Source organism: Nocardia sp. NBC_01503 (assembly GCF_036327755.1).
Classification (GTDB): Bacteria; Actinomycetota; Actinomycetes; order Mycobacteriales; family Mycobacteriaceae; genus Nocardia.
Genome location: NZ_CP109596.1, coordinates 4,176,477 through 4,232,533, shown reverse-complemented (window position 1 = coordinate 4,232,533; position 56,057 = coordinate 4,176,477). Strand labels below are relative to the sequence as shown.

At 66.5% G+C, this 56,057-nt stretch carries 55 protein-coding genes, 2 tRNA genes and 1 pseudogene (2 of these 58 cut by a window edge); 16 read left to right on the top strand and 42 right to left on the bottom strand.

The window, feature by feature from the left end; translation table 11 throughout:
• Window positions 1-193: the 5' portion of an AfsR/SARP family transcriptional regulator gene (locus OHB26_RS19030; protein WP_330178622.1), read on the bottom strand. It extends 1,631 nt beyond the left edge of the window; only the first 193 of its 1,824 coding nucleotides appear in the window; it begins with the start codon at window positions 191-193; its stop codon lies off the left edge, out of view.
• A 97-nt stretch (window positions 194-290) separates the two neighbouring features.
• Window positions 291-1,073, bottom strand: a complete 783-nt coding sequence (locus OHB26_RS19025; RefSeq protein ID WP_330178621.1) for an SDR family NAD(P)-dependent oxidoreductase — start codon at window positions 1,071-1,073, stop codon at window positions 291-293.
• 96 nt (window positions 1,074-1,169) lie between these two features.
• Here OHB26_RS19025 and OHB26_RS19020 point away from each other — a divergent pair, with 96 nt between their 5' ends.
• Window positions 1,170-1,805, top strand: a complete 636-nt coding sequence (locus tag OHB26_RS19020; protein WP_330178620.1) for a TetR family transcriptional regulator — start codon at window positions 1,170-1,172, stop codon at window positions 1,803-1,805.
• A gap of 38 nt (window positions 1,806-1,843) precedes the next feature.
• On the opposite strand, the gene ligA is transcribed toward OHB26_RS19020, so the two are convergent.
• From ligA to OHB26_RS18990, 6 genes are all read right to left on the bottom strand, one after another.
• A complete protein-coding gene (gene ligA / locus OHB26_RS19015; protein WP_330178619.1) occupies window positions 1,844-3,835 on the bottom strand; it encodes an NAD-dependent DNA ligase LigA in 1,992 nt (663 codons plus the stop codon).
• Window positions 3,836-3,914: 79 nt separating this feature from the next.
• Window positions 3,915-4,112 carry a hypothetical protein gene (locus OHB26_RS19010; RefSeq protein ID WP_330178618.1) on the bottom strand — a complete coding sequence of 66 codons (198 nt, stop codon included), beginning with the start codon at window positions 4,110-4,112 and terminating at the stop codon, window positions 3,915-3,917.
• Window positions 4,113-4,365: 253 nt separating this feature from the next.
• Window positions 4,366-4,569 (bottom strand): YgaP family membrane protein, encoded by a 204-nt coding sequence (locus OHB26_RS19005; RefSeq protein ID WP_330178617.1) that lies wholly within the window; start codon window positions 4,567-4,569, stop codon window positions 4,366-4,368.
• Window positions 4,570-4,585: 16 nt separating this feature from the next.
• On the bottom strand, window positions 4,586-4,747 hold the full coding sequence (locus tag OHB26_RS19000) for a hypothetical protein (protein ID WP_330178616.1): 162 nt from the start codon (window positions 4,745-4,747) through the stop codon (window positions 4,586-4,588).
• 24 nt (window positions 4,748-4,771) lie between these two features.
• A complete protein-coding gene (locus tag OHB26_RS18995) occupies window positions 4,772-5,167 on the bottom strand; it encodes a carboxymuconolactone decarboxylase family protein (protein WP_330178615.1) in 396 nt (131 codons plus the stop codon).
• A 17-nt stretch (window positions 5,168-5,184) separates the two neighbouring features.
• Window positions 5,185-7,368 (bottom strand): MMPL family transporter, encoded by a 2,184-nt coding sequence (locus OHB26_RS18990; RefSeq protein ID WP_330178614.1) that lies wholly within the window; start codon window positions 7,366-7,368, stop codon window positions 5,185-5,187.
• A gap of 140 nt (window positions 7,369-7,508) precedes the next feature.
• Here OHB26_RS18990 and OHB26_RS18985 point away from each other — a divergent pair, with 140 nt between their 5' ends.
• On the top strand, window positions 7,509-7,769 hold the full coding sequence (locus tag OHB26_RS18985; RefSeq protein WP_330178613.1) for a metal-sensitive transcriptional regulator: 261 nt from the start codon (window positions 7,509-7,511) through the stop codon (window positions 7,767-7,769).
• Window positions 7,770-8,118: 349 nt separating this feature from the next.
• On the opposite strand, the gene OHB26_RS18980 is transcribed toward OHB26_RS18985, so the two are convergent.
• Together OHB26_RS18980 and OHB26_RS18975 are read right to left on the bottom strand one after the other, a co-directional pair.
• A complete protein-coding gene (locus OHB26_RS18980) occupies window positions 8,119-9,672 on the bottom strand; it encodes a serine hydrolase domain-containing protein (RefSeq protein WP_330178612.1) in 1,554 nt (517 codons plus the stop codon).
• Between the two features lie 487 nt (window positions 9,673-10,159).
• A tRNA-Met gene (locus OHB26_RS18975) sits at window positions 10,160-10,233 on the bottom strand.
• 115 nt (window positions 10,234-10,348) lie between these two features.
• Here OHB26_RS18975 and OHB26_RS18970 point away from each other — a divergent pair.
• Both OHB26_RS18970 and OHB26_RS18965 read left to right on the top strand, forming a co-directional pair.
• Window positions 10,349-11,350, top strand: coding sequence for an AraC family transcriptional regulator (locus tag OHB26_RS18970; RefSeq protein ID WP_330178611.1), 1,002 nt, complete (start codon window positions 10,349-10,351; stop codon window positions 11,348-11,350).
• A gap of 134 nt (window positions 11,351-11,484) precedes the next feature.
• Complete coding sequence (locus OHB26_RS18965) at window positions 11,485-12,606, top strand: acyl-CoA dehydrogenase family protein (protein WP_330185707.1); 1,122 nt, start codon at window positions 11,485-11,487, stop codon at window positions 12,604-12,606.
• 65 nt (window positions 12,607-12,671) lie between these two features.
• Here OHB26_RS18965 and OHB26_RS18960 read toward each other — a convergent pair whose 3' ends face one another.
• Window positions 12,672-13,136 (bottom strand): potassium channel family protein, encoded by a 465-nt coding sequence (locus OHB26_RS18960; protein ID WP_330178610.1) that lies wholly within the window; start codon window positions 13,134-13,136, stop codon window positions 12,672-12,674.
• Between the two features lie 171 nt (window positions 13,137-13,307).
• Between OHB26_RS18960 and OHB26_RS18955 the strand changes: the two genes are divergently transcribed.
• Window positions 13,308-13,961, top strand: coding sequence for an SDR family oxidoreductase (locus tag OHB26_RS18955; protein ID WP_330178609.1), 654 nt, complete (start codon window positions 13,308-13,310; stop codon window positions 13,959-13,961).
• A 47-nt stretch (window positions 13,962-14,008) separates the two neighbouring features.
• On the opposite strand, the gene OHB26_RS18950 is transcribed toward OHB26_RS18955, so the two are convergent.
• Genes OHB26_RS18950 through OHB26_RS18920 form a run of 7 tightly spaced genes read right to left on the bottom strand, consistent with a single transcriptional unit; the run spans window position 14,009 to window position 22,416 of the window.
• Entirely contained in the window at window positions 14,009-15,643 is a 1,635-nt protein-coding gene (locus OHB26_RS18950; protein ID WP_330178608.1) for an amidohydrolase, read from the bottom strand.
• Between the two features lie 8 nt (window positions 15,644-15,651).
• The gene (locus OHB26_RS18945; RefSeq protein WP_330178607.1) at window positions 15,652-17,064 is read right to left on the bottom strand and encodes an amidase; all 1,413 of its coding nucleotides are present in this window, start codon (window positions 17,062-17,064) and stop codon (window positions 15,652-15,654) included.
• Window positions 17,061-17,870 (bottom strand): ABC transporter ATP-binding protein, encoded by an 810-nt coding sequence (locus OHB26_RS18940; protein WP_330178606.1) that lies wholly within the window; start codon window positions 17,868-17,870, stop codon window positions 17,061-17,063. Before OHB26_RS18940 ends, OHB26_RS18945 begins: the two co-directional genes overlap by 4 nt.
• Window positions 17,863-18,834 carry an ABC transporter ATP-binding protein gene (locus OHB26_RS18935; RefSeq protein ID WP_330178605.1) on the bottom strand — a complete coding sequence of 324 codons (972 nt, stop codon included), beginning with the start codon at window positions 18,832-18,834 and terminating at the stop codon, window positions 17,863-17,865. Before OHB26_RS18935 ends, OHB26_RS18940 begins: the two co-directional genes overlap by 8 nt.
• Window positions 18,834-19,706, bottom strand: a complete 873-nt coding sequence (locus OHB26_RS18930) for an ABC transporter permease (protein ID WP_330178604.1) — start codon at window positions 19,704-19,706, stop codon at window positions 18,834-18,836. The genes OHB26_RS18935 and OHB26_RS18930 overlap by 1 nt, the downstream gene beginning before the upstream one ends.
• Entirely contained in the window at window positions 19,703-20,782 is a 1,080-nt protein-coding gene (locus OHB26_RS18925; RefSeq protein WP_330178603.1) for an ABC transporter permease, read from the bottom strand. Before OHB26_RS18925 ends, OHB26_RS18930 begins: the two co-directional genes overlap by 4 nt.
• Window positions 20,779-22,416, bottom strand: a complete 1,638-nt coding sequence (locus OHB26_RS18920; RefSeq protein WP_330178602.1) for an ABC transporter substrate-binding protein — start codon at window positions 22,414-22,416, stop codon at window positions 20,779-20,781. Before OHB26_RS18920 ends, OHB26_RS18925 begins: the two co-directional genes overlap by 4 nt.
• 164 nt (window positions 22,417-22,580) lie before the next feature.
• On the opposite strand from OHB26_RS18920, the gene OHB26_RS18915 reads away from it, so the two are divergent.
• Window positions 22,581-23,618, top strand: coding sequence for a LacI family DNA-binding transcriptional regulator (locus OHB26_RS18915; RefSeq protein ID WP_330178601.1), 1,038 nt, complete (start codon window positions 22,581-22,583; stop codon window positions 23,616-23,618).
• On the opposite strand, the gene OHB26_RS18910 is transcribed toward OHB26_RS18915, so the two are convergent.
• From OHB26_RS18910 to OHB26_RS18890, 5 genes are all read right to left on the bottom strand, one after another.
• Window positions 23,547-24,635, bottom strand: coding sequence for an AI-2E family transporter (locus tag OHB26_RS18910; RefSeq protein WP_330185706.1), 1,089 nt, complete (start codon window positions 24,633-24,635; stop codon window positions 23,547-23,549). The two genes, OHB26_RS18915 and OHB26_RS18910, sit on opposite strands and share 72 nt — an antisense overlap.
• A gap of 383 nt (window positions 24,636-25,018) precedes the next feature.
• Window positions 25,019-25,546: a DUF779 domain-containing protein gene (locus OHB26_RS18905; RefSeq protein WP_330178600.1), complete on the bottom strand. Its 528-nt coding sequence runs from the start codon at window positions 25,544-25,546 to the stop codon at window positions 25,019-25,021.
• Window positions 25,546-27,069 (bottom strand): aldehyde dehydrogenase, encoded by a 1,524-nt coding sequence (gene adh / locus OHB26_RS18900; RefSeq protein ID WP_330178599.1) that lies wholly within the window; start codon window positions 27,067-27,069, stop codon window positions 25,546-25,548. Before adh ends, OHB26_RS18905 begins: the two co-directional genes overlap by 1 nt.
• Window positions 27,070-27,160: 91 nt before the next feature.
• Complete coding sequence (locus tag OHB26_RS18895) at window positions 27,161-28,468, bottom strand: transcriptional regulator (protein ID WP_330178598.1); 1,308 nt, start codon at window positions 28,466-28,468, stop codon at window positions 27,161-27,163.
• Window positions 28,469-28,524: 56 nt separating this feature from the next.
• Window positions 28,525-28,716, bottom strand: coding sequence for a hypothetical protein (locus OHB26_RS18890; RefSeq protein WP_330185916.1), 192 nt, complete (start codon window positions 28,714-28,716; stop codon window positions 28,525-28,527).
• Here OHB26_RS18890 and OHB26_RS18885 point away from each other — a divergent pair.
• The 3 genes from OHB26_RS18885 (at window position 28,631) to OHB26_RS18875 (ending at window position 31,497) form a co-directional block, all read left to right on the top strand.
• The gene (locus OHB26_RS18885; RefSeq protein WP_330178597.1) at window positions 28,631-30,640 is read left to right on the top strand and encodes a bifunctional serine/threonine-protein kinase/ABC transporter substrate-binding protein; all 2,010 of its coding nucleotides are present in this window, start codon (window positions 28,631-28,633) and stop codon (window positions 30,638-30,640) included. The two genes, OHB26_RS18890 and OHB26_RS18885, sit on opposite strands and share 86 nt — an antisense overlap.
• Window positions 30,641-30,781: 141 nt before the next feature.
• Window positions 30,782-31,012, top strand: a complete 231-nt coding sequence (locus tag OHB26_RS18880) for a hypothetical protein (protein ID WP_330178596.1) — start codon at window positions 30,782-30,784, stop codon at window positions 31,010-31,012.
• A 53-nt stretch (window positions 31,013-31,065) separates the two neighbouring features.
• On the top strand, window positions 31,066-31,497 hold the full coding sequence (locus OHB26_RS18875; RefSeq protein ID WP_330178595.1) for a type II toxin-antitoxin system Rv0910 family toxin: 432 nt from the start codon (window positions 31,066-31,068) through the stop codon (window positions 31,495-31,497).
• A gap of 129 nt (window positions 31,498-31,626) precedes the next feature.
• On the opposite strand, the gene OHB26_RS18870 is transcribed toward OHB26_RS18875, so the two are convergent.
• From OHB26_RS18870 to OHB26_RS18850, 5 genes are all read right to left on the bottom strand, one after another.
• On the bottom strand, window positions 31,627-31,944 hold the full coding sequence (locus tag OHB26_RS18870; protein ID WP_330178594.1) for a hypothetical protein: 318 nt from the start codon (window positions 31,942-31,944) through the stop codon (window positions 31,627-31,629).
• Window positions 31,945-32,011: 67 nt separating this feature from the next.
• Window positions 32,012-33,433 (bottom strand): wax ester/triacylglycerol synthase family O-acyltransferase, encoded by a 1,422-nt coding sequence (locus tag OHB26_RS18865; RefSeq protein ID WP_330178593.1) that lies wholly within the window; start codon window positions 33,431-33,433, stop codon window positions 32,012-32,014.
• 141 nt (window positions 33,434-33,574) lie between these two features.
• A complete protein-coding gene (locus tag OHB26_RS18860) occupies window positions 33,575-33,964 on the bottom strand; it encodes an acyl carrier protein (protein WP_330178592.1) in 390 nt (129 codons plus the stop codon).
• Between the two features lie 66 nt (window positions 33,965-34,030).
• A complete protein-coding gene (locus tag OHB26_RS18855) occupies window positions 34,031-34,684 on the bottom strand; it encodes a universal stress protein (RefSeq protein WP_330178591.1) in 654 nt (217 codons plus the stop codon).
• Entirely contained in the window at window positions 34,681-36,867 is a 2,187-nt protein-coding gene (locus OHB26_RS18850) for a glycosyl hydrolase family 65 protein (protein ID WP_330178590.1), read from the bottom strand. Before OHB26_RS18850 ends, OHB26_RS18855 begins: the two co-directional genes overlap by 4 nt.
• A gap of 486 nt (window positions 36,868-37,353) precedes the next feature.
• On the opposite strand from OHB26_RS18850, the gene OHB26_RS18845 reads away from it, so the two are divergent.
• Window positions 37,354-38,001 (top strand): DUF2267 domain-containing protein, encoded by a 648-nt coding sequence (locus OHB26_RS18845; RefSeq protein ID WP_330178589.1) that lies wholly within the window; start codon window positions 37,354-37,356, stop codon window positions 37,999-38,001.
• 44 nt (window positions 38,002-38,045) lie between these two features.
• Here the strand turns inward: OHB26_RS18845 and OHB26_RS18840 are convergent, their stop codons facing one another.
• Window positions 38,046-39,386: a phosphoribosyltransferase family protein gene (locus OHB26_RS18840; RefSeq protein ID WP_330185705.1), complete on the bottom strand. Its 1,341-nt coding sequence runs from the start codon at window positions 39,384-39,386 to the stop codon at window positions 38,046-38,048.
• A gap of 321 nt (window positions 39,387-39,707) precedes the next feature.
• Here OHB26_RS18840 and OHB26_RS18835 point away from each other — a divergent pair, with 321 nt between their 5' ends.
• Window positions 39,708-40,505, top strand: coding sequence for a sigma 54 modulation/S30EA ribosomal C-terminal domain-containing protein (locus OHB26_RS18835; RefSeq protein WP_330178588.1), 798 nt, complete (start codon window positions 39,708-39,710; stop codon window positions 40,503-40,505).
• A 22-nt stretch (window positions 40,506-40,527) separates the two neighbouring features.
• Here the strand turns inward: OHB26_RS18835 and OHB26_RS18830 are convergent, their stop codons facing one another.
• The 8 genes from OHB26_RS18830 to OHB26_RS18795 all read right to left on the bottom strand — a co-directional run bounded on the left by OHB26_RS18830 (window position 40,528) and on the right by OHB26_RS18795 (window position 48,280).
• Entirely contained in the window at window positions 40,528-41,034 is a 507-nt protein-coding gene (locus OHB26_RS18830) for a flavodoxin domain-containing protein (protein ID WP_330178587.1), read from the bottom strand.
• Between the two features lie 482 nt (window positions 41,035-41,516).
• Window positions 41,517-42,557, bottom strand: coding sequence for an aminotransferase class I/II-fold pyridoxal phosphate-dependent enzyme (locus tag OHB26_RS18825; protein ID WP_442942677.1), 1,041 nt, complete (start codon window positions 42,555-42,557; stop codon window positions 41,517-41,519).
• Window positions 42,554-43,600, bottom strand: coding sequence for a 3-oxoacyl-ACP synthase III family protein (locus tag OHB26_RS18820; RefSeq protein WP_330178585.1), 1,047 nt, complete (start codon window positions 43,598-43,600; stop codon window positions 42,554-42,556). The genes OHB26_RS18825 and OHB26_RS18820 overlap by 4 nt, the downstream gene beginning before the upstream one ends.
• On the bottom strand, window positions 43,597-44,220 hold the full coding sequence (locus OHB26_RS18815; RefSeq protein ID WP_330178584.1) for a GTP-binding protein: 624 nt from the start codon (window positions 44,218-44,220) through the stop codon (window positions 43,597-43,599). Before OHB26_RS18815 ends, OHB26_RS18820 begins: the two co-directional genes overlap by 4 nt.
• Window positions 44,201-44,590, bottom strand: coding sequence for a DUF742 domain-containing protein (locus OHB26_RS18810; protein WP_330178583.1), 390 nt, complete (start codon window positions 44,588-44,590; stop codon window positions 44,201-44,203). Before OHB26_RS18810 ends, OHB26_RS18815 begins: the two co-directional genes overlap by 20 nt.
• Before the next feature lie 12 nt (window positions 44,591-44,602).
• Window positions 44,603-45,007: a roadblock/LC7 domain-containing protein gene (locus OHB26_RS18805; RefSeq protein ID WP_330178582.1), complete on the bottom strand. Its 405-nt coding sequence runs from the start codon at window positions 45,005-45,007 to the stop codon at window positions 44,603-44,605.
• Window positions 45,000-47,309, bottom strand: coding sequence for a sensor histidine kinase (locus OHB26_RS18800; RefSeq protein WP_330178581.1), 2,310 nt, complete (start codon window positions 47,307-47,309; stop codon window positions 45,000-45,002). Before OHB26_RS18800 ends, OHB26_RS18805 begins: the two co-directional genes overlap by 8 nt.
• Window positions 47,310-47,512: 203 nt before the next feature.
• Window positions 47,513-48,280: a hemerythrin domain-containing protein gene (locus OHB26_RS18795; RefSeq protein ID WP_330178580.1), complete on the bottom strand. Its 768-nt coding sequence runs from the start codon at window positions 48,278-48,280 to the stop codon at window positions 47,513-47,515.
• 107 nt (window positions 48,281-48,387) lie between these two features.
• Here OHB26_RS18795 and OHB26_RS18790 point away from each other — a divergent pair, with 107 nt between their 5' ends.
• The 3 genes and pseudogenes from OHB26_RS18790 to OHB26_RS18780 form a co-directional block, all read left to right on the top strand.
• The gene (locus OHB26_RS18790; protein ID WP_330178579.1) at window positions 48,388-49,029 is read left to right on the top strand and encodes an SRPBCC family protein; all 642 of its coding nucleotides are present in this window, start codon (window positions 48,388-48,390) and stop codon (window positions 49,027-49,029) included.
• Window positions 49,030-49,034: 5 nt separating this feature from the next.
• Window positions 49,035-50,693: a thiamine pyrophosphate-binding protein gene (locus tag OHB26_RS18785; RefSeq protein ID WP_330178578.1), complete on the top strand. Its 1,659-nt coding sequence runs from the start codon at window positions 49,035-49,037 to the stop codon at window positions 50,691-50,693.
• 53 nt (window positions 50,694-50,746) lie between these two features.
• Window positions 50,747-51,115: pseudogene (locus tag OHB26_RS18780) on the top strand (transposase); the annotation flags it as partial.
• Here the strand turns inward: OHB26_RS18780 and OHB26_RS18775 are convergent.
• Window positions 51,063-51,758 carry an IS630 family transposase gene (locus OHB26_RS18775; RefSeq protein ID WP_330178577.1) on the bottom strand — a complete coding sequence of 232 codons (696 nt, stop codon included), beginning with the start codon at window positions 51,756-51,758 and terminating at the stop codon, window positions 51,063-51,065. The pseudogene OHB26_RS18780 and the gene OHB26_RS18775 overlap by 53 nt on opposite strands.
• On the opposite strand from OHB26_RS18775, the gene OHB26_RS18770 reads away from it, so the two are divergent.
• On the top strand, window positions 51,757-51,930 hold the full coding sequence (locus OHB26_RS18770; protein ID WP_330178576.1) for a hypothetical protein: 174 nt from the start codon (window positions 51,757-51,759) through the stop codon (window positions 51,928-51,930). The two genes, OHB26_RS18775 and OHB26_RS18770, sit on opposite strands and share 2 nt — an antisense overlap.
• Window positions 51,930-52,271, top strand: a complete 342-nt coding sequence (locus OHB26_RS18765; RefSeq protein ID WP_330178575.1) for an Arm DNA-binding domain-containing protein — start codon at window positions 51,930-51,932, stop codon at window positions 52,269-52,271. Before OHB26_RS18770 ends, OHB26_RS18765 begins: the two co-directional genes overlap by 1 nt.
• An 84-nt stretch (window positions 52,272-52,355) precedes the next feature.
• On the opposite strand, the gene OHB26_RS18760 is transcribed toward OHB26_RS18765, so the two are convergent.
• The 4 genes from OHB26_RS18760 to OHB26_RS18745 all read right to left on the bottom strand — a co-directional run.
• Window positions 52,356-52,429, bottom strand: a tRNA-Met gene (locus OHB26_RS18760).
• Window positions 52,430-52,603: 174 nt separating this feature from the next.
• Complete coding sequence (locus OHB26_RS18755) at window positions 52,604-53,383, bottom strand: PP2C family protein-serine/threonine phosphatase (protein ID WP_330178574.1); 780 nt, start codon at window positions 53,381-53,383, stop codon at window positions 52,604-52,606.
• A gap of 143 nt (window positions 53,384-53,526) precedes the next feature.
• Window positions 53,527-54,294 carry a trans-aconitate 2-methyltransferase gene (locus OHB26_RS18750; protein ID WP_330178573.1) on the bottom strand — a complete coding sequence of 256 codons (768 nt, stop codon included), beginning with the start codon at window positions 54,292-54,294 and terminating at the stop codon, window positions 53,527-53,529.
• A 157-nt stretch (window positions 54,295-54,451) separates the two neighbouring features.
• Window positions 54,452-56,057: the end of a BTAD domain-containing putative transcriptional regulator gene (locus OHB26_RS18745; RefSeq protein WP_330185430.1), read on the bottom strand. 1,778 nt of this gene lie beyond the right edge of the window; only the last 1,606 of its 3,384 coding nucleotides appear in the window; its start codon lies beyond the right edge, outside the window; its stop codon occupies window positions 54,452-54,454.

The window sequence follows — 56,057 nt, the reverse complement described above, 5'->3', positions numbered from 1 at the left end:
ACGTGTAGACCGAATTCCGGATGGTCTCCGGCGGCGCGTCCCACACCCGCGCCACCAGCGTATCTGTCGAGATGGACTGTTCCGGCTCGGCGAGCAGCGCGGCAACTATCCCGCGCTGTTTCGACGGTCCCAAATCCACCGTCTGCCCGTCCACCACCAACTCGACGGAGCCCAGCAACCTGAATTCGATCATATCCTCCGCCGTGACCCCGCAAACCCTTGGTGACCTGCAAAAACTAACAGCCCCAATAGTATTGGGCGACGCGGAACGGTCAAGCGTTCAGCTGCGATCAGGTGTGGGCGGCGCCGTCGATGCGGATTTCGGTACCGCTGATGAAGCGGCCGTCATCGGAGATGAGCATGGCGATCACGCCCGCGACATTCTCCGGACCTGCCAACTCCGCCGGATTGTCCTGCGGCACAATGGCGATCAGGCGGCCGAGGAACGACCAGTCGGAGTCCTGCGGAAGGTAGCCGGGGGTGGCATCGGTGATACCGGACTTGATACCGCCGGGCGCGACGCTGACCGCGCGCAGGCCCTGCTTGCCGTATTCGAGGGCCAGGGTATGGGTGAGGGATTGGATGCCGCCCTTGCTCGCGGAGTAGGCCGCCATATAAGGGTGCGCGAAGTTCGCGGAGGTGGAGCTGAAGTTCACGATATTGCTGCTGGGGTTCGCCAACAGCGCGGGCAGTGCCTCACGAACCACCAGGAAGGTGCCGGTGAGGTTGATATTGATGATCTGATTCCACAGATCCAGGGAGGTTTCGTGGGTGTGCGCCGCGCGCAGGATGCCCGCCGCATTGACCAGCGCGTCCAGTCCGCCGAGCGTTTCGACGGCGCTCTTGACGCCCGCGATGACCTCCGCCTCCTGGCCGATATTCATCTGCAGGGTGGTCAGCCGGGTTTCGGCGCCCGCCTCGGCGGCCTGCTTGCGGGTGAGCTCGAGTCCTTCGGCGTTCACATCCGCGCCGACGACGACCGCGCCCTCGGACAACAGGCGCAGGACGGTGGCCTGGCCGATGCCCGAGCCCGCGCCGGTCACCAGAATGCGGCGCTGTTCGAGACGGTTCATGGAATCTCTCCTGATCAATGGAATCGTTTCTGACACGATATGCCATAAATGGCACAGTGCGCCATTAAATGTTTCCCGAGTGGGTAGAGTGCGGCTGTGACCAGTGAGCGAATCCGCACCACCCCCACCCCGGGCCGTCCGGCGCTCAGCGAGACCCGGCGCGCGGCCACCCGGCGCGAGGTGGCCATGGTCGCGGCCCATCTCTTCGCCGAAAATGGTTACACCGCAACAACAGTCGATGACATCGCGGCTGCGGCGGGCATGGGTCTGCGCACCTTCTACCGATACTTTCCAGGTAAGGAGGATGTGGTCGCGCCGCTGCTTTCGATCGGCGCCCGGGCCTGGGCCGATGAACTCGCCGCGTGCCCGCCCGAATTACCGCTGCGCGAGGCCATCGGCCGCTCCTATCGCACCGCCACGGCCGCGGCCCTGGCGGAGGAGGGCATCGCCGAAACGCTGCTGCGGCCGCTACTGCACGCCGCCACCGAACTCCCCGCCCTGCGCGCGACCTGGCTGCGCGTTCAGCAGGACTGCGAAATCCAACTCATCCCCATCATCGCCGCCCGCACCGGCCGCTCCCCCGATGATCTGGATGTGGCGATCGTGGCCGCCATGGCGAATACCGCCGTGCGCCTTGCCATCGAACGTTGGGCCGCGGGTGATCTGCCCGGCTCCGCCGCCGATGCGGTGGATGCCTGCCTGACACATCTTGCCGGGCAGAACCTGTTGTAGCCCAGGGATTTCCGCCCCTGGGCCGTTTCCGCGTGCGACTAGACGACCTTGGCCTCGATCAGCAGGTTCCAGATCTCGCCCTGGTCGACGACCTCGACGCCGAGTTTCTCGGCCTTGGTCAGTTTGCTGTCGCCGACGCCCGCGCCGGTGATGAGCATGTCGGTATTGGCCGAGACCGAGGAGGCCGCCGTCGCGCCCGCCTGTTCGCAGAGGCGCTGAAACGTTGGGCGAGCGACCTTTTCGCCGGAGCGCGGATCACTGATCGCCCCGGTGATGACCACCGTCTTACCCGCCAGCGGCGCACCGGCGGCGATGACGGGGGGTAGATCCTCCTCGCGTACATCGAGGGAGACGCCCGCCGCGCGCAACTTCTCGAGCTCCGGGCGCAGGCGGGTCAGGTGTGCGACCAGGGAGGCGGCCACCTTCGGGCCGATATCCTCCACCGCCACCAGGCGTTCCTCGCCCGCGTCGGCGACCTCCTCCAGGGATCCGAATCCGGCTCGGGCCAGGCGGGCGGCGGTGCCGTCGGAAGCCATCGGAATGGCCAGGCCGATCAGGGCGCGACGCAGGCCGACCTGACGGCTGGCATCGATCGAATCGATCATGCGCCCGGCCGAGACCTCGCCGACGCGATCGAACTCGAGCAACTGCTCCTTGGTCAGGGCGTAGAAGTCCGACGGATTCTCCAGCATGCCCGCCTCGGCCAGGCGCTCGATCCACACCCCGCCGATGGCATCGATATCCGCGGCCGCCCGCGAGGCCCAGTGGATGAGCCTGCGCACCGTCTGCGCGGGGCAGGAAACGTTGGTGCAGAACAGCTCTCGACTATTGCCCTGTTCGGTGACCGGTTGCTCGCAGGACGGGCAGACCGTCGGCGAAAGGATCTCGATCTCCTGGCCCGTGCGCTTGGAGGCGTCGAGAACGCCCGCGACGAACGGGATGACATCGCCCGCGCGGCGCACCAGCACGGTGTCACCGACCTTGATATCGCGGGCCCGGATCACCTCCTGATTGGCCAGTGTGGCCTTGGTGACCGTGGTGCCGCCCACGAACACCGGCTCCAGCCAGGCGACCGGGACGATCTTGCCGGTCTTGCCCACATCCCAGATCACCTCGCGCAGCAGCGTGGTCTTCTCCTCGGCGGCGAACTTGAATGCCAGCGCACCGCGCGGAGAGTTCGACCGCGTCCCGGCCGCGGCGTACGCCTCGCGATCGGCCAGCCGCAGTACGGCCCCGTCGAGGTCGTAGTCGAGATCGTTGCGCCCCTGTTCGACCGCCGAGATCGCCACCTGCGCCTGCTCCGCATCGGCACAGTGCCGCATCTGCGCACCCGCGATCCCGAGCGCCAGCAGCCCCTCCTCCAGATCGACCGCGGCCTCGCCGTCGGCGATATCCAGATCGAACCCGAAGAACCGCAACCGTCTTTCGGCCACCGTGGCCGGATCCTTCGCCCGCAGCGTGCCCGCCGCCGCATTGCGCGGATTGATCAGCGGCTTGTCCGGATGCGCGGTGTTGTAGGCGACGAAAGTGGAGCGAAGCATCACCGCCTCACCGCGCACCTCCACTCGCCCGGGCACGTCGATCCGCTCGGGAATGCCATCGACCAGGGCACGCACCAGCATGGTCACGTCATCACCGGTGCTGCCGTCACCCCGGGTGATCGCGCGCGCGAGCCGGCCGTCCTCGAACACCAGCGCCAGCGACAACCCGTCCAGCTTGGGCATCACCACCACCGACTGCCCAGGGAACCGGCCGAAGAACGCCTCGACCTGCTCGGGCTTGGTCGCCTTCTCCAGCGAAAGCATCGGCCGCGAATGCCTGATCGGCGCATGCAGAACCGCGGGCGCCCCCACCTGATCCAGCGGATTGGTCTCCGGCGTCAACTCCGGATTGGCCTCGATCAGCCCCCGCAGCTCATCCTCGACCGCGTCATACTCCGCGTCCGCGACCAGCGGCGACCCCTGATAGTAGGCATCGCGCAACGCCACGATCCGACCCGCGAGCTCCTGAATACGTTCCCCAATTTCCACAACCCGGGACGCTACCCAACCACACCGACACCCGCGTGCGACAGCACCGCATCCCCGGCGCCGAGTCGCCCGATGGACCTCAGCCCCGCCCCGACAGCTCGTCGTGCAGAAGAGGAATCAACACGACATTGGGAATGAGCCATTCCATCGTCATCCACTTACGCTTCGGCTGACCATCCGGTTTCAACCAGATCCGGCCACCGTCCTTCAGAATCTCGATATCGGACCAGCGGTAGACCCGCTTCTGATTCAGATGCCGCAGCTCCTGCGCGTCCACAATGTATTCATTGGCGATGTGGCGACCAACACGAAAAGGCCCGGAACCCAATTGGTTCCGGGCTTTTCGTTAGTAGCGGGACAGCATTGAACCTGCGACCAAGCGCGCATGACACGTTATCCGCCAGGAGGTTCGAACGATGGCGCTCACCGCACGATCAGCCTCCGAGGGAGTACACCTACTCACTTTGAACCGAAGATCCTCGCCGTGAACACCCCCTGCCAGTACGGGCAGGGGGTGTTCACGGTGGCAGCTACTCGAACGCGCATCCTCGTGGAACGCCAAGTCTGCGTAGGAGAATCGCGGCCGGGCAGAAGCCGGTGACGCTGGCCTGGAGTTGATTGACTCCCGCGAACGCTGCGAGCAGCACGAACCAGGGCGACACCGCGAACGCCAGCACGATGCCGAGCAGGGTGACAGTTCCCGCCACGGCGAGCACAGCTCGATCGATGTTCACACGCGACATCGGACTTCTACCTTCCGAGAATGCGGCGCAGCCAGCCGCCGCGCTCGGCGTCGGGATGGCCGCTGCACCACTGGTCGGCCGGGACCGTGGCCCTGACCTGAGCGATGTGCTGGCCACAGCCGGACCAGGTGGTCAGGCCGCAGGTTCGGCAGCGGGAGGCTCGGCACATGAGTGGCTCCTTTGCGGTTGGTGATCAGGACTTGGTGTCGCCCGCGTCGACGGCATCGGCGAATTCGCAGAACGCCTCGTAGGCACGGGCGCCGTGGATGGTGGCGGGTCCGCCGTGCATGAGGAAGGTGACGCCGATGGCCTCGGCGGCTTCCTGGCGGGTGGCGCCGGCGCGGGCGGCGGCCTGCCCGTGCGAGGCGATGCAACCGTCGCAGCCTTCGACCACACCGATCGCGAAGGCGATCAGCTCCTTGGTCTTGCGGTCGAGGGAGCCCGGCTCGAAGGCCGCCTTGCTGAGGTCACCGAACCCCTTGTAGACCTCGGGAATCGCGTGACGCAGCTCGCGATGCTGGGGAGACAGTTCGCGCAGCACCTCCTTGCCGTGGCGGGAGGAGGACGTGGTCTCGTCGGTCGATGTCATCGGTTTACCCTTTCGGTTCAGCCGTGGGAGAAGGTGATCTTCGGCAGGATTCGGCGCAGCCAGGCGGGCGTGGCCCAGGCGGCGCGGCCCGCCAGGCGCAGCATGACCGGCAGCAGGACCAGCCGGACCAGGAAGGCGTCGAGCAGGACGGCAACGCCGAGGATGACGCCCATTTCCTTGGGCGGCAACGGTCCCGACAACGCGAAGGTGAAGAACACCGCCACCATAACCCCGCCGGCGGCGAAGATGACCCGCCCCGAATGAGCGACGGCGCCGATCATGGCTTCGCGCGGGTCGCCGGACTTCTCCCAGTGTTCCTTGGCCGAAGCCAGCAGGAAGACGGTGTAGTCCATGGCGATAGCGAAGATCATGGCGAAGAAGAACACCGGCGCCCACGCGTCGAGGAAGCCTTGATGTTCGAAGCCCAACAAGCCTGAGCCGACACCGTTCTGGAACACCAGCCGCGCCACACCGAACGCCGCGGCCGTCGACAACAGACTGACCAGGGTGCCCAGCAGCGAGATCAGCGGCGCCTGCAACGCGACCAGCAGCAACACGAAGCCGAGCACCATGACCACGCCGATGACCAGCGGGGTGGAGCGGTGCAGCTGGTCGGCCAGATCGATGTTCTCCACCGCCGCACCACCGACCTGCGCCGATGACGGTAGCTCGGCGCGGAGCCGGTCCACCGTGTCGGCGAGCGCCGGATCGGAGGGATCGACCTTCGGGACGGCCTGAATGAGCCGATAGTCGCTGCCGTCCGCGGGCGGCGCGGGCGGCAATGCGGCGGCGATACCCGGATCGGCGGCCAGAACTCGGCCGGCGGCCTCGGCATCGCCGGAGCGAGTGACGATTTGGAGCATGCCGGGTGCACCGTCGCCGAAGGCGGCCTGCACCTGGTTGTAGCCGATGCGAGCACTCGCGTCCTCGGGCAGCACCTTGATCGAGGGCATCGCCGTCTTCAAACCGATGATCGGTATGGCCAGGGCGATCAGTACGACCAGTGAGCCCAGACCCCACACCAGCGGGCGACGCCACAGTCGCTCTCCCCATTTCACGAACGCGGGCGAGCGGTGTTCGCCGACGTGAACCCAGGGCAGGGACAGCCGGTTGATCCTGTCATCGAGTTTGAACAGCACCACCGGCAGCAGGGTCAGCGTGGCGGCCAGGACGAACAGGACCGAGAGCATGATGCCGCCGGCCATCGACCGGAACGCCGGCGAGGGCACCAGCATCACCGCCGACAGTGACACCAGCACGGTCGCACCCGAGAGCAGCACCGCTTTGCCCGCGGTATCCATGGTCTCGGCGACCGCTTCGCGGCCGGATTCGTGCTGCCCCATCCGCGCGGCACGGTAGCGGGCCACCAGGAACAGCGCGTAGTCGATGCCCAGTGCGAGGGAGAACATCATCGCGAAGTTCATAGCCCAGATCGACACCGGCACGAAGTGATTGATCAGCACCAGCGATCCCGCCGACGCCACCAGCCCGGCCAGCGTCAGCAGCAGCGGCAGACCGGCGGCGACCAGCGCGCCGAAGGCGAGCACCAGAATCGCCATGGTCACCGGCCAGGAGACCATCTCCGACTTCATCATCGCCTTCAGGTTGGCGTCGTTGAAGTCCGACCACAGCAGTGACGATCCGGTGGGGTTCACCTGCACCGCCGGGGTCGACAACGCCTGCAGCTCGTCCTTGAGATCGGTTGCCACGCGCACCATTTCGTTGGTGTCAACCCCGGCGCCCGCGAGTACGACCGCGGTCTTGTGATCCTGCGACAGGCTCACCCCGGGCATCGGGGGAATCACCTCCGCCAGCCGCGGTTCGCCCCGCAGCAGGGTGGTCACCGCATTGAGGACCGCGGGGCCGTCACCACTGTCCAGGTCACCGTCGGTGCTGTGCACGACGACCTGGATGGCGTGGCTGGCGTTGCCGCCGAAGTGTTCCTGCGCCAGATCGCGCACCGCCACCGATTGCGACCCGTCGGCCTGCCAGCCCGCGCCGGACAGGTTCTTCTCCACGGATGGCGCGAAGGCCCCCAGGGCCACGACCACCAGTACCCACACCACGGCGACCAGCCGACGGTGCTCGATCACCCAGATGCCCAGCCGCCCTAGGGGTCCGGGCCGAAATGCTGATGCAAGCGTTGATGCTTCGGTCCCTCCGACTCGCTGCGCCACGCGGTTCCTCCTCTCGATTTGCATCCCCCCGGGGGGATGAGATCACGACGATAACATCCCCCCGGGGGGATATACACTCGATGGTGACGCAGACCGCGCGAGGTGAGCGATCGGTAAGGTGCCGGCAGTACCGGCCCGGCGTGGTCCAGTGAAGGAGAAGTGCGATGCAACTCGAGCACGACGAAATGAAGGCCGTGATAACCCGGATGAAGCGAGCACACGGGCATCTCGCCTCGGTCATCCGAATGATGGAGGACGGCGCCGATTGCGAGGACATCCTCACCCAGCTCGCCGCGGTCAACAAGGCGCTCAGCCGTAGCGGCTACGCACTCGTGGCCACCGGGCTGCAGCACTGCCTGGTGAAAGACGGCCCGGACAGCGTCGACACGAAGAAGCTCGAGAAACTCTTCCTAGCTCTGGCCTGACCGAGAGCGCCCCTGCGGATCTCCGCACAATCCTCCACGTCCCGCACCTTGTGATTCACCGGCCTCGGGGACGGAGTATCCGGCCGGGGCACTGCCGACGCGATCTATTTCCGCCCGTTGACGTCCGGCTGGGTTTCGGACACAGCTCGCCAGCCGGTGCCGGCGATGGTGGAATTCAGCCAGAACACGTTCGCGAACTGATCGGTTACGACTGTGGAGCCGTGATCTCACATGCCCTGTCACCATCGCAATAATTGGCTGCCCAGGCGCTGCCGGGGTGATGTGCGCTCACCCCGGCGACCACCGAACCGAACCCGATCGCCCCGCCTACCGCAACGGTTGCTACCGCTCACGGCTGGCCGGTGGATGCTCGACTGTGGCCGGGATCGTCACCGGGTGCCATCGGTGAACTCGGCCCGGTGGCCGACGAACCACGTTGGCGCACCCACAGTGTCGTTCGGACAATAATCAAGCCGATCCCGAGCAGCGCCGCGACGCCCAGCCAAATCATGAGCGCCGGCATGACATAGCACATGATTTCGAAGGTGCTGGCACGGCCGCGAACAGCCATTGTCAGATTGTTGGGCGCCAGCGCGAGCGCCAGCACCGGCAGCAGGTACGGCACCTGGCGCAGCACGACCGCCCATACGGGCCGTCCCGATTGCTTTGCGGCCCACCGACGAGCGCGGACGAAGCCGAGGACCCCCAGGACGATTGTCAGCACCGTCAGGGCCGCGAGCACCCAGTCGGCGCGGAAGCCGGCGGGATTCCTCACTTCGGGCTCGGCGCCGGAGACCAGCGCGATGAGGCCGTTAGTGATGATCGCGGGCTCGTCCTGCAACTGGGTGCCCGCCGGAACCATGACGACTATGCCGTAGTCGGATTCGGGCAGCAGAACCTGCTCCGCGGTATAGGTGAACCACTCACCGGTATGGACGAGTTCGGCGGCTCCGCTGTCGGTCTTCCTGCTGAACCAGCCCATGGCGTAGTCGCTGATTTTCGACGGGGTATGCATGGCATCGATCGAGGCCGGGGACAACAACTGGCCGCCTCCGGGAATGCGGCCCTGATCGTTCTGAGCCATCAACCAGCGGGTCATATCCTCGGCGGTGGTGAGAACACCGTGGCTGCCGCCCACGAATACCTCGGGTTCCCCGGCGGCGAACGGCAGCCCGTACGCCCGAATGTATCCATGCGTGAGATCACTCGCCGCCGTGGTGTCGTTCACAGTCGAGGTGGAATTCATTCCGAGCGGCTTGAAAACCCGCTCGGTCATGTAGTTGGCGAACGGTATTCCGCTGACCACCTCGACCACTCGCGCCGCGACTTGGAAATTGGGATTGTGGTAATGAAACGCGGTGCCGGGATCGGTCGCCAACTCGGCGGAATGCAGTCGATCGACCGCCGCCGCCAGCGAATTCGGCACCGGCATCCGGATGTCCGGGAACGTACGGTCCGACATGCCCGAGGTCTGGTTCAACAACTGGCGCACGGTGATTCGATCCGCGCGCGAATCCCTCATCCAGAATTCCGGAACATAGTGCCGCACCGGCGTATCGAGATCCACCTTCCCGGCATCGACCAACTGCAGGACCGCCGCAGAGGTGAACGACTTGCTCAGCGAGGCGATCGGCATCTTGGTGGCACCGGTCAGATTCGTGCCCGAGGAGTCGTGGCCGTATCCGGTCGCGCGCACGATCTGATCACCGTGCGTCACCGCGATCGCCACACCCGGCAGCCGGGTGTGCGCCAGATAGTCGGCGATGAATTCATCGATCGCGACGGGGTCGACGGCGGCCGGTTCGGCAGCGGCGATACCCACTCCAGGCCCCAGGGCCACCAACATCGCGGCGGCCACGATCCCCATTGCCGCTCGAAAGCTTTCGCCCGGAATAGATTTCATCGGATATCGAATCCTTTTCGAGGCTCGTCGATTTCACCGGAATCGGAAGGCCATCGCGCCAACCCACCGACCTTCACATGATCTCTATCGGCCGGAATTTTACGACGCCTGATCGGACACGACCGTGCGCAACGCTGCGCAGAACCGGCGAAGCGACTCCCGGAACCCTCAGTTCCTCATGCCACCTCACTTGGCGATGAGTTCCCGTCCGAACAAGGAATCTCACCGAGGACGAGAAGAGTGTCTGCACGTATCGGATCGATCGACGGCTCCCCCACCGAGAATGCTCGCAACAATCGTCAACTTGCGCGGCCAGGACGAAGGCGCCGCCAATCGCGCCCCCTTGTCGGGCGGACACCGCGAACAGCGTGGGAAGCCACCCACGAATAACGCTTGGTTCGACCAACGTTGCCAAATCCGTTGCCATTCCAACGAAAACGGCCCCGGAACCAATGGTTCCGGAGCCGTTTTCCCTGATCACATGTAGTAGCGGGGACAGGATTTGAACCTGCGACCTCTGGGTTATGAGCCCAGCGAGCTACCGAGCTGCTCCACCCCGCGTCGGTGTGAACAGAACAGTACACGGGTGGGGCGGATACACCAAAACGGGCTCGGACCTCGCGAGTTGGTGAGGCGGGCGGTGGGCGGTGGGGGTCGGATTGATACGGTCGGGCGGATGTCTGCCGAGGCCGGAAGCACCCTGCCGATCCAGCGAGTTCGGGCCATTGTCGAACTCGCCGGACAGCGTGGGTGGGATATCACCGGGCTGCTGGCGGAGGCGGGGATTTCGCCGGATCTGTTGGCGGAGGGGCGTTCCCGGGTCACCATCGATCAGGCCGTGCGGATGGTGCAGGGGTTGTGGCGGGCCACCGATGACGAATTGCTCGGGCTCGGATTGCGGCCGATGCCGCGCGGGACGCTGCGGCTGGTGTGTTTCGGATTGATGGGTGCGCCCACACTCGGGGCGGCCATTCGCCGGTTCGAGAGTTTTCGGCGGTCGCTGCCGGGGCTGCCGCGGCTCCGGCTCACCGAAGATGACGGTGAGGCGCGGGTCAGCTTCGATATGAGCGAGGCGGGTCGACCGCCTGGCATCGTCATCGACACCATGCTGACGATTACGCACCGGTTCATGGCCTGGACGATCGGCGGGCGACTGCGGTTGCGGCGGGTGGAGGTGCCGTATCCGCGTGATCCCGAGGTCGACGACTACGACGTGGTTTTCGGTGCGCCCGTTGTCTTCTCGGCCACGGATCCGACGCTGGTATTCGATGCCGCCCTGCTGGAGCAGCCGATCAATCGCGGTGAGGACGAGTTGCAGGCGTTCCTGCGCAACGCGCCCTCCGGGGTGCTCGGGCCGCGCGACTACTCCATCTCACCGGCCGCGCGGGTGCGGCGCATTCTGCAGCGCGGACTCGACGGCGACTGGCCGGGTGCGGACGATATCGCCGCCGAGCTCGCCATGAGCCCGCCGACGCTGCGCCGCAAACTGCGCGACGAACACACCTCGCTCAAGGAGATTCGCGAGCAGATTCTGCGCGATGCCGCCATCGCGAGCCTGGTCCGCGGTGACGAGACGGTGACCGCGCTGTCCCGCCGGCTCGGCTTCTCCGAACCGAGCGCCTTCTCGCGCGCCTTCCGCCGCTGGACCGGGAGCGCGCCCGGCTCGTATCAGCGCTGAATCGTCGCGCTGAGCGTTCCGGTCAAGAAGTCGAGCGAGGCGGTCATAGGCGCGGACCGCGAATCGCCTTACCGTCACGGCAGAGCCGATTAGAACAGAGGAGTTCACTCGTGGCCCTGCACCGCTCGCCGTGGATGGACGAGGACCTGGACGCGCTGTCCGATCTAGCGCGCAAGTTCTTCGAGAAGGAATGCGCCCCCAATGAGGACCGGTGGGCCCGCCAGCACCATGTCGACCGCGAAATCTGGAACCGTGCGGGCGAATTGGGTCTGCTGTGCCTGAGCATTCCGGAGGAGTACGGCGGTGGCGGCGGCACCTTCGCGCATGAGGCCGTGGTGCTCACCGAACAGGTGCGCGGCCTGTCCCCCAGCCTCGGGAATCCGGTGCACAGCGGGATCGTCGCACATTATCTGAACGCGTACGGCACCGATGAGCAGAAGCGGAATTGGTTGCCGCGCATGGCATCCGGTGAGGTCGTCGGCGCGATCGCGATGACCGAACCCGGTACCGGCTCGGACCTGCAGGGCATCAAGACCAAGGCGGTCAAGGATGGCGACGATTACGTCCTGAACGGCGCCAAGACCTTCATCACCAACGGCTATCTGGCCGATCTGGTGATCGTGGCCTGTAAGACCTCCGAGGGCAAGGGCGCGGACACCGTCTCGCTCATCCTGGTGGAGACCTCCAGCGAGGGCTTCCGGCGCGGCCGCAATCTGGAGAAGATCGGCCAGCACGGCCAGGACACCTGCGAACTGTTCTTCGACAATGTCCGGGTGCCGCGGTCGAATCTGCTCGGCAGCGCCGAGGGCATCGGCTTCATCCAGCTCATGCAGCAACTCCCCCAGGAGCGACTGATCCTGGCCGTGATCGCGGCCGCCGCGATCGAGAAGACGGTGGAGGTCACTCTGGCCTACACCAAGGAGCGCGAAGCCTTCGGCAAGCCGGTATTCGCCTTCCAGAACACCCAGTTCACCCTCGCCGAATGCGACACCATCAAGTCCATCGCCTGGTCCTTCACCGACGACTGCGTCAACAAGCACCTGCGCGGCGAACTCGACGTCCCCACCGCGGCCAAGGCCAAATGGTGGCTCACCGAGCAGCAGTGCAAGGTCGCCGACGAATGCCTGCAACTCTTCGGCGGCTACGGCTACATGGCGGAATACCCCATCTCCCGCATGTACGCCGACGCCCGGATTCAGAAGATCTACGGCGGCACCAACGAGATCATGAAGCTGATCATCGGCCGCACCCTCTGACGGCACCGGACAACAGCCGCGGCGTGACAGGATAGCGAATCCTGTTGCGCCGCCGCGCTATCCGGTCAAGGCTTGTGCAATTGCCGCTGGCGCACCCGGACCGAGGCCGTGAACAAGCGCAGCGCCAATCCGATCAGCACCAGATTGCCGATCATCTGCGCCAGGACGAATCCGCGCGTGACCTGCGTGGTCGCCACGATATCGCCGAATCCGACGGTGGCGAATATCGTTACGCAGAAATACAGTGCGTCCAATTTGGTCAGCGGCTCGCTGAAATTCCCGGGATCGGCCAGGTCCATCAGGTAGTAGACCGTCGCGAAACCGATCAGATACGCCCCGAAGACCATGGCCAGCGCCTCGGTGGCCTGCAATACGGGTCGATCGACCCGCAATACCTGCCGTACCTGCCATGCGCACAGCCCGATCACCACCACCAGTCCGACGATCAACAGCAGCAGTGCCGGGACATCGTCGAGCCGATCGAACGGCAATACGAAATAGGCCGTCGTGAATACCACCAGCACACCCACCGACCGCACTATCGTCCGGTAGACGGACCGCGGCGAAACACCGCCCCCAGCATCCTTTTCCGGCATATGACAATCCTCTGTCCACAATCGGGCGAATCGAATTATCGATAATCACGCTACGCCACCCGCGGTCACGGATCGGGCATCGCCGGGCCGGACCGTCGTAGGCTCGTGGTCATGCGAATCGCAATCATCGGCGGACATGGGCAGATCGCGCTCGCACTCACCCGGGTGCTCAGCGAGCGGGGTGATGCGGTGTCGAGCGTCATTCGGAATCCGGCGCATGCCGGGGATGTGGAGGCGGTGGGCGGGCAGCCGGTCGTACTGGACCTCGAACAGCAGGGGCGGGACGAATTGGTCTCGGCGCTGAGCGGTGTCGACGCGGTGGTGTTCGCGGCCGGTGCCGGGCCCGGGAGTGGACCCGAGCGCAAGTACACCGTCGATCGGGATGGTTCGGTACTGCTCGCGGATGCGGCGGAGAAGGCGGGGGTGCGACGGTTCGTGCAGATCTCGACCATGAGTGCGGGCAAGCCCGTCGCCGGTGGGGATGAGTCCTGGGTCGCCTATATCGATGCGAAGACGCAGGCGGAGAACGATCTTCGCGGGCGCGGACTGGATTGGACGATTCTGCGGCCCGGCAGTCTCACCGACGAGCCCGCCACCGGACGCGTACGACTCGCGGAAAGTGTTCCGGCGGGCCGTATTTCGCGCCTCGATGTGGCTGGTGTGCTCGCCGAACTGCTGATCTCCGGGGCGGGCACGGGCCGGATACTGGAGTTGATCGGCGGGGACACCCCGACCGCCGAGGCAGTCGCGGCCATCTGAGCGCCACGAGCCGCCGCGATCACCGGATCGCGGCGGTTCGTATCCGGTCAGGCGGTGTGCACCGGCTTCCGATCCGGCAGTCGCGAATACACCTGCCGCCCTTCCACATACGTGGCAACGACCGCGGCCTCCAGGATGCGGCCCGGCTCGGTGAAGGGGTCGCGGTCCAGGACCACCAGGTCCGCGTATTTACCGACCTCGATGGTTCCGGTATCGGATTCGAGGTGATTCACCCGAGCGGTGCCGAGCGTGTACGCGGTGAAAGCCGTTGTCACATCCAGGCATTGGTGCGGGAGGAAGACATCGTAGGGCTCGCCCGGGATGGAGCGGTTCACCGCCACGTGAATACCCAGCAGCGGGTCGGCGCTGCTCACCGGCCAGTCGCTGCCCGCTGCCAGGGGTGCGCCGGTGCGGTGCAGTTCGCCGAAGGGATATTGCCATTCGGCGCGTTCGGGGCCGAGGAACGGGATGGTGAGATCGTTCATCGCGGGCTCGTAGGCCGCCCACAGCGGTTGCATATTCGCGGTGATGTCCAGCGCCGCGAAGCGCGGCACATCCTCGGGGTGCACCACCTGGAGATGGGCGATGTGATGGCGATTGTCATTGCGACCGTTCACCTCCCGCGCCCGCGCGAAGGCATCCAGGGCCTCGCGGGCGGCACGGTCACCCACCGCGTGGATGTGCACCTGGAAGCCTGCGGCGTCCAGCCGGGTCACATGATCGCGCAGGGCGATCGGGTCGACGAAGCTGAGTCCGTGATTGCCGGTGCCGCAACCGCATCCGTCGAGATAGGACGAGGTCATCGCGGCGGTGAAGTTCTCGGCCACACCGTCCTGCATGATCTTCACGCTGGTGGTGCGGAAGCGCCCGGTCGCACGGCGGCGCTCGATGAGTTCGGGAATCTGCTCCGCACCGCGCTCGCGATCCCACCAGAGCGCGCCGACCACCCGCCCGGTGAGAATGCCCGCGGCAGCGGCGGATTCGTACGCCCGCTGCACCTCGGGACTGACCATGGCGTCCTGCCAGGCGGTGACACCTACCGAATGCAACCGTTCCTGACCCGCGCGCAGGGCACGCAGCAGGTCATCCGGGGTGGGTTCGGGCAGATGATCGCCGACCAGGTGGGCCGCGCCCTCATGCAGGGTGCCCTGGGGATAACCGTCGGCCTCGCGTTCGATGCGGCCGTCCTGCGGGTCGCGGGTTTCCGCGTCGACACCGCACATCTGGAGAGCCTCGGTATTCACCCAGGCCCCGTGACCATCCTGATTGATCAGATGAATCGGCCGGTCGGGCACGATCGCATCCAGGAGCCCGCGAGCCGGGGTGCCGCCCGGAAACCAGTCCATGGACCAGCCACCACCCCCGATCCACTCCTGCTCCGGATGCGCGGCGGCGTAGGCGGCGATCAGCTCCAGGGCCTCGTCCGCATCGCGCGCGTCATGCAGATCGCAGCGAATCATGGTGAGCCCGGCCAGCACCGGATGCACGTGCGAGTCCTGGAAGCCGGGCAGCAGCGCCCGGCCCGCGAGATCGACGACCTCGGTGGACTCACCTATGAGCGGTGTGACATCGGTGTCGGCTCCGACCGCGACGATCCGGCCGTCGCGCACCGCGACGGCCCGCGCGATACCGTCCGCCATCGTGCGGATCACACCATTGACAAAGATCAGATCGGCAAACATTTTGTTCCTCATAGTGATTCGGGACGGAAGGACCACGGGCGCACCCGTTCGATCGCCGCACCGACGTGGAAGACCGTGGCATCGTCATAGCTGCTCCCGACCACCTGCACCCCGGTCGGCACGCCATTCGAGGCGCGACCCGACGGGACGCTCAGCACCGGGCAGCGGCTGGCGATATTGAAGACGGGCGTGAGCGCGTACTCCATGTAGTGGTCGAGTTCGACGCCATTGATCACCAGCCGGGTATCGATATAGTCCTCACCGGCAGTCAGCGCGGGGGTGGCCGTGGTCGGACAGATCAGCGCGTCGTAACGCTCCAGCAGGGCGCCGATCGGCGCGTAGATGCGGCCTTCGAGCTCCAGACCGTCCAGGAAATCTCCGGGCTCGATGGCGGTTTCGCGAGCGAAGGCATGGGCGTAAGGCGTCAACAGATCGCCCTGTTCGGCTGCGATCTGCGCGACCGCAGGGCCGAAGATACCGCCGAAGTGGATCAGGGCGGCCCGCCAGACCTCGGCGCGTTTCAGTCCGACCTCGACCTCCTCGACCACCGCTCCGGCCGCCCGCAACGCCTCGGCGACGGCGAGCGTATTGGCGGTGATCTCCGGATCTATCACCCAGTCACCGAGATTCACGGCGACCGCGATGCGCATCCCACTCACATCACCGAGCTCGGACGGGATGTACACGGCCGGACGCAGCGACACCACATCGCCGGGATGCGGTCCGACGATGACGTTCTGCAGCAGTGCGCAGTCCGCGACGGTGCGCGCCATCGGCCCGTCATGGCAGTAGTGGTCCAGGTTCATCGGCGGCAGCGCGGGCACCCGCCCGTACGGCGGTTTGTAGCCGACGGTCCCGGTGGCCGAGGCGGGCAGCCGAATGGAGCCACCGATATCGGAACCCGTTGCGAGCGTCGCGGTCCCGGAGGCCAGTGCCGCGCCGCTGCCGCCCGAGGACCCGCCGGGAGAATACTCGAGATTCCACGGATTGCGGGTCACGCCCCACAGCTTCGAATGCGTGAAGCTGGCACAGCAGAATTCGGGAGTCGTGGTGCGGGCGTGCACGATTCCGCCTGCCGCCAGGATCCGCTCCACCGCCGGATGGGTGATGTCGGCGATATGGTCGGCATAGGCGAGCGAACCCTCGCAGGTGCGGCGGCCCGCGATCGGCTGCTCCTCCTTGGTCGCGACAGGCAGTCCGGTCAAGGCGCCCGGCGACCCACCGGGCAGGTAGGCGTTCTCGGCCTCCTTCGCCTGAGCGAGCGCCTCCTCGAAGGTCTGCTCGGCATGTGAATTGACTTGCGGCTCGGTCTTTTCCGCGCGCGCGATAACGGCCGTCAGCAACTCCACCGGCGACAGCTCCCGGGCCCGGAAGAGCCGCAGCGCCTCGGTGGCGGGCAGGTAGGCGAGATCCTCGGTCATGCTTTCTCCAAAGCTCTTCGGTCGGCGGCGATACGTGCGGTATCCCAGCCACGGCGGGGCACCGAATCCAGCAGCAGCCGGGTGTAAGGGTGGGACGGTTCGGCGAGAACCTTTGCGGTCGAACCGGATTCGACGATCGCGCCGTGATGGAGCACGATCACGTCCTCGGTCACATGCCGAACCAGCGCCAGATCGTGGCTGACGAATATGTAAGCGATGCCGAGACTTTCGCGGAGCTCCCGCAGCAGGTGCAGGATCTGCGCCTGAATCGAGACATCCAGCGCGGCGGTGGCCTCATCCAGTACCAGCACCTTCGGCTCCATGGCCAAAGCGCGGGCCAGCGCGACGCGCTGGCGCTGCCCTCCGGAGAGCGCGCGCGGCAGGGCCGCCGCCTCGCGCCGCCCCAGTCCGACCTGCTCGAGTAGTTCGTCCCGGCGGGAACGCCGTTGCGCCGCGGTCATATCGAAGTGCAGGCGCAGCGGTTCCTCCACGCAGGCCGCGACGGTGATCCGCGGATCGAGGGAAAGGTACGGATCCTGAAACACCAACTGCACCTGCCGGGCCCGCGCCAGGCGAGCAGCCCGCCCCCGGGACGCGGCGGTGCGATCGACGCCATCGACCAGGATGCGTCCGGAGTCCGGATACTCCAGGCCGACGAGCATGCGCGCGGTGGTGGTCTTCCCGGATCCGGATTCGCCGACGATCGCCAGCGCGCCACCGGATTCCAGAACGAACGAAACATCCAGCACGGCAATGTGATCGCCGAAGCTCTTGCACAGCCGCTCGGCCGTGAGCACGTTACCCATGGACCAGCTCCTCAGCCTTCAGACAGGCGACCTCGATCGGGTGGGATCCGTGCTGCCCCAGGGACAACAGCACCGGATCCTGGGTGGTGCACCGCTCCCCAGCGTGTGCGCACCGTGGCGCGAAGGCACAGCCGGTGCGCGCCTCGGCCAGTGACAACGGCCTGCCGGGTACACCGCGCGGTGCGGCATCGGACTCCAATTGCGGTGTGGCGGCCAGCAGCCCGGCGGTATACGGGTGCCGCGGTTTCTCGAAAAGCCCCTCCACGGACTGTGATTCGACAATCCGCCCCGCGTACATGACATAGATCCGGTCACAGATGGCGGCCGCCAACTCCAGATCATGGGTGACGAAGAGCATCCCCATTCCGCGCTCGGCCTGCAGTCGCGTCAGGATCGAGATCACCTCGGCCTGCGTGGTGACATCGAGCGCCGTGGTCGACTCGTCGGCCAGCAGCAGCCGCGAGCCGCCGCCGAGCGCCCCGGCGATCATGACCCGCTGCAACATGCCGCCGGAGAACTCATGCGGGTATTTGCGCAGCGCACCGTGTGGATCGCGAATTCCCACCGCCTCCAGGAGTTCCTCGGCCTTGCTCAGGGCCGTGCGCTGGGACGCACCACCCGCCCGCAACGCCTCGGTGAGGAAGTCGCCGATCCGCCGCAGCGGATTGATGGAGGCGCGCGGATCCTGGAAGATCATGGCCGCCTCGTGCCGACGCAGTTGGCGCAGCCGGGATTTCGACATGGTCAGGACGTTGTCGTCACCGACCAGCACCTGCCCGGTGGCCCGCGAACCAGCGGGCAGCAGGCCGAGGACCGAACGACAGGTGACCGACTTACCCGATCCGGATTCACCGACCAGTCCGACCGTCTCGCCCGCCTCGACGGTCAGCGAAACCCCGTCGAGGATCGGTCGAGCCGCCCGTCCCGCCGCCAAACCCACTGTCAGATCACGGATTTCCAGCATTACCGCTCCCGCTTGGCCAGATGATCGGCGAAGCCCTCGCCGACGGTGCTGAACGCGACGACCGCGATGACAATGACCACGCCGGGAGCCAGTGCGGGCATGAGCGCGCCGCGCTGCAGCGCCGCCGAACCCTCGTTGATCATCGCGCCCCAGTCCGGCGTCGGCGGTTGCACACCGAAGCCGAGGTAGGACAGCGCCGCCAGATCCATCAGCGCGTAGCCGAAATTGATTGCCGCCTGGGCCAATACGAGCGCCGCGATATTGGGCATCAGATGGCGCAGGCAGATCATCCAGCCCGACCAGCCCTGCACCTGATACGCCTGGATGTACGGGCGGGCCTTCTCCTGCAATGCGATACCGCGCGTCAGTCGCCCGACATAGGGCACGTACGCCACGCTCATGGCGATGACCGGCGCGGTGCCACCGGAACCGAATACGGCGACCAGCAGAATCGCCAGCAGCAGTCCCGGAAAGGAGAACACCAGATCCATACCGCGCGAGAGCGCCGCGTCCACGGCCCCGCCGTTCCAGGCAGCGATCACACCGATGAGCATGCCGAGCACGGTCGAGAAGACCACCACAACGAGGGGTCCGAGCAGACCGGTGCGCGCACCGACAGTCAAGCGCGACAACACATCTCGGCCTGATTGATCGGTACCGAGCGGATGCGTGGAGCTGGATCCGGACAGCGTCGCCGACAGGTCGACGGCATTGGGATCATGCGGCGCTATCCATGGCGCGAACAGCGCCGCAACCACCAGCACACCCAGCACCACCAGCGCCGCGATCAGTGTCGCGTTACCGCCGCCGAGCCGGATACGCGGCATCGCCCAGCGCCGCTGCGAGAACACTGGATTATCCAAAGTGGTCATGCCGCACCGACTTTCACGCGCGCCAGGCGCGGATCTATGAGCGGCAGCAGCACATCCACCAGCAGATTGACGATCACGAAGGCCGCCACCACCAGCAGGCACACCGCCTGCACCACCGGGAAGTCCTTCACCGCGACCGAACTCACCAGCAGCTGACCGATTCCGGAGACACCGAACGCGGTCTCCACGATCGAGGTGCTCACCAGCAGCCCGGCCACCACCGTGCCGGTGACCGTGGTGATGGGCCCAAGAGCATTGCGCAGCACATGCTTTCGGATGACGCTCGCCTCCGGCACGCCCCGGGACCGCGACACCTCCACATGCTCACGCCCCAGCTCCGCCAGCATCGACGCCCGCGTCACCCGGGCCAGCAGACCGACGAAGGTGAACGCCAAGGCGACGGCGGGCAGGGTGAGATGACTGATCCGCCCGCCCAACCCGGCCCCACTGCCGTCACCGAAGGCGGGCAGCCAGCCGAGCTGAACCGAGAACACCGACACCAGCACCACCGCGGCCACGAAAGCCGGTGTGGCGGTGGCGATCGCGGTAACGGTCATGACGGCCCGATCGACGATGCCGGGCCGCAGTGCGGCCAATGCGCCGAAGACCAGGCCCACCAGCACGATCAGCAGGGTCGAGTACGCGATCAGCCAGGCGGTGGTGGCCAGTCGCGAAGTCAGCAGATCACTCACGTCCTGCCGGAACTGCACCGATCGGCCGAAATCGCCGTGGAGCACCCCGCCGATCCAATCGAAATAGCGCACCACGAACGGATCGTCGAGGTGGTACTGCTGCCGGATCGCGGCCACCGCCTCGGGGGTGGCCGGATGACCGTGCATCAGAAACGTCACCGGATCGCCGGGAGCCAGATAGAGGGAGGCGAATACCGCGAAGGAGGCCGCGACAAGCGTCGACAGCAAACCGGCGAGCCGCCGCACGAAGCCGCCCAACCGACCGGACCCATTGATCCGGCTCGCAAAACCCTTGGGCCGCTTCACGATTAGATCGTGCGGTGCGGCCGGCCCGCCGGGCGGGTCCACCACATCGGTGGACCGCGCGGCGCTGCCGTCGCTCATGACGCCGAGCCCAATTGGGCGGCCCACGGGTACTGCAACTGCGCGATGGAGGTGGTCGCGCCGGTCAGCTTCTTGCTCAGGAACATATTGTTGGGCACTTCGTACAGCGGAATCCATGCGAGATCGTTCACCGCGATCTGCTGCAACTTGGCCGTCACCGCACAGCGCGCGGCCGGATCGGCAGTGGCCCCGGCCTGATCGACCAACCTGTCGTAATCCGGATTGGAGTAGCCGCCGTAATTGAGCGCGTTCCCGGTCTGCAACATGCCGTACAGCTCGAGCGGGTCCGGGGTGGAGTCGTACCAGAAGGTCGTCACCAGATCGATTCCGGCGCGGGCGGAGGCGTCACCGAACAGCGCGGTGTACGCGTCCGGTGCGACCGGCTGTAACTGCACATCCAGGCCGATATCGTGACCCGCCGACTGGACGGCATTGGCGATGACGCCGAGTTCGGGCGACATGGTGCTGGTCGCCACCACCACCTTCTTACCGGTGGCCCCGGCCTGTTCGATCAGCGCCTTCGCACCGGCTACATCGCGGGTGTAGTCCGGCAGTTGGGCGAAGTAATCCTTGGCCGCGTCGGGCGCGAGACCCCAGGCGCCGATCGCGGTGGGGGCTTTGGCAGGAGTGCCGTACCCACCGACCGCGGCCGAGATGATGCCCGAGCGGTCCAGCGCCATCGACAGGGCCTTGCGAATCCGCGCGTCACCGAGCGTGCCCCGCAGATTCGTGGGGATCAAGCTCACCGCGGTGGTACTCGGACCGAAGAACAGGGTGCCGCCGGGAGCGGTCTTCAATTTGTCGAAACCCGTTGAGGGCAGCAGATATCCGCCATCCACCTCCCCCGACAGCATGGCATTGACCCGCGCGGCCGGATCCTGGATGAAGGCCATCTTCACGGTGCTGGTTTTCGGGGCCAGCGCGGAATCCCAATACCCGTCGAACTTCTTCAGGTTGATCGACTGGCCCTTCTGCCAGCTCGCCACCGAGTACGGCCCGGTGCAGTTCACGCCGCCGTCCGGGGTGCCGTAGTTCGCGCCCGCCTTGGTCAGGAACGTGGCGCTCTCGATGGTGCCCGCCGAGGTGCCCATCTCCTGGTTGAACAGCTGATCGGGCTTGCGCAGATGGACCGTCACCTCCATCGGGCCGGTCTTCTCGATCGAATCGACATTCTGGAATGCCGCGACCCAGTAGGACCCCACCGCCGGGTCCATATGCCGCCGCAGGCTCGCCACCACATCGTCGGCGGTGAGCGGGGAACCGTCGTGGAATTTCACGCCGGGGCGGATCGTGTACACCCAGCGCAGCGGATCCGGCGAGGTCGCGGCGGTCGCCAGGCCCGGTTCGACCTTCAGGTCCGGGGTGATGCGGTTCAACTGCTCGCAGACGTTGGCCAGCACGGTATTCGGTGGGTAGTCGAAGGCGTACGCGTAGTCGAGCGACTGCGGTTCCGCGTAGAGCGACCAGGTCGCGGAGTCGACCGGGCCCTTGGCGGTGGGTGTGCCCGCGGTGATCTGGAAGGGCAGGCCGCCGCCCCCGCCGGATGTGGTGGCACCGCCACAGGCGGTGGCCGCGAAGGCGACGAACGCCATGACGGCGGCACTCGCGATTTTTGTCGAGGGGACGGGACGCATCTGACACCTCTTGCTGATGTGATCCAGATCATTCGATCTGCATTGCTGGTGGTGGGGAGTCAAGATGAAGGAACGTTCCTGCACAAGCGGTTTGAAGAAACGTTTCTGCAAAGGAAACAAAGGGTTTACAGCACGACACAGATATGCCGTGCCATGATCGGCGCATGAGCAGGCCCGATCCCCGCGTCCGCCTGGTGGACGTCGCCCGCGCCGCCGGGGTTTCCAAGACCACCGTCTCGGACGCCCTCAATGGTTCGGGGCGATTGCCCGATTCGACCCGGGACCACGTCCGCGAAACCGCACGTCGGATGGGCTATCGCCCGAACGCGACCGCCCGGCTACTGCGCGCTGGACATACCCGATTGCTCGGGCTGGCCGCACGCGAATACGTCGAGACGCCGTGGGTCTACACCGATATGGCGTACTTCTCGCAGCTGGTCACCGCCGGTACCCGCACCGCCCTGACACACGGCTACGGCGTGGTGCTGCTGCCCACCACCTCGCCCGGAGACTATTGGGTGAATATGCCCCTTGACGGCGTCTGCGTGGTGGATCCCGTCGACGGCGATCCGATGGTGGCCGATTTCCTCTCCGCGGGCGTCCCGGTGGTCAGTGACCGCCGTGCGCTGGCCGACCAGTCCAGTCCACTGGGCCGCTGGGTCGACTTCGACTACGGCGCGGCCACCCGCACCGTGCTGGACCATTTGAAATCCCAAGGCGCAGCACGCATCGTGCTCATCTCGGCGGATTCCACCGCCAGCTACAACGTCGAATCCGAACGCGCCTACCGGGATTGGTGCGCCGAGCACAATCTGGATGCGCTGGTCACCAAGGTCAGCACGCCCGGCCCCGACCGCACCCGCGTCCCCGTCGACGAGGCCATCGCCTACCGCCCGGACGCGATCTTCACCCTCGCGGAGGTGAGCCCCATGCTGCTGCTGGACGCGGTGCGCCGGGCAGGCCGCAGCGTGCCGGAGGATCTGCTCCTGGTCTGCACCACCGAGGATCCCGCGGCCGCCTACACCGATCCCCCGCTCTCCACCCTCAGCTACCTCCCGAGGGAGACCTCCGAAGCCTCCATCGAATTGCTGATCGATATAATCGAGGGACGAAAGGGCTTGCCGGGCAAGCTATTCGACGCCCACCTCGAGATCCGATCCTCCTCCCGCCGGAGCGGTGCTCGCGTCGATCTGCTCGCTTAGATAACGCAGCACCACCGCGCCCACCGCCGCCACGGGAACCGACAGGAACGCGCCGACAATGCCGTAGAGGGAGCTGCCGACAGTGATGGCGAGCAGCACCACGACGGCGTGCAGCTGCATACTGCGACTCTGCAGAATCGGTTGCAGCACATTGCCTTCCAGCTGCTGCACCACCACGATGATGGCCAGCACGATGAGCGCGCTGGTCAAACCCTTGGTCACCAGCGCCACCAGGACGGCCAGCGCACCGGCGACGAAGGCGCCGACAATCGGAATGAAACCGCCCAGGAAGGTCAGTACGGTCAGCACGGCCGCGAGTGGAATCCGCAGTATCACCAGGCCGCCGCCGATCAGCACCGCGTCGATGAGACTCACCAGCGCCTGCGTGCGAATGAATCCGCCGAGGGTGACCCAGATCCGGTTCAGCACCTCCTCGACATGCCGCCCACCGCGGCTGCCGACCTTGGAGTGCAGCCAGGGCAGCAATTTCGGGCCGTCCTTGACGAAGAAGAACGTCAGCATGAGCACCAGGAACAGCGTGACAATCGCCGACGTCGCCGAGCTCACCCCGGCGAAGACCCCGGATGCGATGCGCTCGGCGCTGGACTGCACCTTCCCGACGATCGCGTCCACGGCCGAATTCAATTGCTCGTCACCGATATTCAGCGGCGGACCGTGCAACCAATCCCGTACCCGATGTACGCCCTCGGTGGCCCGATCCGACAATTCCGGAGCCTGATTCACCACCGACGGCACAATCCCCGCGATCACCCCCGCCAGCAACGCGAGCAAACCCAGCGTGGTGATCGACGCCGCGACGGCCGGCGGCAACCCCCGCGCCGTCAGCCATCGGGTAGGCGGCCACAGCACCGTCGACACCACCAGCGCCAGCAACACCGGCAATACCGCCACCCACAATTTCCCGAGCACCACATCGAGTACCCAGGCCCCCGCCGCGATGGCCACCAAACACAGCGACCACTTCGCAAGCCAGATCAGCCCACGCCCGATAACCACACCCCGGTCGGGAGGCCCCGCGTCCTTCGGCTCGGACTGCGCGGTGGATTCCTTCGCATCGGAACGCCCGGAGTCCTCCGCACCGGAAAGCGCGACATCATCCCGTCCGCTGTCACTCACTGGCTCGCTCACGCCGCCCAGTCTGGCACGACATTCCGGACAACCCCGCACCTGCGATGCAGCGCCGCATGTCGACGGGTGGCCTGCCACCGTCCGCCAACCCGGCATGATCTCGCTCGTCATCCCGGCATGCTTTCGGCCGGGATCCACCCGGCTGTCGTCCAGCTGAGTTCAGTGGATCCCGGCCGAAGACGCGCCGGGATAACGGGGGACTTCCTCGCGCCCAGGGATCGAAAGCTTCACTCGCATTCGGGGTGCGAGGGCTATCGCCCAGGGACAGGGCAGGCGTCGACGGCTTCGGCGACGACCTGTGGTTCCGGGGACGGGACCGGACGGGCTCCGCGTTCGAAGGTCTCGCCGGTGATGAGTTCGGCGGTGTTCAGGGCATCTAGTTCCGCCGGTTCGAAAACTCTTCCGCGGCTGAGGAATCGGTAGCCTTCCGGGGCCTCGAGACTGAAACCCGAACCGCGGCCGGGCACTACGTCGAGTACCAGTTGGGTGTGCTGCCAGGCGGAGAACTGCGGGCCGGAGATCCACACCGCCGCAACATCTTCCGATGGCGGCTCGGTGATGGCCTGCTCGCCGGTCGACAGGCGCAGGTCGAGGAGGCCGAGCAGGACGTCTCGGTCGCCGATGACGAATTCGCCTGCGGGATAACACATCGGAGCCGAGCCGTCACAGCACCCACCGGACTGGTGCAGCATGAGTGGGCCGTGCGTGACGCGGAGGCGACGGAGCAGATCCATCGCCGCCGCGGTCGCACGTACCCGCCGGGGACCGGGGGCGGGCATCAGAAGAAGCCCTGGGCCTTACCCGCATAGCTGACCAGCAGGTTCTTGGTCTGCTGGTAGTGGTCCAGCATCATGCGATGGTTCTCGCGGCCGATCCCGGACTGCTTGTAGCCGCCGAAGGCCGCGTGAGCGGGGTACTGATGGTAGGTGTTGGTCCACACCCGCCCGGCCTGGATATCGCGTCCGGCCTTGTACGCCACCGACCCATCGCGCGACCAGACGCCCGCGCCGAGCCCGTACAGCGTGTCATTGGCGATCTTGATGGCATCGCCGTAATCCGCGAACGAGGTCACCGAGACGACCGGGCCGAAGATCTCCTCCTGGAAGATCCGCATGGAGTTGCTGCCCGTGAAGATCGTCGGCTGCACGTAGTAGCCACCGGCCAGATCGCCACCCAGGTCGGCGCGTTCGCCGCCGGTGAGCAGGGTCGCGCCCTCGCCCTTGCCGATCTCGATGTACGACAGGATCTTCTCCAGCTGATCATTGCTGGCCTGCGCGCCGATCATGGTCTCGGAGTCCAGCGGATCACCCTGCCGCACCGCCTTGGTGCGCACCACCGCGGCGCTGAGGAACTCGTCGTAGATATCGGCCTGGATGATCGCCCGCGACGGGCAGGTGCAGACCTCGCCCTGATTGAGCGCGAACATGGTGAAGCCTTCCAGGGCGCTGTCCTGGAAATCGTCATTGGCCGCCAGCACATCCGAGAAGAAGATGTTCGGGCTCTTACCACCCAGTTCGAGCGTGACCGGGATCAGATTCTGCGAGGCGTACTGCATGATCAGCCGCCCGGTGGTGGTCTCACCGGTGAAGGCGATCTTCTTGATGCGCGGGCTGGAGGCGAGCGGTTTACCCGCCTCGACTCCGAAGCCGTTGACGATATTGACCACACCGGCGGGCAGCAGATCGCTGATCAGGCTCATCAGGTACAGGATGGAGGCCGGGGTCTGCTCGGCGGGCTTGAGCACCACCGCGTTTCCGGCGGCGAGCGCGGGCGCGAGCTTCCAGATGGCCATCAGGATCGGGAAGTTCCACGGGATGATCTGTCCGACAACGCCGAGCGGTTCGTGGAAGTGGTAGGCGACGGTATTACTGTCGATCTCCGACAGCGAACCCTCCTGTGCGCGAATCGCTCCCGCGAAGTAGCGCAGGTGATCGATGGCCAGCGGGATATCCGCGGCCATGGTCTCGCGGATCGGCTTGCCGTTGTCCCAGGTCTCGGCGAGGGCGATGGCGGGGAGGTTCTCCTCGATCCGGTCGGCGATCTTATTGAGAATCACCGAGCGTTCGGCGACCGAGGTCTTGCCCCAGGCGGGTGCGGCGGCGTGCGCGGCGTCGAGGGCGAGCTCGATATCCTCGGCAGTGCCGCGGGCGATCTCGCAGAAGGTCTGTCCCGTAACGGGAGTCGGGTTCTCGAAGTACTGCCCCTTGACGGGTGCGACCCATTCGCCGCCGATCCAGTTGTCGTAGCGGGACTGGAAGGACATGGCCGCATCGGGGGTGCCGGGGCGGGCGAAGACAGTCATCGAATACTCCTCGATCTGCTGACAAGTTTCGGTCAGGTGTGATCCAGGACACTATGGTCTCGACTGTTGCAGCGCCGTTGCAAGAAGTTGGTCAGATGCCCAGCTTGCGATCGAGTAGCGATAGTTGCGCCTCCACCTGGGCATACATTGACGAATTGCGATCCAGGGAACCGAGATACGCGGTCCAGGCGGCGATATCGTCGCGGCCGTCCACCGAACTGGTCCAGCGCGCGAGCAGTCGACGGTCACCCGCCGCGAGCAGGGCCGCACGCAATCGACCGTGTAGTTCGGCGCGCAGTTCGGCAATGCCCGGCGCGAGCGAGCGCGGCAGGATAGGCCCGGGGTACTCGCACAGCGCTGCGGCGGCATCACCCCGGGCGAGCGCGCGCCGCACCCGGGTGACATCGGTCTCCACCGCCATCAGCAGCCGGTACGGCCGGGAGCCGAAACCGTTCGCACCCACCAGCTTTCGCACACGGGACAACTCCGCCCGGACGGTCACCGGATCGAGTTCGGATTCATCGAGCAGCATGGCCAGATGGTCCGCGCTCAAGCCCTCCGGATGATCGGCCAGCAGCAGCAGAATCTCGGCGTGCCGCTGCGACAGCCGAATTCGCTCACCGTCGCGGATCAGCACCGGTCGCCCCGGGCCCAGCACCTGCAAATGCGCTGTCGGCGAATCGTTCCGAGCAGGCGCACCGAGCAGGCCCAGTCGTAGCTCCGACTCCACCGCCAGCACCGTCGCCCGGATCAGCGACAGCACCTCCGGCCCCGCGACACGCGGTCCACCGGTGATATCGATGGCACCGATCGTCCTGCCGCTCAATGGATCATGCACCGGTGCGGCGGTACAGCTGAACTCGTGCACGGCCCGGCTGAAATGCTCGGCCCCGAATATCTGTACGGAGTGATCCAGCGCCAGCGCCGTTCCGGGCGCATTGGTCCCCACCCGCTCCTCACTCCAATCCGACCCCTCCACGAAATTCATCCCCACCGCGCGATCCTTGACCTTGGGATCGCCCTCCACCCACAGCAGTCGCCCGCGCGCATCACTGATGGCCACCAGTAGTCCGGCATCGGCCGCATCCTCCACCAGCAGTTTGCGCACCACCGGCCGAATCGAGGCGGTCGGATGCGCGGCCCGATACCGCTGTAGTTCCAGGCCCTCGAGGTCGACGGCCCCGCCGAAGCCGTCCGGATCGACCCCGATGCTGCGGCTGCGCCGCCACGAATCCAGCACCACCGAGCGCACCGATCGACCATCCGGCCGGATCACGGGCAGCCGATCCACACCCTCGAGAAACGATCTGTGCGCCAGCGAAACCCGCTCCGCCAGCCGCGTGACATCGTCATCCGGCCGAACCGCAACCCATGGGCTGCCCTGTGCGACAGTGCTCAATCGGTGTCCTTCACGTTCCCCCACCCCACTGTAACGCCGGTCACCCCGCGAGAAGGTCAGTCGGTTCGGTTCAGCACACCGCCGAGCGGATCGAGCACCAGTCGGTCCTGGGCCGCCTGCACCTTCACCTCGTAGATCTGCTGATTGTTCAGATGCTGGGCCATGAAGGCGGCGAGTTCGGCATTGCCGAGGAGCCAGGGCCGGGCCGGGCAAAGCTCAAGGGTGAAGCCCGCCAATATCCTGCTCACCCGCCCCCCACTCCGGCCTGCACCGGCGCGGTCGAGGTGCCGAGCGGGCACCACCGCCGGGCATGAGCGGCGAATCCTGTTGACGGACTTCGGTATCGGGCGGCTGCGCGATGATTCGGCGCAGTTGACACGCACCGGGACGCTCGCCGCGACCTTGGCCTACGCCTCGCCCGAACAGCTGTCCGGCGATCCGCTCGACCAGCGTTCGGACCAGTATTCACTGGCGTGCACCTTCTTTCGGCTGCTCACCGGGTCGACGCCGTATCAGTCGCACACCGCCGCGGGCGTGATCGCGGGCCATCTGCAACATCCGGTGCCCCGGGTGACCGACCGCCGACCGGACCTGCCCACCGGACTGGATGAGGTGTTCGCGCGCGCTCTGGCCAAACGACCCGAACAACGCTACGACTCCTGCCGCGCCTTCTCCGATGCTGCGGCACAGGCATTATCGGCCGTCGACGACACCGTCCGGCTGTCCGTCGCCGCGGTCTCGTCGACCGACCCGCAGTGGCATACGCCGAACCGCCCGCCGAGCGATCCGGCGGCATCGACCCAATTGATGGAGGCGTCGGCGGCGGCCGCGGGAATGTCGAACGGTTCGCCCGCCACGGCGGTGCTACCCGCGCTCGCCGATCCCACACCGCCGGATATGCCAGTGCCCTCGAATGATTCGATGTCGCGGACGCCGTCCAAGCGCGGGCGCTGGATCACCGCCGGGGCCGCGACGCTGGTCGTGACGGTCGCGGCTGCCGCCGGAATCATCTGGGCGACAAACGATTCCGGCGCATCGGGCACACAGCTGTCCCCCGCGAACGCGGGCAGTGCCGCCGCCGTCTATCCCGGATTCGTGCCGCTGACCCGCATCGATCAGGATGGGAAGCAGATCGTCTCCCCCGCTTCGGTACTGGATCCCGCGAATGACGGTCGGCTGTACTGCAAACCGGTGTCGATCGCGGCGATACTGCCGCTCTCGGGGCAGAACGTCGCACTGGGCCACACCGTGATCGGCGAAGTTCGACTGGCGGTCTCCCAATTCCTCGAGGGCGGCAACAATGCCTGCCCGGTCACGGTGCGCGAGTTCGATACCGCGGGCGATCAGGCGACCGCGGCGCAGGCCGCCGAGAAGATCGCGGCCGATGATTCCATCGTCGCGGTCATCGGGCCGACGTTCTCCGGGGAGGTGATCGCGGCGGGCCGAACCCTCGACGATGCCGGACTGCCCTTCCTCACCCCCGGTGCGACGAATCCCGTACTGGCGCAGACGGGTTGGTCCGGCTTCTTTCGCGGGCTGGCCAATGACAATGTTCAGGGGCCGGCTCTCGGCCGGTATCTCACCGGCACCGCGGGCCATTCGCGCGTCTGCGTGGTGCGCGACAACAACGGCGGTTACGGCGGCACGCTGGCAGACGCGGTCACCGATGCCTTGCGCACCCCGGCATGCGAAGTCACCGTGGAGCCGGACGGCGATCCGGCCCAGGCGGTGCGGACCATCGCCGCCGCACATCCGGACGCCGTCTATTACTCCGGTTATGCGGCGACCGCCGCGACCCTGCTGACCACGCTCCGCAGCGCCGGTGTGACAGCGCCTTTCGTGCTCGGCGACGGCAGTTACGATCCTTCGTTCCGCAATGCGGCCGGTGCCGCCGCGGCGGGCACCCTGGTCGCTTGCCCCTGCGGCCCGGCCTCCGTCCGCTTCCTCACCGACTACCGCGCCGCCACCGGCACGGCACCGACCGCGCACGCCGCCGAAGCCTACGATCTGACCGCGATCGTCCTGCGCGGCATTGTCTCGGGCCACGCCACCCGCGCGGAGCTGCGCGCCTACCTGCACAACTATCACGGTGACGGTCTGGCCCACTCCTACGCCTGGACCTCCACCAGCGAGCTCGCCGCCCCGAGTATCTGGCTCTACCGGGTCAGCTGACCGTTTTCCCGGCCGGGTGTGACGCAGTGCACAAAGACGTATGCTGGGTGGATGCCCCACAACCCAGGCTGGGTCAGACGGAATAGCTTTGCCGCCTGGTTCGGATATACGTCGATACTCGTCTCGTTCGGGACCTGCGCGATGGCTTTGGCCGCCGCGGCCAGCGGATATGCCGGCTGGGCGCTGATTGCCGGTGGCGCGTGCGCCGCCACAGCGATCATCAGCCTCACCATCTTCGGGTCCACGGTCCACCGCGACCACGTCACCCATCACACGACACCACGACTGCTCATGGATTGCTGGGAGGAGAGTCCGGACTTCGCGCAGCAGCGCGGGGTGCCGGCGGCAATCGAACCCAAGCGTCTCGAATAGTTCGCCGGGATGCCCCGTTTAGCGCTACGCCATGTAACGGATACCATCGCGGCGTGGCCAAGCTCAAGGTATCCGTAGACGTCCCGATCCCGCCCGACCAAGCCTGGTCGCGCGCCTCGGATCTGCCCGAACTCGATAAATGGCTGACCCTGCACGAGGGCTGGCGCGGACCGGTCCCCGCCGACCTCACCGTCGGCACCCGCCTCATCGGCGTGGCCACCGTCAAGGGCTTCCGCAATCGCGTCACCTGGACGGTCAAAACCGCCGAACCCCCGAACCGCCTGGTCCTGCACGGCTCCGGAATCGGCGGCACCAAATTCGGGATCGAACTCCGGGTAGCGCCCATCGGTATCGGCTCGAAGGTGACCGCCGATTTCGAACTCGGCGGCGCACCCCTGTTCGGACCCATCGGCTCGGCGGTCGCCCGCGCCCTCCGCGGTGACGTCGAACGCTCCCTGGACCGCTTCGTTCAGCTCTACGGCTGACCCCCGGCAGCAGCGCAGGGCGACGGCGTCCACCGCGGTGGACGGTGGCACCATCACCACCGAGCCCAAGAACCTGGACATGTGCGGGTAAGCGGCGTCCCCGGGATCGACGCCGGACAATCCGACTGTCTACTTTCGGTCGCCCCGGGCCGGTTCACACCGCCAGGCCAACTCGACCATCCGGCCCCGGTATGCCTGCCGGTCGAGTCGGCCTGCCAGCCGGTCGGCCAGCAATGCGTTCTCCGCCAACAGCGCTGACCATATCTGTGCGCGATTGGCCCACTCCGCGGTCAGGTCCGGCGGCACCCGCATACTCTCCTCCGGCATGGGCGGATCACCGGAGAGCACATCGGGACCGGCCCGCTTACGCGGGGACGCTATGAACATCCACCACCCGAGCGCCACCACGACCGCGCTCAGGGCGGTCAGCGCTATGCCGATGAACATCGACCTCACTCCATCTCTCCGGGGTGGCCAAGTCACGACGTGCCGAGTCCGCGCCACCGACATCCGTTCAATCGGTGCTCGGGTTCGAGTCCGGCAAGGCTTGGCGCGGAACCGAATTCGGCCGGTACTGTGCTCGGCGATCACGCGCGTGCGCCAACAGCACGGGTATCTCGGACGCGATGCCCGCTGCGATCTGGTCTATATCGGATGTGGTGTCATAGTCGCCGGTGATACCGAAGGTCAGCTGATCGGCGTAGCTGAGGATCGCGATGGTGGTCCGCACCCGCAGCGCGATCGGGATGCACGGCCAGAGCTCGAGCACCTCGTGGCCGCCCATCGCCAATCGATGACGCGGGCCCGGGAGGTTCGTCGCCAGCGCCGCGACACCCTGCTGGGGATAGTACGACCCCATGCGAAAAACCGACGCCACGAACGCGAACGGCAACCATTCGGCCAGCGAGAACACCGAGCGCTCGGCCTCGGCCTCCCCGCGGGACCTGTGCGACTGGATCCGCTCGTGCACGGCGAGCAGGCGCTCGACGGGATGCTCGAGCTCGATCGGCAGATACGCGATCATCGCCGAAACACGATTGTCCAGAATGTCTTTCGCATCCACCGTACGCCGGGATACCGGAACCACGACGCGGACCTTCCCCGGCGTGGGCGGTTCACCCCGGCCCCACAGCAACCGGCGATACGCGGCGGCGACCGCAGCCACCGCGACATCGTTTACGGTCACCTCGAAGCCGGTGGCGATTTCGCGCACCTCCGGCAGCGCGACCCGCGCCAGGGCGTAGCGACGCTGCCGCCCGATAGGACCGTTCAGCGAAGACGCTTCGGCGGGCGCGAGAGCCGCATACAGCACCGGAGCCACGACCCGCACCGCGCCGACAGCGGAGCGTGGCAGCGTATAAGGCAGCCGGATCATCCCCGAGACCCACTGCGCGAGGCTCGCGAAGCTGGGAACGGCTGTGCGCGCGGGCTTTCCGACCAGCGCCGGCGAACCGATCGGTCCGCCCTCCACCGGATCACAGAAGCTCTCCAACAACGTGACCTCGGAGATCCCGTCGGCCATGGTGTGGTGCGCTTTGACGATCATCGCCCAACGGTCGTGCGCCAGATGTTCGACCACGACGACCTCCCACAGCGGATGATCCCGGTCCAACCGTTCGGTCAACTCCGTCGCGACCAGTTCCCGCAGCGCCGCCTCATCACCCGGTTCCGGCAACGCGGTCCACCGGATATGATGTCCCAGATCGAAATTCGGATCTTCCTCCCACACCGGCGCTCTCAGATCCAGTGGTGCGCGACGCACCCGTTGCCGCAGGCGACTGTGGCGTTCCAGTCCCCGATCCACGTAGGTGCGGAATTCCGCGCGCGTCGGCGGTGCTCCCGAGATGATCGCTACCGTGCCGAGGCCGAGGCTGACATGGCTATCCGTGTCTTCCATCGCCAGGAATCCCGTGTCCAGCGGGCTTAATTCACTCATTATGAACGCCTGTCCGAATAGCCGCCGCGGCCGTCACCGTGGCTCTCGAGCTGCACTACCACCCGTACGATCCTCGCTGCGCGACGCTGCCGGGAGATGCGAAAGCACTCGGAGACAGTGACATTCGCACCGACGGTTCGATCACCGTCGAGGCCCCACTGCGGCCGCACCACCCGCCGGACCGATCGACGGGGAGACCACCGGGCCCTTCTCACCCACCGGCACATGACCGATATCGATGGCGCGCACCAGATCTCGCGGGTTCTCGGCGCTGGTCAACAGATGCGAAGCAAGCTCGACCCCGGACGCGTCCCGAACTCGTACCAGCAGCTCGGCCAGTTCCACACTGCCTATGCCCAGATCGTCGAACCGGCTGTCGAGTGTGACGGTGGCTCGCGACGCATGCGGATGGACCTCGGCGACGAGTCCGCGGACGATCGTGAGAACGACGGCGGCCCACACCGCACTATCCACCGGCCGGGAAGCAGCTGCCGACCCGGGGAAGCCACGATCGGAGAGCGAATCAGCCATGTCGAAGCCTTTCGAAGCGGTCAGTCCGGTTCGCGGGTGGGCGGCAACCGGTCACGCTCGATCCGTTCACCCGGAGGTGACAGGGACCAGCATGACCGGAACCGTTGCGGTCGCAACCGCATTGCGCACGATCTGCGCGCGGCCCGGTTCCAGTCGCTGCGACCAGCCGAGCACGATCAGGTCGGCTTGTTCAGCCGCGACGTCGACGATGTTGTCGCCGACTGCGCCGCTGCGCAGGGTCAGCGTCTGGCACAGGCCGGGGAAGTAGGGTGCGCAGAACCGCGCGAGGAATTCGGTCTCCCAGGCGGCTCGGGCATGCGCCGCCTGATCCCAGTGGGCGGGCACGGTCGTGCTGTCGAAGACGTGCAGCACCATGATCTCGATGCCCGCCGCGCAGAACAGCCGCACGCTCTCCGCCACCGCGTAGGAGGCTTCCTCGGTACCGTCCAGCGGCACCAGAACACGCTCGATACCGTACTGCGCCGCAACCATGGTGGGCGGGACCAGCACGATCGGAACCGCGGAGCGCCGCACGATCTTCCACACTCCGTCGTTGTGGGCGACGACGCCCATCACCACTTCCGGATCATCGAGCGCTCGCACGAATTCCTCGTCCGGCACATCGGATGGAACGCCGCTCACATGAGCACCCACGACCTTCGCGAGCGTCGCGGCGACCGCGAAGGCCGATTCCGCCGAGCGAACCAGGATGCTATTCACATTGTTCCTTTCGTCGTTGCGGGCCACCAGGATTCGCCGGTTACCACGCGGACCGGATGACCGCCGACCGCGACGACGACCGGTCCGTCGGTGCGCACGGTGGTCCCGCCCGGCGTGATATCCAAACGGATATGACGCCCCAGCACCCGGAACGCGATCCCCAGCCGCGACCATCGATGGGGCAGCATCGGCCGCACGCGCATCACCCCGTCGCGGACCCGCACACCGGCGAAGCCGGTGAGCATCGCCTGCCATACGCCCCCGAAGGTGGCCATATGCAGTCCGCCGGCGGTCGTACCGTTGCGGTCGTCGAGATCCAGTCGCAGTGCGGGACCGAGCATTTCCAGTGCCGAGTCCGGGCGACCGGCCCGAGCCAGCAGCGTTGCCATCACCGGGAGCGACAATGATGAACCGTGCGTGGTGCGCGGCCCGTAGAAATCGAGATTCGGCGTCAGTGACGCGGGAGCGACTTCCTCGGGCACCAGGTGGTGCAGCATCAGCACGTCGGGTTGTTTGATCAGTTGCGATCCGGTGACTCGGTGCTGGCCGAGCAGCACATCCGCGGCGACCGGAGGTCGGGCCACCGCCGCGGCCAGCAGCGGTTCGAGTCCGAAATACCCACGGAACTGTTCGTACCGCCCGTCCGGTCGCAGCTGGTCCACGATCCGGTCGGCCAGCGCGCGCCAGGCGGCGAACTCGGTTGCCTCCGTATGGTCTTCGGGTTCGAGCCGGGCAGCGCGACGTAGATTCCAGCGGGCCATCACGTTCGTGAAAGCGTTGTCGTCCACTGATTCGTGGTATTCGTCAGGGCCGATGACCTGTTCCAGGTGCGCCTGCCCCCGGGCATCCACTCGACATCGCGAGGCCCAATAGCGGGCGGTCTCGGTGAGTAGTTCGCGCGCCGTGGTGCGGACGAAGTCACGACGGCCGGTCCACTCGGCATATCGGTCGGCGGCCCAGGCAATGTCGGCGGTGATGTGCTCCTCGAGGATTCCGGTGCGGATGGGAACCGTTGTGCCACCGAGGAATCCGCTGCGTGGCGTCACATCGGTGCCGTCGGCGGCCGACTCCCAGGGGAACCGGGCACCCCGATAGCCCGCCGCGCGAGCCCGTTCCCGCGCCGCGCCGAGCCGCCGCAACCGATAGGCCACTATCGCTTCGGCCGCCTCGGGGTCGATGCTCACCATCGCGGGCAGGACGAAAGCATCGGCGTCCCAGAAGATATGGCCCAGGTAATCGGTGCCGGAGATCCCGCGCGCACCGACCGCGGACTCCCCGTGCGCATCGGCGTTGGTCCACAGCTGATACAACGCGAACCGCACCGCGAGTTCGGTCTCGGGATCATCCGGCAGGTCGATCCCGACGCTGGACCAGCGGCGTGACCAAGCCGCGCCATGCGCGGCCAGCAGACCGTCGATCCCGTGCTCCCACGCCTGCCGCAACTCCCGCACCACGCGCCCGCTACCCGTGCGCTCGGCGGTATCGGCGCCTATCGCCGCGACCCGCTCCAGGCGGCATCCGTCCTCGGTGTCCACGCGATGCTGAGCCGCCGCCGCCACGATGGCGCCGCCCGTCGCGGATTCGATTCGAACGCAGCGTGTCCGCGTGCCCGGCGCACCGAGTGCGTCCATCGGGATTTCGGTGACGGTGGCGGTCACATCCGCGGCCGATACCCGCAGTGGTTCCCCGCCATCGATTCCCGTCCCCGTTGCCGCGACACGCATGACCATGACACCTGGGCGATCCGCGCAAGCGAACCGAACACTGCGGAAGCCCCCCGTCGGTCCCACCCGGTACAGCGCACCCGCGCGGAGGTCGAGAAACCGCTCCGCGGTCATCCCGGGCGGGTCCAGCGTCACCGCGGTCCAGCACGGCCCCTCCAGCAAGTGCTGATCCGGCCCTGCCGCCGTGTACACCCCGGCAACCAATACCCCTGCCGTCGAAGCGGTACCGGCCTCCTCCGGCGTTCCGCGGCTCGCGACACCGCCGGAACCCACGGTGAACACCGCTACGTCGGAGACCTCCGGCCGGGCCGGATTCTCCCGGACAATCCAACCCGAATCGCGCCCTTGCGTGCCCGCCAGCGCGGACAGGGAGCCGATTCCGTCGACGACAGCAGGCCACGGGACCACATCATGATCGCGCGCGGAATCCGCGACAGCTCGAATGGGATCATCGCTCATCTCATCGAATCCATTCTCTTGCAGCGGATTCGTCGTCGTCATCGACCATGCGCCCGCACGGCACGATCCGGCAGGGCCGGAAGTCAGCGGATACGAAGGCCAACCGCCCCTACCGCGGCGGCACCTCGGAACCGTGGGGCCGTAGACGACACTGCGATCAACCCGCACCTGTGGGTAACGCTCGCTCCATCCGGCGAGACTCTCCGCGAGCACCGCCTCGTGCGGTGCCCGCACCGCCCATCCGGCGGCCGGTGGGCCCCTCGGCCCCAGTGCCACAAGCCCTCTGATCGGAAGACGTTGGTATCAGGATAACGGCGACCGATACTTCGGCTATCGGCTTTCGCGCAGATCGGATGCCAGCAGCGCATCCGCGACGAACCTCGGTCCCACGCATCCGAAACATATTCATGCACAGTGTGATCGGCGATGACAGCGAAGTGACATCGGACCCTTGCCGGGTATCGGCCGAGGTTGGACGCTGAATTCATGTCATCGCACAAGGATCCCCTGTCAGCCGCGGTTCACACCGCCCACGAATGGCTCAATGCGGTCGCGGACCGGATCGGCACCGAGGACCGGGCCATCAGTTACCACGTGGTGCGGGCCTGGCTGCATACGGTGCGCGACCGCATCAGCGTCCCCGCGTCCGCCCACCTGACCGCGCAGCTACCGGAGATCCTGCGCGGCATCTACTACGAGGGCTGGGTGCCCAGTCATGTACCGGTCGCACACGGCACCGAGGAATTCCTCACCCAGTTCGCGCATGAGGCCATGATCAGCCGTGACGACGTGGCGCGCGCGGCTGGCGCGGTCACCGACGTATTCATGGATCGCTGCTCGCCCGGCCAGCTCGACGGTGTGCTCGCGGTACTGCCGGTGCGATTGCGAGAACTGTTGCGCGGCTTCCCCGAGCCGAGCCCGGAAGCCGGGAAACCGGCCGTTCACAACGACACCCACGGGGTGGCCGCGGTCGAGCGCCGGTTACAGCTGCTCGGTGACGCGGTGGCGGTGCTCGCCCGCGGTCTCGAGGAACTGCAGACGACCGGCGACGACGAACGCCGAGCGGTCGCCGCCCAACAGGCCCACCGCATCCTGATGAAAGAGCACCTGACCACCGCACCCGGCGATCACTGATCGGTCCCGCACAATCGGTTACCGGTGTCGCCTCGCCCACCTGCTCACGCCGACCCGGCGGATTCGGCTGCCGAAGCGGTGGGGAGGTGGGTGGTGAACCAATCCCGCGCGAGTTCGGCCGCCTGCCGCAGGGTGCCGGGTTCCTCGAACAGATGGGTTGCGCCGGGCACCTCCACCAGCACGGTTTCGCATGATAGGGCTTTCGCCGCTTGGCGATTCAAGTCGATGACGCGGTAATCGTGCCCGCCGACGATCAACAGCGTCGGAGCCCGCACCGCGGTCAGTGCGCTCCCCGCAAGATCGGGTCGCCCGCCACGGGAGACCACCGCGCCGACCCGCACCCGCGGATCCGCGGCGGCGCTCAAGGCCGCGGCGGCTCCGGTGCTCGCGCCGAAGTATCCGATGGGCAGGCCCGCGACGTGTTCCTGCCGGCTCAGCCAGAGGGTGACATCGACGAGTCGGTGCGCGAGCAGGTCTATGTCGAATACGTTCGCGCGGTCGAGTTCCTCGGCGGTGGTGAGCAGATCGAACAGCAGGGTGCCCAGCCCGGCCCGCTGTAGCACCTCCGCGACGTACCGATTGCGAGGGCTGTGGCGACTGCTTCCGCTGCCATGAACGAACACGACCACACCGATGGGGCGCTCCGGGATGGTGAGATGTCCTGCGAGTCCGACGTTCCCGGCCCGCACGCGTACGTCTTCGTCGCGTGGCGGCGGATCTTCGGCGGTGACCGGTTTCGGCTGCCGCGCCCCGGTCTGGGCGGCGTGTAGCAGCTCGACAACCTCCTCATCGGAGGTCTGGCCGAAGTTGTGATACCACTGCCCGACCGCGTAGAAGTACATCGGCTGCCCGAGACAGATCACCTCGTCGGCCTCCTTCAGCAACATGTGCAGTGCGTCGCGAGCCGCGACCGGTATGGCCAGCACCACCCGCGCGGCGCCGTGCGCGCGAGCGACCCGGCAGGCGGCACGCGCGGTGGCACCCGTCGCGACGCCGTCGTCGACGATTACCGCGGTCCGGCCGGTCAGCGGGGTGCGCGGGCGACCGGCCCGGAATCGGGCGGCACGGCGATCCAGCTCAGCGCGTTCGTGTTGCTCCACTCGCGCCATCTCCTCGGCGCCGAGTTCCGCCCGTTCCACCACAATGTCATTGATGACCCGCACCCCGTCCTCGCCGATGGCGCCGAAGGCGAGCTCGGGTTGATGGGGCACACCCAGTTTGCGCACCACGATGACATCCAGCGGCGCTTGCAGCCGCCGGGCGACCTCGAATGCGACCGGCACCCCGCCGCGCGGCAGACCGAGCACGACGATATCGGCGCCGCGCAGCAACCGCAGCCGTTCCGCGAGCCGACGGCCGGCATCGACGCGATCCTCGAAGAACATTGAAACCTCCTGGCAGACAAGCTGTTCGATAACATCGCGATTGCGCGAGATCCCGCCGCTGTCGTCGGTCGCGGTCAGCAGTTTGCCCTCAGCCGAGGCATCTGCGGTCATACTCGTCGGACCCTGTTCAATCGAACACGGGACCACCTCTAATCATCGACGGCGACCGGGTTCCACCGGGAGGGTCCAAAGTCATGGCCTATGTTCGGCCCTGTCAGGCTGCCCGAGTGTGGATGACCATGCTGATCGCGGTCGAAAAACACCGCCGCGCGGTGACTTTCGGCTCTCATCACCGGCCTCCCACGGTGGCACAGTCCAGTCATGCGAACACACACCACGGAACCGGATCCTGTTCTGCGGATTTCCATCGGCCGCCATGTCTCCGCCGGCGGAGCCGACTACGCACGCGAGAAGATCGGCCACGCACTGGATTTCGCCCCGGAGCCGGTGCTGTCGGCGCGAGTGCGACTGACCGGGCACCGCGATCCCGCCGCCGCGAACCCGATCACCGCCCAGGCGAATGTGAACATGGAAGGCCGCGGAGTCCGCGTACAGATCGCCGCCGCGACCACCCGCGAGGCGATCGACCTGCTCGAGGCCCGGCTGGAGGAGCGCTTCGAGCGGCTGACCCGGCATTGGGAGGCCATTCGCGGTCGCCACTCCGCGCCATCCCCGCACGAATGGCGCCACGACGCGCCGCCGCGGACGCCACTACCGTACTTCCCACGCGCCGCTGAGCAGCGTGAGGTGTTGCGGCACAAGACGTATGCGCTGCGCGATGAGACCTGCGAGGAAGCCGCGTTCGATATGGAGCTGATGGACTACGACTTCCACCTGTTCACCGAATCCGGCAGCCGCGGCGACAGCGTGCTCTACCGCCGGGACGGCGAGTATCGCCTCGCCCAGGTCGATCCCAGGCCCGACGCCGTCATCCGCGGCAGCGTACCGATCACGATCAGCCCGGCAGTCGCGCCGGTGACGAACGTCGACGGCGCGATCGCGCGGCTGGAACTGACCGGATTACCGTTCGTATTCTTCCGCGATCAGGATCGCGGAAGAGGATGTGTCCTCTACCACCGCTACGACGGCCACTACGGACTCCTCACACCCGCCATGTGATGGTTCACCGAGGATCCCCCGTTCAGACGCGGCTGATCTCTCCGGCAATGCTTTTCGCCCAGGCGTGAATACGACCGCGGTCGCGATAGTCCCCGGCCCGCTTCTTCGCCATCGCCGAAGCGGGGAAACCACGGGCGTCCCGCGCGAGACGGCCACCGAAGATGGTGTAGCCGCGGGCGTCGACCCGGTTGGCGGCCTTGCGAACGGCGTTGCCGCCGAGGATGTTCTCGCCGCCCGGTTCGTCGGCCGAATCGTCGAGTGGGCCACTACCGAACAACCAGACCGGTCGCTCCTGCAGTTGCGAGGTGAAGTGCCGAGTGAAACGACGGGCGTCGCGATGCCAGCGGCCGGAGTAAAGCGCACCGCCGACGACAACCGCGCCGTATCCACTCAGCGAGCGCACCTCACGGGCCGGTTTCACCACGGCCGCGACCTGCTCCCCGCGCAATGAATCACCTATCCATTGCGCGATTTCGGCGGTCCCGCCGCGTTTCGAGCCATAAGTCACCAAAACGGGTTCCTGGGTCATGACCAACCTCCTCGAATGACCGATGCCTCCGATCCCACTCGCTGTCGAGGTCGTCCTCCAGAGCCGAAGGTCCCGAGGTCGGCGGGATTCGTTGTGGCAGGCGCTGTTTCGAGAGGCCGCTGCCCGCAAACGAAGGCCGATCCGCGCGTGCGCTCGGTAATGGCGGTCCACCGAAAAGCGCCTAGCGCTGATACATTTCGCGGTCATTCAGGTAGCGAGGAGCACGAATCCCTCGGGACGATGCCGAACCGGTCGCCAAGCCTCGACAAAGGCTGGGGAGGTCCCCGAACTCGGAAGTGAACCCGAGCAGCGATTGGGCCACCGCCAGACACGCCGGTTCCGAGTCCGTGAGTACCGGCGGTCTGCCCGCGTCTTCTCTCGGGTTCACCTCCGCGTATTCGAGTTCAGGCTTCGAGTGTGGTGAGGCTGCCCCTGCGGGTGAGGCGGCCAGCGCGGGAGAGGTGAGCGTGAACCACGGCGAGTCAGGCGATTTGCCCGATGGCCGGAACGAAATCGCCGACGACCTCGCGGGCAACCCGGACGACAGCCTCATTGGCAACTGGGTCGCCGACGGTAACGCGCATACCTGTCGAATACTGTTTGACCTGGATTCCCGCTCCGGTGAAGGCGTCGGAGATTCGGCGAGTCAGCGCCGGGTCGTTCAGCGGGACGAAGATATAGTTCGCGGAACTGTCGGGCAGGATATAGCCACCCCGCCGCAGGGCCGTCGAGAGCCGATCGCGTTCGTCGACGATCGCGTGAATACGTTGATTCAGTTCGTCCTCGGCGGCGTAGCACGCCTGAACGCCGACCTCGGCGAGGATGTTCATGCCGAAGGGCACCTGCCAATGAGCGATACGCGCGGCGATCCCAGGCGCGGCGACGGCATATCCGACGCGCAGGCCCGCCAGACCGAACGCCTTCGAGAAGGTGCGCACTACAATGACATTCGGGTATGCCGCCAGCAACGCCAGGGTGTCGATGCGCCGCTCGGGTGTGACGAATTCGATATAGGCCTCATCGAGTATCACGTTGACCCGGGAGCCGATCCGGTCGAGGAATCCGGTCAGTTCGCGAGGGTGCAAGCGGGTGCCGGTCGGGTTGTGTGGATCGCACAGCACAACCACCCCGGTTCGCTCGTCGACCGCTGCCGCCATCGCATCCAGATCCTGCGCTCCTGCCGCGGTCAGCGGAACCGGCACCGGGTTCCCGCCGACCGTGGCGGTCAGGAGCGGGTAGCCGTCGAAGGTCGGATCCGCCATGATCACCCGAGCGCCGCCGGGCGCGGCGAACGCTTGCAGGATGTACAGGATGACACCGGTTGCTCCGGGGCCGACGACGATCTGCTCGGGCGAACAGCCGATCCGGGCCGCGATCAGGCGCGGCAGCCGGTCCGGCAGAAACTCGGGATACCGGTTCGCCGAGGCCAGCGCCCGTTCCAGCGCCCGGCGCACCGATGGCAAAGGACCGTAAGGGTTTTCGTTGAGCGCGAGCGGATATGACCCGGGAACGAGCGTGGTCAATTCGAGCCGTCCCCCGGGGTATGCCGTCCGCCCCACCGCACTGCGGCCGCGCCCGCGAAATCACCGGCATGGGCGAACCCCGCGAACATGACCACGCTTCCGTCCGGCGCCAGCCCCGAGGACACCGCGTGGTCGAAGGTCATGGGCATCGCGGTGCCGAAGAGATTGCCGCATTCCTCGAAGGTGTCCGGGTGCCGCTCGGGTGGCAGCGACAGCGCCTCGCGCCAGTTCCGCAGAAACGCGCGGTTGGGCTGATTGGTCACCAGAAGATCGATCTCATTGGGCGGCAAGGCGATTCGTTCACACACGGCCTCCGTCACTTGGGGGACGATCCGGTTGCCGCGGTCCAGCACCGCCGCGATATTCGACTCGGTGAATCCGATGTGGTGCTCGCCATGACCGGCCTCCCAGTATCGGCGCGGCGGATTCGCGATCGAGGTCATCTCGCCCGCGTATCGGGGCAGATGCCGAGTCTCGATATCGAGGATCGGAGAACGGTCGGATTTGGTGAGCCAGGCGATGCCCGCACCGTCACCGGGGATCGCGGCCTGCGCCATGGCACGCACCCCGTGCTGGGCGAATACCTGTCCGGCGGTGTTGGTCACGTTCACGACCAGCGCACTGCGAGCTCTGGTGTTCTGCAATATCTCTCGGGCCAGTTTGATCGCGTGGACGAAGCTGGCGCAACCGCCATTGGCCAGGTCGATCAGCCATTCGGGCGCGATGCCGAAGCGGGCGGCGATCTGGCCGCCATTGCCGACGAACCAGGTTTCGGGCAGTTGAGTGTGCACCACGAGCACATCCACCTGGTCCAGCAGCTCGGGACCCTGCCGGGCGAGCATCGGTGCGATCGCCCGCTCGGCCATATCCGCCGGGGTCTCGTCCGCGCCGACATGGTGTCGCAGACGCGGCGGATTGAACATGACGTCCGACGCGGTCCCGGCGCCCTGCCGGAACTGCGCGAAATACTCGGCGGAGATGGGTTTTCCGGGCCGATAACTGGAGACGTCGGCCAAACTCACGGTGACGGGCATGCGAATCATCTGTCCAATCGAACGGCCGACGGGCCCGGTTGTTCTGTTACACCTTCGAGTCGACTGAGTAGATACTCGGTCAGCCCCACCAGTACCTGCTTGCTCGATTCGCGACTGCGCGCATCGCAATACCGCAGCGGCACATGCTCATCGAGATCCAGCGCGGCCCGCAGATCGGCCAGCCGATAGCGGTGCGCGCCGTCGAAGTAGTTCACCCCCACCACGAACGGCAGTCCCCGGCTTTCGAAGAAGTCGATCGTGGCGAACGAGGTGTCCAAGCGGCGAGGGTCGATCAACACCACAGCGCCGAGCGCTCCGGCGGCCAGTTCGTCCCAGAAGAACCGGAACCGTTCCTGCCCGGGCGTGCCGAACAGGTAGAGGATCAGTTTCGGGTTCACCGTGATGCGGCCGAAATCGAGGGCGACCGTCGTGGTCGCCTTGGACTCCACACCCGAAAGGTCGTCCACCCCTGCGCTGGTGGCGCTGATCAACTCCTCGGTCGACAACGGTGCTATCTCACTGACCGCACCCACCATTGTGGTCTTACCGACGCCGAACCCGCCCGCGACGAGAATCTTCGCGGAGGTGATCTTGGCCGGTGCGACCAGGTCATAGTTTGAGAAGGCCATCACGTATCGCCCTTAACAATTCGGCGGCTTCGCTCTTGTCCGGCGCGGAGTGCCGGGCCTGGTTCGAGTTGATACTCAGATAGCCGTCGGCGATCAGGTCGCCGATCAGAATTCTGATCACCCGCACCGGGAGATGAAGTCTGGCTGAGATTTCCGCGATCGCGCGTGGATACTGGGCGATCTCGACGATCCGCTGGTACTCCGGATCCATCCGCTGCAACCGCGTATCCGGGGTGCCGGGGACAGCGACGACGATGGTGATCATGCTCAGTTCGGGCGTCACATCCCGGGTTCGTCCACGCGTCACGCCGTACATACGCACCAGCGGTCCCGCCGCCTCGTCGTACCAGTAGTCCCGTTCCTGATCCATTGCCGCAGGCGATCATTGGGCTTGATTGCTATGACGCGGTTTGGTCGAGAGCCAGGTCCCCATACGCTGCACGGTCAGATTCATCTCATGCGCCACCGAACCCCAATCCGCGTTGGCCTCACCGAGCACGGCCAGGCTGGCGTTCGGTCCGGCGGTGGTGACGAACAACATCGCCTCGTCGAGCTCGACCATGACCTGTTGCAGGCCGCCAACCGCGAATTGCCTTCCCGCACTGGCTCCCAGGCTGTGCAGGGCAGAGGCCATCGCGCTGAAACGTTCGCCGTCGTCCCGGGAGATGTCGGCGCAATGGCCGAGCATCAACCCGTCGTTGGACAGCATGACGACGTAGCGAACGCCCTTGAGCCGACCCGCCAAGTCGTCCAGAATCCAATTGAACTTGGCGTACTGTTCAGTCATTCCACTGTCTTTCGTTGTGGGAGAAGGGCTCGTCCGACGAGCCGACGGGCACACCCGAGCGACCGAGCTTCGTTCCGGCCTGCAACGCGGTCCAGAGATCGGCGGGCCGGCCCTGACCCGAGATCCTGTCTCGCTGGATGCGCACACTGGGGTGACTGTCGGGCATCGGAGCAGGCGGGTTCGCCGCGGGCGTCTGGCGCCTGCGCTGCGGCAGTTCGGGGCCGAAGTCATAGGGCACCGGCTGGTCAGGGCCCGGGTCCTCGTCCCACACCTCGGCCATCGGCCGCTGACGGAACGTATCGGCCTCGGCAATCGGCTCGGGCACCTCGGCCACCTGCACCGGCTCGCTCAATTCGGCGGGCGCGGGTTCTCGAATAGCCGCGGATTCGCGCAGAGCTCGGTGCGCACCCCGCCGTAATTCGCCGAGGTTCGGCGCGATTGCCGCGGGCGGTTCGGGTGCTGCGGCGCGGTCGACGACAACGAGCTCGTACGGCAGCCGTACAACGCTGCGGATACCGCCGTAGTCGGATTCGGTCAGCCGCACCGCGATCTCATGACGCTTGGCCAACTGCCCCACGACGAACAAACCCAGACGCGAGTCGGTGGACAGCGTTCCGATGCTGAAGTCCGGTGGGTTGGATAGCGTTTCGTTGATCCTGGCGATATCTCCGCGGTTCAAACCGATACCCAGATCGGAAATCTCGATGATCAGACCCGCGCCACCCAGCTCACCGGAGATCTCCACTCGGGTCTGTGGCGGGGAGAACGAGGCGGCATTGTCGATGAGCTCGGCCAGCAGATGGATGAGGTCCGCCACCACCGAACCGACCACCGGCACATTGGGCAGCCGAACCATATGGACCCGGGAATAGTGCTCGGTCTCGGTGACCGCGCTACGCACCAGATCATGCAGCGGCACCGGGTTCCGCCACTGTCTACCGGGACGTTCACCACCCAGGATCACCAGATTCTCGGCATTGCGCCGCGCCCTGGTGGCGAGATTGTCGAACTCGAACAACATCGCCAGGGTGTCCGGATCATCGTGGCGATGCTCGGCCTGCTCCAGTTGCCCCAGCAGCTGGTGCATCGTGGTCTGGCTGCGGCGCGCGATATTGACGAAGACCGCCTGCACACCCTGCCGGGTCTGCGCCTCGTTCACCGCGGCCGTGGTGGCGGCCTTCTGCGCGCGGTTGAAAGCGTCTGCGACCTGTCCGATTTCGTCGCGACCGAACTCGAGCTCGGTCAACTCCTTGTCCACATCGATCGTTTCGGACCGCCGGAGCCGCTCCATGATCTCCGGCAACCGCGACTCACTCACCGTCAGGGTCTCGGCCCGCAACCGCCGCAGCCGTCCGATCAGTCTGTGCGACAGCAAAAGCGCGGCGAGGAAGGCCACCACTGACAGCGACAACGCCGCCACACCGCCAACGACGGATTTGTGCGAGAGCTTGTCGCCTTCGCGATCGGCCACCACCCCGGCGTAGCGCAGGTGTGAGATCCAGATGCCGCGCAGCGCGAAGCCGACCTGTTCGGCCGCGTCCTTCCACCCGTCCAAGGGCGCGATCGGCGAAGCCGCGGCAGCCGACGCACCGTTCGTGATACTCGCCGGGCTGCCGTTCTCGATCGAGCCGCCGTTCGGCGCCGTCCCCGAGGTGGTGGACTTGGATCCCGGATCGGATGTGCCCGCGGGTGGGGGTATCGCCGCGGTCCGCTGGAGCAGGCTCTTCTCGAGAGCCCCCATCTGCAGCCAGGTCGAACTGGATACCAACGCCTTGTATCTGTCCATCTCTTCCGGGGTCAGCTCGCCGACCCGATTGTCGAGCTCGAGGCGATAGAACCCGACAAGCTTGCTGTACTCCTCCTGCTGCGCGGGAGTGAATCCGCCCTTGAACGATGCCGCAGCGGCCAATGCCGAACTGCGCGACATCGCCTCGGTGCTCGCGAACAGACCTATCTCGGTGTTCTGCTCATTGGCGGCCTCCGGCACCGTCGCGGTGCGCGCCGCGAGCCGACCCGCGACGATAACCGTTTGGATGACCTTGTTGTAGTAGCCGTATACCTCGTCGATCTGCGCTGTCCCCAGGTCGACCTGCTGGCGAATAATCGGCAGTTGCCCGAATGTCGCCTGCATCTGAGCGACGGCGTCCCCAACCGAGCCCTTGAACAGTTTGATCAGATCGTCGCCCGCGGCCATCATCGCGGGCAGGGCCGCGTCGAGTCGATTCCGCTGGGACGCAATGTTCTCCGCCGCGGATGCATCGCCGGCCAGCACGAGCATGCTGGTGCGTCGCTCCTGTTGCACCGATTCAACGAAATCCAGTGCCGGTCCCGCCGTTTTGTTGATCGCAGCGGACCAATCCTGAATCGTTTGGGACTGCCGCAGGAAGTAATCGGCTGTTATACCGCCGACCAGCAGTAGAGACAAACTCGGTATGAGCGCAATCGATAGCACGCGAAAGCGCACGCTCGGGTTGATCCGGAAAGCGCGGATTCTCTTGTGCATATCTAACCGCCCAGCGCCGCATGCTGCGTGCGCGCCAGCCATCCGCGGAAGAGTCGTGCAATCGGCAGGGCCGGCACTCCACCGAGTTCACCCGGCGCTGCCACGGAAAGCAGCCATGCGGGCATGAACCGCAGCGTCCAGAGCGGAGCCGTTTTACGCATGTGGGTTTCGAAGCCCTTCCACACCGCGTTGTCGAGAACCGGGGCCAGGCGGCCGGCCAATTCCGTTTCCTCGTCTTCGGCGTGGGCGGCGATCCGCGCGTGCACATCCATCGTCACACGCGCGAGCTCCGCCGCGACGCTGCCGTCGGCAGCCAGCTCCCGGGCGGCTCGGCTCCAGTCGAACAGGAACTTCTCCAGCTCTTGATGTTCGGCCGTGAGCAGCGCGATCGCACCCTCATCGGCTCCCAGGCCGCTCAGTCGCGGCCACAGGAACTCGTCCTCGCCCTCATGATGATGCGTGATCAGCGCGTGTACCCGGTCGATATAGCCGCTGAGCGCGACGGCGCGTTCAGCATTCGGCGTCTCCGCCAAACGCGAAGCGGCGGCAGCGATTCTGGGTAGATCGGTGACCATCGCACGGTGGGCCAACAGCATGGTCTGATGGCCGCTGGGCAACCCGGAAAATGACGGGCTCATGAACAGCTCCTGAGAAGTTCGGGTCTCGCCGGTAAGTTCCCGCACAACGCGACGAGGTTTGCACCGGACACGACGACGCCGGTCGAAATGGATTCGACAGTCATACTTTTCGAGACGTCGAACCAAAAACACCGCGCGATTGTCGTTGTGCGCGACAGTAATCCATCCCCCGGAACTACATCTGTCGTGACTTCCCACGAATGGGAACGCCTGTCGGCGGGGGTGTAGCTTCTGGCCTCATGAAGATCGATGAGCAAAAACTCTCCGCAATTCCCGGTCTGGTTCGGGGCGAGGAAGTCGGTGTCGACGAGGTGCTGGCGCGCTGCGCCGCGGTCACTCAGGCCGACTACACTTATGCGGATTTCTATCGAGAGTTTTGCACGGTGCAAGGCTTTATCGAATGCCCGCCGCGAGATGTCTTCGACTATCTGGCGGATATTCATAGCCTGTCCGAATGGACCTACAGCACACGCGATTTCGAGCCGACCGAGTTGCCGGATGTGTACCAGGGTGTGGACACCCTCGGAGTCGATACGAAAATCTTCGCCAAGGTCGTCGCCAATCCCGAAGCGCTGACGGTCGACTACCACTGCGCGTGGGATCAGGGCAGCGATCTGTGGATGATCTACCTGATGCGGGTGATCCCGGCGGAATTGGTACTGAACCGCCCGGGGTCGGTGGTGCTGTGGACCAACTGCAAGCATCCCAACTACACCGAGAACCCCTATCCGGAAACAGCACCGCAGGCCCGCGCCGGGTGGGTGGGCGACATGTGGGGGATCTTCGGGCCCGGTCACGACATCGAACTCGCCAATCTCAAGACCATTCTCGAGTACCGGCACGCCAATCAACTCCCCGTCGGTCCACACCTGCTCGGATAGCCGGCATGAAGAATCGGCGTATCGCCGAATACCTCGTGCGCGGATGTGCCGAACTGGGAGTTCGGCACATTTTCGGCGTGGACGGCGCGAATATCGAAGACATTTACGATGCCGCGGCCGCCTCCGATGCGGGCGTGCGCGGCGTCGTGGCCAAACATGAGTTCTCGGCCGCGACGATGGCGGACGGATATGCGCGCGCCGCCGGCGGATTGGGTGTCGTGGCCGCGACCTCCGGCGGCGGTGCGATGAATCTGGTTGCCGGACTGGCGGAGTCGTTCACCTCGCAGGTGCCGGTACTGGCATTGATCGGGCAGCCGCCCCGGAATCTGGAGGGCAAGGGTACTTTCCAGGACACCAGCGGCCGGGCGGGCAGCATCGACGCGCTGCGACTGTTCGAAACGGTGTCACGCTATTGTGCACGGGTGGAGCGTCCGGAGGATCTGCCGGAGCAGTTCGCGACCGCGGTCGAGGCCGCACTGGGTGGCGGACCAGCGGTTCTGTTACTACCCAAGGACATCCAGCGTTCGCCCGTACCGCAGAAGCCGGTGCGGCGGGATCCTCGGCCACCCACGATCGGCCACCCGGCCGACATGGTGGCCGTGGCCACCGCTCTGAGAACAGCGCGCACAACCGGCAAGATTCTCGTGATAGCGGGCGATCAAGTGGCGCGTGACAACGCCCGGGAAGCGCTGCGCGATCTGGCGGTGACATTGGACGCCGCGGTCGGGGTAACGCCCGAGGGCAAGGGCGTCTATGGCCCGCGGGATCCGGGGTACTGCGGTGTCGCGGGCACGATGGGTCATCCGGAACTACTCGATATCGCTCGCACGGCCGCGCTCTGTCTGCTGGTGGGCACCCGATTGCCCGCGACCGCGCAGATTCCGCTCCGCGGAGTCCCGCTCGCCGGCATCGGGAGGCAGCCGCCCTATCCACCCGCCGTCTTCGCATCCAGTTCGAATCTGGCCGCCACACTGCCGGAACTCACCGCGTTTTTGCGGGACAGCGGCAGCGGCGCAGAAACTTCCGAGCCGAAGTTCGATCTTGGACCGCAGGTTTTCGCGCGGCGATTGCGACCGCCGGCGGCAACGGGACCGGGCCTTCGCTACCGCGAAGTGATGGACACCATCTCCGAGCTACTTCCCACCGGCAGTGCGGTTTTCGCGGATGCGGGCAATACCGGCGCGGCGGCCGTCCACTACCTCGACCTTCCGGAGAACGGCAGATTCGGCCTGGCACTGGGCATGGGCGGCATGGGTTACAGCTTCGGCGCCGCGATCGGCTCGATGTTCGCCGCCCCTCGTCCGACCTATGTCCTCGCCGGAGACGGCTCATTCCTCATGCACGGCATGGAGATCCATACCGCGATCGAACACGCGCTACCGATCACCTTCATCATCCTCAACAACAACGCACACGCCATGTGCGTGATCCGCGACCGGCTGTATTGCCGAAACCACGACGACCGCAACCGTTTCCACCCCGCCGCGCTCGCCGAGGGGATGGCGGCGATGTTTCCCGGAATGCCCAGCTTCGCGGTGCGCAAGAGGGATGAGCTGCGCACCGCGCTCTCCGCCCCTTCCGGTGCCGGACCCCGATTCATCGCGATCGACTGCGATCCCGATGAGATCCCACCGTTCACACCGTTCCTCGCTGCCCTCGAATGAGCGAAACCGGTGCCGGTCGCCGTCCATGTCCACCGCACACCCCTGGCCGGTGGGCGCGCGCAAATACGTGGTCGACGGCCGGGGAGAACGCCCCCGACCACGGGATCAGCGCCGATGATCCGTTGATCATCGATCTCGACGCCACCCTGACCGACGCGCACTCGGAGAAGCAGTGCGCGGCACCAACATTCAAGCGCCGCTTCGGTTTCCACTCCCTGTGGTCGTTCATCGACCACGGCCACACCGGCACCGGCGAACCGGCGGCACCGATGCTGCGCCCGGGCAATGCCGGCTCCAACACCGCCGCCGACCACAACCGGGTGCCGCATGATGCGTTGGCGCAGCTGCCCTGGCAGCCACTCTGGCGGGTTAGACGGAAAGTGTTGGTGCGCACCGATTCCGGCAGTGGAACCCACGATTTCCCGTCCCGCACGGTCCCTCCATGTTCGGCGGAATCCGTTCTGTGCCGCGGTCGGGGAGCTTCTGGACGCGGTGGAAGAACGAGCGCACGGCGGTTTCCATCTGGGCGGGGTTGGTGATGATCCGGTCGGCCAGGGTGCGTTTGAGGTCGGCATTGACCAGTTCGTCGGGGTTGAGGTGCGGGGCGTAGGCGGGCAGGACGTGCAGCTCGATCTTCTCGGTGCGCTCGGCCACCCAGGCTGTGACGGCCTTGGAACGGTGGACGGGATGCCCGTCGACGACCAGGTGGAACTTCGTATCGTGCTGAGCGAGCAGCCGGGTGAGGAACTCCAGGAAGGACTTCCCGTTGAACCGGCCCCGGAACACGGTGAAGTGTATGTCCCCGCGCGGGGAGATCGTCGACATCGCGTTGAGGGAGAAGCGTTTTCCGGTCCGTGCCAGGGTCGGGGTCTGCCCGCGGCGGCCCCAGGTGCGCCCGGACAGCTGATCGCTGCGGACCCCGACCTGGTCGCCGAACAGGATCACCGCGCCCTCGGTCTTCGCGCGTACTGCCAGCTCCGGATAGGTGATGGACACCCACTGCGCCATCGCTTCCGGGTTCGCCTCGATCGCGCGGCGGTCTGGACGCTGGAAGGTGAATCCCATGCGGCGCACCACCTTTCCCATGCCCTGCTCGGTGAACGACACCGAACAGTCGCCGTGCCAGCTCGGCGACCTTCCGCCGGTGAGGAGGATGGGCGGGCGCGTGTATGTGGTCACCGCTCGGTTGCGGGCGCTGCTCGAGCAGGACCCCACCGATCTCGGGGAGGCGGCGTAATGAAGGGGCATGTACGCAAGCGAGACAAGACCTGGTACTACCAGTTCCGGTTGCCGGAGAAGGGGCCGGACGGGAGCGAGCCAACCGAGACCAAAGGCGGGTTCGCCACCGAGAAAGCAGCGTGGGAGGCGTGCCGCACCGCCATAGCGGCCGTGGAAGGCGACAAGCACGTCAAGAAGGCGAAAACGACAGTGAAGTCCTTCCTCCTGGAGTGGCTGCCCGCGATCGAGATGATCGTCGATGCCACCACCTACGACAGACGAAGACGCCGCCACCCGCGCTGCCACCCACCTGTTGGGCGAACACCACGAACACCGTGGGACGACACTCAGCTTGGCTAAGGTTGCCAAATCCGTTGCCATTGCGACACAAAACGGCCCCGGAACCATCTGGTTCCGGGGCCGTTTCCGCTGGTCAAGCGATAGTAGCGGGGACAGGATTTGAACCTGCGACCTCTGGGTTATGAGCCCAGCGAGCTACCGAGCTGCTCCACCCCGCGTCGGGTGAACAAGACGTTACTCCGGGGTGGTGGCAAACTCCAAAACGGTGGGATCGGGGGTGGTCAGGCGGCTTCGGGGCGGATGCCGCCGGAGGCGAGGGTGAGGATGCCGTCGATGCGGAGGAAGCCGATTTCGTAGGTGCCGCCCGATGCCGCGCTCCAGATGCTCGGCGCCTATGTGAGTCGCTGAGCGGGCAGCGGCTGTGCGTCGACGACCAGGGCCGTGGTGTTGTCGGTGCCACCCTTGGCGAGGGCAGTCTCGACCAGGGCCTCGGCGGCATGGCCCGCCGAATCGCCTTTGGCCAGTAGGGATTTGATGGCGACCATATCGAGTTTCTTGCCCACGCCGTCGCTGCACAGCAGCAGGCGGCCGGTGCTCGAGCCGGTGGCGGCCCGGCCGATGTCGTCGGGTTGTACCGTGCGGGCGGAAGTGGTTACCAGATGGGCCATTCCGGGCATCGGCTCGTGACCGCGGGAACGGAAGTATTCGGCCACGGTGTGATCGATGGTGATGCGCTGTAGGGCTCGGCCGTTCCAGCGGTAGGCGCGGCAGTCACCGACCCAAGCGATATCGGCCGGGCCGTCGGGCCTGCCCGCGGCCGGGACGACCGCGACCACCAGGACGCTGTCCGCGGCCTCCTCGGGTAGTTCCCGCAGCAATTCCTGTTGCGCCGCAAGGATTCCGGCGTGTGCACCCTGTACGACGGCGACCCGGGCGGCGGTCCGTGCCACCAGCCGGGCGGCGCGTGCCGCCGCGAGGTGGTCGCCGACACCATCGGCCACCACAAACGCGGTGCGCCCCAGTCCCGCATCGGTGAAAGTGGCGACGGCATCGGCATTGATGGTGCGGCGGCCGACCCGGCTCACCGCCGATCCGGCCACCCGGCCCAGCCACACCTGCCCGGCGGGCTCCACGGGGTCACCGGCGCCGATCTCGATCGCCTCGCTGTGCATGGCCCCTCCTGGGACTCGGCCTCACGGGGTGCTGTGGATCAGCACTCCCTCATTCAACGACCGAAACCCGTGCACTGCTCCCGATTTGCCTGTGTGATTGCTGTGGAATCCGCCAAAAGCCGAGATCAGAACGTTATCGCGACTCAACGCGGGGTCTGTGCCACCACGAATACCCGACGGAAGGGCAGCCAGGTGGCGCCATCGGATTGCTCGGGGTACGCCTCGCGCAGCAGGGGAGCCAACTCGGCGCGGAAGTCCGACCAGTCGGCATCATCGAGCACATCACGTACGGGGGTCAACGCGGTTCCGGTCACCCACTCGAGCACCGGGTCCGGCCCGCTCAACCGCTGCAAATAGGTTGTCTCCCAAGCATCGACGAGACATCCGGCCGCCGTCAGCAACCGGGCGTACCCCGCCGGATCGAGCACCGCGCGCGGCTCCAGCAACCCCGCCGGAGCCAGCGACTCCCGCCACCGCTCGGTCCCGGCGAGGGAACGGATCGCCCGATGCGACGGCGCGTCGAAATTCCCCGGTACCTGGAACGCCAGCCACGCGCCCGCGGGCAACTCACGAGCCCAGGTGGCCAACAACTCTCGATGCTCGGGCACCCACTGCAGTACCGCGTTGGAGACCACCACGTCGGTATCCGCGCTCGGCCGCCACTCCCGCACATCCAACAGCCGCGCGTCGATCCCGCGCGCCCGCGCCGCCGCCACCATCTCCGGTGCGGAGTCACTCGCATCCAGCGCCGCCTCCGGCCACCGCTCCCCCAGGGTCAGCGTCAGATTCCCCGGCCCACACCCCAAATCGACCACGCGACGCGGCTTCTCGGCGTACACCCGCTGCACCAGATCGAAGAACGGCCGCGCCCGATGATCATCGAAGGCCAGATACTGCCGCGGATCCCACATGCTGCTCCATTCCTGGATATCAACCGTGTCGATGGATTTCCCGCCATTCTAGAAGTGCCGCACCACAGTGCTCGAGGTGCCGCCCACCGCGTTCGGGCCCGAGACCGAGGCCGAACTACTCGCCTGGTTCGGCCCGCGTTTCATCTGACGAATCCCCCTACCCGGCAACGGCTTCCGACGGCAGGCACCGGCTCGGCTCCATCGGCTCCTCCCCACCGTCGAGTTCACTACGCGCACGGATCAGCCGGGCGTGCGCGCGTGTGCGCAGCCGAGCGGCGGCCTTCGCATCACCGCGCAGCTCCGACAGATCCGCCAGCACCGCGTCCATGGGGCCGAATACCGCTACGCCGCTGTCGAATCCGATCAAGGTGCCGGCCGCCGGTGCGAGCGCGTCATAGAGCTCCCCCGCCTCCTCGACCGCGCCGAGCGCCACCGCGGCGTGTGCCCGGAACACCGTCATGAGCTGCCGGTAGAAGTCGCTTCGAACCCGCGGGTGCCGCTGGAAGAGCGCCCGTGCCCGTTCACGCTCGCCCGCGTGCAACAGCGCCACCACGTACACCTGCGCCACGAGCTCCGGCTCCACCGTGTACAGCGCGCCCAGCCGATCCGACAGCTCGGAGATATCCCCGCGTGCCCACGCCACCACCAACTCCCCGAGCAGCAGCATCTCACTCTCGTTGGCGATCCCGGATCTGGCTGTGCGGACACCGAATTGCCGATACCCCGCCTCCGCCGCGTCCAGATCTCCGCAGAGCACGGCGGTGACCGCGGAGAAAGACGAGAGCATGTCCAGCAGTGGACGCGCCTGCGCGGTCGAGGCGCATTCGAACGCGCAGGCCGCGTGCAGGCGGGCCGCCGCGACATCGGCGGCGCGGCAGGCGACCCGGAACCGCAGATAGTGTGCCAGCGCCTGATATTCGAACAGTCGCGCCGACCGCGCGGCCCGCAACAGCTCATCGGCGATCGTACGCCAGCCGGGCAGCATGGCGGGTCCGGTGACGGTGAACGCGAGCGCCCCGAGCGCTGCGCAGAGCAGTTCGGGCTGGTCCGTATCGCGCGCCAGATCGACTGCCTCGCAAGCACGTTCGTACATGCGCGGCACATCCCCCTCCACCTCCGACTCGTACACCAGCGCGATCAGCAGGCGAGCGCGCTCCGGTGCCGTTGCCGCCTCGGCCACGGCCGACTCCAAGGCGAGCCGGATTCGAGCGTCCGGACAACGCCAATCCCGAATCGACCAGATCACCGGGGCGCGCCAGCAGGTGAGGGCCTTGATCACCAGCTCCCGGCTGTCCAGCGTCTCCGCCAGGTCGAGCGCCCGCTCCCGGGTGATCCGCGCCTCGGCCGCATGGCCGTCGTAAGCCAGTGCGTCGGTCAGTGCGCAGAGCGCGTCCAACAGCGCCACACCGTCCTGCCGATCCCCGGATTCTCCAGCGCGACCGGCGAGTTCGTGCAGGTCCACGGCGGCCCGCCACAACTCGGCGGCATCGCGCCGCTCCCCCGCGCGATCGCAGTGCAGTGCCGCCGAGGTGACATATTCGAGAGCGGCGGGCGCGGTGGCGCGGGTGGCACCGCGAAAGGCGTGCCGGGCGAGCAGCCGCGGATCACCTGCCCCGAGCGACCGTCCCGGCCCGTGCGCTTCGAGGAATTCCATTGCCGCACAGTGCATTCGCTGCCTTCGCAACGGAGATACACTGTCGTACAAGACCTCCTGGGCCAGCACATGACATAGTTCGATACGCCCGTCCTCGTCGAATCGGACC

Excerpts from the sequence above, each read along its gene's own strand:
- OHB26_RS19025 (WP_330178621.1), bottom strand. The coding sequence starts at position 1,073 with ATGAACCGTCTCGAACAGCGCCGCATTCTGGTGACCGGCGCGGGCTCG.
- OHB26_RS19000 (WP_330178616.1), bottom strand. The coding sequence starts at position 4,747 with ATGTGCCGAGCCTCCCGCTGCCGAACCTGCGGCCTGACCACCTGGTCC.
- OHB26_RS18995 (WP_330178615.1), bottom strand. The coding sequence starts at position 5,167 with ATGACATCGACCGACGAGACCACGTCCTCCTCCCGCCACGGCAAGGAG.
- OHB26_RS18990 (WP_330178614.1), bottom strand. The coding sequence starts at position 7,368 with ATGCAAATCGAGAGGAGGAACCGCGTGGCGCAGCGAGTCGGAGGGACC.
- OHB26_RS18985 (WP_330178613.1), top strand. The coding sequence starts at position 7,509 with ATGCAACTCGAGCACGACGAAATGAAGGCCGTGATAACCCGGATGAAG.
- OHB26_RS18980 (WP_330178612.1), bottom strand. The coding sequence starts at position 9,672 with ATGAAATCTATTCCGGGCGAAAGCTTTCGAGCGGCAATGGGGATCGTG.
- OHB26_RS18970 (WP_330178611.1), top strand. The coding sequence starts at position 10,349 with ATGTCTGCCGAGGCCGGAAGCACCCTGCCGATCCAGCGAGTTCGGGCC.
- OHB26_RS18965 (WP_330185707.1), top strand. The coding sequence starts at position 11,485 with ATGGACGAGGACCTGGACGCGCTGTCCGATCTAGCGCGCAAGTTCTTC.
- OHB26_RS18950 (WP_330178608.1), bottom strand. The coding sequence starts at position 15,643 with ATGTTTGCCGATCTGATCTTTGTCAATGGTGTGATCCGCACGATGGCG.
- OHB26_RS18945 (WP_330178607.1), bottom strand. The coding sequence starts at position 17,064 with ATGACCGAGGATCTCGCCTACCTGCCCGCCACCGAGGCGCTGCGGCTC.
- OHB26_RS18940 (WP_330178606.1), bottom strand. The coding sequence starts at position 17,870 with ATGGGTAACGTGCTCACGGCCGAGCGGCTGTGCAAGAGCTTCGGCGAT.
- OHB26_RS18935 (WP_330178605.1), bottom strand. The coding sequence starts at position 18,834 with ATGCTGGAAATCCGTGATCTGACAGTGGGTTTGGCGGCGGGACGGGCG.
- OHB26_RS18930 (WP_330178604.1), bottom strand. The coding sequence starts at position 19,706 with ATGACCACTTTGGATAATCCAGTGTTCTCGCAGCGGCGCTGGGCGATG.
- OHB26_RS18925 (WP_330178603.1), bottom strand. The coding sequence starts at position 20,782 with ATGAGCGACGGCAGCGCCGCGCGGTCCACCGATGTGGTGGACCCGCCC.
- OHB26_RS18920 (WP_330178602.1), bottom strand. The coding sequence starts at position 22,416 with ATGCGTCCCGTCCCCTCGACAAAAATCGCGAGTGCCGCCGTCATGGCG.
- OHB26_RS18915 (WP_330178601.1), top strand. The coding sequence starts at position 22,581 with ATGAGCAGGCCCGATCCCCGCGTCCGCCTGGTGGACGTCGCCCGCGCC.
- OHB26_RS18905 (WP_330178600.1), bottom strand. The coding sequence starts at position 25,546 with ATGCCCGCCCCCGGTCCCCGGCGGGTACGTGCGACCGCGGCGGCGATG.
- adh (WP_330178599.1), bottom strand. The coding sequence starts at position 27,069 with ATGACTGTCTTCGCCCGCCCCGGCACCCCCGATGCGGCCATGTCCTTC.
- OHB26_RS18885 (WP_330178597.1), top strand. The coding sequence starts at position 28,631 with ATGAAGGCGGCGAGTTCGGCATTGCCGAGGAGCCAGGGCCGGGCCGGG.
- OHB26_RS18880 (WP_330178596.1), top strand. The coding sequence starts at position 30,782 with ATGGCTTTGGCCGCCGCGGCCAGCGGATATGCCGGCTGGGCGCTGATT.
- OHB26_RS18870 (WP_330178594.1), bottom strand. The coding sequence starts at position 31,944 with ATGTTCATCGGCATAGCGCTGACCGCCCTGAGCGCGGTCGTGGTGGCG.
- OHB26_RS18865 (WP_330178593.1), bottom strand. The coding sequence starts at position 33,433 with ATGAGTGAATTAAGCCCGCTGGACACGGGATTCCTGGCGATGGAAGAC.
- OHB26_RS18860 (WP_330178592.1), bottom strand. The coding sequence starts at position 33,964 with ATGGCTGATTCGCTCTCCGATCGTGGCTTCCCCGGGTCGGCAGCTGCT.
- OHB26_RS18850 (WP_330178590.1), bottom strand. The coding sequence starts at position 36,867 with ATGAGCGATGATCCCATTCGAGCTGTCGCGGATTCCGCGCGCGATCAT.
- OHB26_RS18845 (WP_330178589.1), top strand. The coding sequence starts at position 37,354 with ATGTCATCGCACAAGGATCCCCTGTCAGCCGCGGTTCACACCGCCCAC.
- OHB26_RS18840 (WP_330185705.1), bottom strand. The coding sequence starts at position 39,386 with ATGTTCTTCGAGGATCGCGTCGATGCCGGCCGTCGGCTCGCGGAACGG.
- OHB26_RS18835 (WP_330178588.1), top strand. The coding sequence starts at position 39,708 with ATGCGAACACACACCACGGAACCGGATCCTGTTCTGCGGATTTCCATC.
- OHB26_RS18830 (WP_330178587.1), bottom strand. The coding sequence starts at position 41,034 with ATGACCCAGGAACCCGTTTTGGTGACTTATGGCTCGAAACGCGGCGGG.
- OHB26_RS18820 (WP_330178585.1), bottom strand. The coding sequence starts at position 43,600 with ATGATTCGCATGCCCGTCACCGTGAGTTTGGCCGACGTCTCCAGTTAT.
- OHB26_RS18815 (WP_330178584.1), bottom strand. The coding sequence starts at position 44,220 with ATGGCCTTCTCAAACTATGACCTGGTCGCACCGGCCAAGATCACCTCC.
- OHB26_RS18810 (WP_330178583.1), bottom strand. The coding sequence starts at position 44,590 with ATGGATCAGGAACGGGACTACTGGTACGACGAGGCGGCGGGACCGCTG.
- OHB26_RS18805 (WP_330178582.1), bottom strand. The coding sequence starts at position 45,007 with ATGACTGAACAGTACGCCAAGTTCAATTGGATTCTGGACGACTTGGCG.
- OHB26_RS18790 (WP_330178579.1), top strand. The coding sequence starts at position 48,388 with ATGAAGATCGATGAGCAAAAACTCTCCGCAATTCCCGGTCTGGTTCGG.
- OHB26_RS18785 (WP_330178578.1), top strand. The coding sequence starts at position 49,035 with ATGAAGAATCGGCGTATCGCCGAATACCTCGTGCGCGGATGTGCCGAA.
- OHB26_RS18770 (WP_330178576.1), top strand. The coding sequence starts at position 51,757 with ATGCGGCGCACCACCTTTCCCATGCCCTGCTCGGTGAACGACACCGAA.
- OHB26_RS18775 (WP_330178577.1), bottom strand. The coding sequence starts at position 51,758 with ATGGGATTCACCTTCCAGCGTCCAGACCGCCGCGCGATCGAGGCGAAC.
- OHB26_RS18765 (WP_330178575.1), top strand. The coding sequence starts at position 51,930 with ATGAAGGGGCATGTACGCAAGCGAGACAAGACCTGGTACTACCAGTTC.
- OHB26_RS18755 (WP_330178574.1), bottom strand. The coding sequence starts at position 53,383 with ATGCACAGCGAGGCGATCGAGATCGGCGCCGGTGACCCCGTGGAGCCC.
- OHB26_RS18750 (WP_330178573.1), bottom strand. The coding sequence starts at position 54,294 with ATGTGGGATCCGCGGCAGTATCTGGCCTTCGATGATCATCGGGCGCGG.